The following is a 56,769-nucleotide window of genomic DNA, read 5'->3' as shown; positions in this document are numbered from 1 at the left end:
CGCCGCCGTTGATGCGGGCGATGACGTCGAAGCGGCCGTCAATGTCGAGCAGCACGAAGGGGGACTTCACCAGCTGCTGGTGCAGCTTGTTGGGGAAGTAGTCCTCAAGGGTGCGACCGTTGATGGTCCACTTGCCGGAGCCGGGGACCAGGCGAACGCGGGCGACGGCCTCCTTGCGGCGGCCCAGGCCCGCGCCGGGCGCGGTGATGGACTGACCGGCGCCGGCGGGAGCCGACTCGGTCTCGGACGTGTAGGAGCTGGGGACGACTTCCTCGTCCAGCTCAGCGGAAACGATGGTCTCAGCCACGGTTCTCCTCAGGGTCAAAGGCGTTCAGCGACCGGAGGTCACTGAGCCACCTGGGTCAGTTCGTAGGGAACCGGCGACTGGCCGGCGTGGGGGTGCTCCGGGCCAGCGTAAACGTGCAGCTTCTTGAACTGCGCGCGGCCGAGGGAGTTGTGGGGAAGCATGCCCTTAACGGCCTTCTCGACGGCGCGCTCAGGCGTCGCAGCGAGGAGGTCACGGTAAGCGGTCGCGGTCAGGCCGCCGGGACGACCGGAGTGACGGTAGGCCATCTTCTGGTCGAGCTTCTTGCCGGTCAGAGCGACCTTGTCCGCGTTGATGATGATGACGTTGTCGCCCATGTCCATGTGAGGGGCGAACGTCGGCTTGTGCTTCCCACGGAGGAGGGCAGCGGTCTGGGCTGCCAGGCGACCGAGGACGACGTCGGTGGCGTCAATGACGTACCACTTCTTGTCCGCGTCCCCAGGCTTGGGTGAATAGGTGCGCACGGGCGTAACCTTCAATTCTTGTTGGTCATGGGACGCCGCGCCGGTTTTTCCGGGGGCATCCGCGATGAAACGGTTCGCGCGAGGCGTCGGCGAGCGCTCCTAGCGAGTGGGAGACACTAGGTACTCTGCTGACGCACAGCACTAGCCATATTATCGGTGCGCAGCCCGGCGGTCAAAGCGCGACGAATACTGTGTCACATTCCTCAGCCGTTGCCACCGCAGCACGTATCGCGCCTGGCCCGGGCCTGCTGCGCCCTCACACCCCACTGGGACGGGTCGGGATAGTCGACGCCTTCGAGGGTGAGTCCGTGGGCGGGGGCGATCGGGGCGGCGTCAGCGCGCGAGCGGGCGCTCAGTATTTGTGCCGGGTAGTCCGTATCGCGCGCCCCTGAACCGACCAGGAGCAGCGCCCCGACCAGGGAGCGGACCATCGAATGACAGAAGGCGTCCGCCTCGACGGAGAAGATGAGAGTCCCTTCGCTGTCGCGCTCGGCGCGCAGGGTGCGCAGCGTCCGAATGGTCGTGGCCCCCTCGCGCGGGCGACAGAACCCGAGGAAGTCGTGTTCCCCGAGCAGGGCGGCCCCGGCCTCGTTCATGGCCGCCTCATCGAGCGGGTCCTCCACCCACAGGCGGTCCCATCTGCCCAGCGGCTCGGGGCGATCCGACACCCGGTAGGCGTAGGAGCGGCCGAGGGCGGAAAAGCGCGCGTCAAAGCTGGGGTCAACGACGGCGGCCTCGTAAATGCGCACATCGCAGGTCCCGCGCGCGGCGGGCAGATCGCGTCCACGCGCGCGCTCACCGTAGCGCCCCGAGAGGATCTTGTTCAGCCTGCGCACAATCGACGAGGCCGTGGCCACCTGGGAGGACTCCCCTCCCCTGGGCGTCAGGCGCACCCAGGCCTCGTCGCTCAGGTCGACATGGCACACCTGGTGACGCGCATGCACCCCTGCGTCGGTGCGGCCCGCGACGGTCGTCGTCATTTCCTCGCGCGAGGCCATGGCGAGCGCCGCTTCGATCTCGCCCTGGACGGTGCGCAGGCCGGGCTGGGCGGCCCAGCCTCGAAAATCGGTGCCGTCGTAGCCCAGGTCGAGGCGTAGGCGGCGCGTGCTCACAGCTCCCACGCCCGCACGCCGCCGATAATCCCCGCGTCGTTCGGAACGACGATCACGTCGTCGCCCATGAGACGCAGGTTCGAGGCCGTGATGCGCTTCGAGTTACCGCCCCCCAGGTAGAGGCGGTCCCACATGTACATCGGGCGCAGGCCGTCGACCACTCGGCGAATGCGGCGCGACCAATGCACGTCACCGAGGCGCAGACGCTCATGCTCGCCGATGTAGTCGTCGTAGGTGAGGCCCCAGCGAACCGGCCCCTGCGACACCTCGACGTGGGGTGCCAGCTGACCACCATCGAAGACGGCGTTGCCCAGGCCAGTCCCCAAGGTAATGATCATTTCGAGGCCGCGGCCGGTGATCGCACCCGCGCCCGCAACCTCCGCATCGTTCAGGACCTTCGTGGGCAGGCCGAGAGCCTGCTCAATCGCGTGCCCCATATCGAAGTGGTCCCAGCGCTCCACCAGCTCCGGCAGCACGCGCGAACGCGGCCCGTCGCGGGTGATGTAGTGGGGCGTGGCGATGACGACACCGTGCCGAATCATGCCCGGCATACCCATCGTCACGCGCGTCGCCGCGGGAAGCTCACGGGCCAGACCGACAACGGTCTCCACGAGGAGCTCCGGTGGCAGCGGATACGGCGTAGGCACCCGGCGAGGCGGGGCCATCATCGTCCCACGCTCATCAACGACGGATCCCTTGATGCCACCGCCGCCGCAGTCAATCGCCAACGTCATCTCACGAGTCATGACATCAGGCTACCGGATACGGCAAGGGCCGGACACCCCGGAGGGTGTCCGGCCCAATGCTCGAGCGGGTCAGTGACGCTGCGTCACTTCTCCTCGGCAGCCTGCTCGGCGGCGTCTTCAGCCTTGCCGGCCTCCTCGGCGATTTCCTCGGCCTCGTTGGCCTTGGCGAGATCGCCTTCCTCGCGAGCCTCTTCGGCACGCTCGGCAGCAGCCTCAGCGGCTTCCTCGGCCTCGGCGGCAACGGCCTTGGCCTCGGCGGCCTTCTCAGCCGTCTTCTCGGCAGCCTTCACGACGGCCTTCTTCTCGACCTTCTCCATGACGAGCTCAATGCGCATCAGGGGAGCGTTGTCGCCCTTGCGGTTGCCGACGCGGATGAGGCGGGTGTAGCCGCCAGCGCGCTCGGAATCCATCGCGGGAACGAGCTCCTCGAAGAGGATCGCGACGATGCCCTTGTTGGGGATCTTCTTCAGGACCGTGCGGCGGGCGTGCTGGTCGCCACGCTTGGCCTTGGTGATCAGCTTCTCGACGTAGGGGCGCAGGGCCTTAGCCTTCGCCTCCGTGGTCGTGAGGCCGCGGTGTTCGATGAGCTGAGCTGCCAGGTTCGACAGGATCAGCTTCTGGTGTGCCGGGCTACCGCCCAGACGAGCACCCTTCTTGGGGGTGGGCATTTGTTTCTCCTACGGATTCAATGCGTCCATCGGACGCACGGGGTCAGATGGACTGGTCGTCCGAAAAGATCGCGGCGGACTCCGAGTCGCCGAAGCTCGGCATGACCGAGTCCTTCAGCGTCATACCAAGAGCCGCCAGGGACTCCTTGATCTCTTCGATCGACTTGGTGCCGAAGTTGCGGATGTCGAGCAGATCGGCCTCCGAGTGAGCAACCAGCTCGCCAACGGTCAGAATGCCGCGGCGACGCAGCGCGTTGTAGGAACGCGACTGCAGGTTCAGGTTCTCGATCGGGAGCGCCAGATCGGCTGCGAGGGTGGCGTCGGTGGTGGACGGACCCACCTCGATGCCTTCCGCTTCCTCGTTCAGTTCACGCATGAGGCCGAACAGCTCCACCAGCGTCTTGCCGGCCGAGGCCAGGGCATCGCGCGGGGTGATCGCCGGCTTGGTCTCCACGTCGATGACGAGGCGATCAAAGTCGGTGCGCTGCTCAACACGCGTCGCCTCGACCTTGTAGGTCACCTTGACGACGGGCGAGTAGATCGAATCAATCGGAATGCGAGAGATCTCGGCCTGCGGATCCTTGTTCTGAGCAGCCGACACGTAGCCGCGGCCACGCTCGACGGTCAGCTCGATCTCCAGCTTGCCCTTCTCGTTGAGGGTGGCAAGGTGCAGATCGGGGTTGTGGATCTCCACGCCGGCGGGAGGCGTAATGTCTCCGGCGACAACCTCGCCGGGGCCAGCCTTCCGCAGGTACATGACGACAGGCTCGTCGTTCTCGCTGGACAGGACGATCTGCTTGATGTTCAGGATGATCTCAGCGACATCTTCCTTCACACCTTCGATCGTGCGGAACTCGTGGGGGACGCCATCGATGCGGATGGACGTCACCGCTGCACCCGGGATCGAGGACAGGAGGGTACGACGCAGGGAGTTACCCAGCGTGTAGCCGAACCCGGGCTCGAGGGGCTCCAGGGTGAAACGGGAGCGCAGGTCGCTGACCTTTTCTTCGGTCAGGATGGGTCGCTCTGCAATGAGCACGTCTATTCCTTTCTGGCCGGTGCCCGCTATATGACACCGGATATGGGAACCTGCTGAAGCAGGCTAAGGGAGTAAGAACCCGAAGGTTCAGACGTGGGGAGGGCAGGGCCCTCCCGTCCACAAGTCAGCCGCGGCGGCGCTTCGGCGGGCGGGTGCCGTTGAAGGCCTGAGGCGTGACGTCCTGGATCGAACCGATCTCGAGGCCGGCGGCCTGGAGGGAACGGATCGCGGTCTCGCGGCCGGAGCCGGGACCCTTCACGAAAACGTCAACCTTCTTCATGCCGTGCTCCTGGGCGCGACGAGCCGCAGCCTCGGCCGCGAGCTGCGCGGCGAAGGGGGTGGACTTACGCGAACCCTTGAAGCCAACCTGGCCGGAGGACGCCCAGGCGACAACCGCGCCCGTGGGGTCCGTGAGGGAAACGATGGTGTTGTTGAACGTCGACTTGATGTAGGCGTGGCCGTTGGTAACGTTCTTCGAAATCTTGCGACGCGGCTTACGGGCACCGCCCGAGCGCGAGGTCTTTGCTGCTGCCATTTCTGGTTCAGTTCCTTCTTGTCGCGGAAAGCTACCCCGAGGGGATGAGCTTCCCTAGGCCTTACTTGGCCTTCTTCTTGCCTGCAACGGTGCGCTTGGGGCCCTTGCGGGTACGCGCGTTGGTCTTGGTGCGCTGACCGTGGACCGGCAGGCCACGACGGTGGCGAAGGCCCTGGTACGATCCGATTTCGATCTTGCGACGAATGTCGGCCTGAACCTCACGGCGGAGGTCACCCTCAACCTTGAAGTTTGCCTCAATGTAGTCACGAAGCTTGACGAGATCCTCTTCCGTCGCGTCCTTCACGCGGACGTCCGGGCTGACGCCGGTGGCGGCGAGGGTCTCTGCCGCGCGGGTGCGGCCGACTCCGTAGATGTATGTGAGCGCGATCTCGAGCCGCTTCTCGCGGGGGAGGTCGACGCCGGCAATACGTGCCATGGTGATGTTGCTCCAGTTGTTCATCGGAGGTCGTCATCGCTCAGTCCGGGCGAGCAGCCCGGCCTCGGCCTCCGAACCGAGGGTCACCCACGTGGGGGTGCTTAGAGTGATGCTGTGGGGCTTGTTGCCCCGCGGGTCGCAGCGGGACTCAGCCCTGGCGCTGCTTGTGCCTGGGGTTGTCGCAGATGACCATGACGTTACCGTGGCGACGAATCACCTTGCACTTGTCACAGATCTTCTTGACACTCGGCTTGACCTTCATGGTTGTTACCTCCACTGCCCGTCGGGCAGTTTGTGTCGGGTCACTTGTAGCGGTAGACGATACGGCCTCGGGAGAGGTCGTAGGGGCTCAGCTCGACGACAACTCGGTCCTCGGGCAGGATGCGGATGTAGTGCTGACGCATCTTTCCCGCAATGTGGCCGAGAACCACGTGGCCATTCTTCAGTTCCACGCGGAACATCGCGTTAGGCAGGGCCTCAACGACCGTGCCTTCCATCTCAATGACGCCGTCTTTCTTCGCCATATCCTCCGTTTATCCTCTACATGTCTCGGATAGGTTGCGGCGGATGCCGCCAGGCATAGTGCACCGACGGATGTCGGATGCAGATACGCCCAAGGAACTACTCTACGGCATTGATGCCCATCGGCGGTAGTCAGGGTCCCTGTCGGTTCGCTCACGTTTAATGCGTCACATTTTGCGAAGACGCCTCCGGACCTTACCGAATAATGTCGCACGTAATTCCCCACGGTCACTTTTCGACTACGCCTCAAAACGTTGCAATTCCAACGCCGCGAATTCAAGATTCGAAAGAGTCGCGGGGGAATTACGTGCGAAATTGGAAGGAGGCCCAGCGATTGAGGGGCACGAGGGCTGGAGCTGAGATGGGCTTGGCCCGACGCGCCGAGCGACGCTCACGGCGCGGACGGCGAGCGGGCGGGCCCGACGGCGCTCGGAACACCGGCAGCAACGCCGACAGACACACCAGGCACGAAGAGCCGGTGCATATCAGCGCCGCCCCAGCACGCAGCATCCGGGAAAGCGAGCAACCCGGTGCAAAACCAGCCACAGCCTCGTCGATAGAAGACTCGGGCCCGGCACCTTCGTGAGGTACCGGGCCCGAAACCAGTCGTCATATCAGTCGAGTGACACCGGAGTGACACCGTAGGGCGCAAGGCCTGCCACTCCCCCATCGCGTGCCGTCAGGACGGAAACACCGTCCTCAGTGATCGCGATCGAGTGCTCCCAGTGGGCAGCGTCGCGGCCATCGACAGTGCGCACGGTCCACTCGTCATCATCCGTGCTGGACGCAATGTCACCTCGGGTGAGCATCGGCTCGACGGCCAGGACCATACCTGGCTTCAGCCGCGCCTGGATGCCGCGCACGTTGTAGTTCAGGACATCCGGAGGCATATGCATCTTGGTTCCGATGCCGTGACCCACAAACTCCTCGATGATGCCGGCTTCCCAGCCATTGATGAGGGCATTCTCCGCAACGACATCCTCAACCGCGTGACCAACCGCGCTGATGCGCTTCCCGTTGGCCAGTCCTGCGAGGGCTGCCCATAGCGACTCGCGCGTCACAGCGTCCAGCTGACGGCGCTCACGCAGCAGATCCTCGTCCACTCCGGCGATGGCACCGCTCGCACGCTCACCCGCCGCGAAGTCCGCGTCGGACACGAACGTATCGCTGACAATCACGCTGAAGGCCGCGTCTCCATGCCACTGGCGCCCGCCTCGTTCGATGTACGCACCACAGTCAAAGGACACGAGGTCGCCCGGGACCAGCTCGTAGTCATCGGGGATTCCGTGGACAATCACATCGTTGACCGAAATGCACACGGTGGCCGGGTAGCCGTAGTAGCCCTTGAAGTTCGAGGTTGCTCCCCCGTCGGCAATCGCCTGGGCGCTCACCTCGTCCAACTCGCGCGTCGTGATACCGGGACGAATGGCGCCGCGCAGGGCCTCGTGGATCGACGCGACGACCAGACCGGCCTCGCGCATCCATCGAAGCTCCTGCGCGGACTTCAGTTCAATGCGTGGCATTGCTCAGTTCTTCGCCACAGAGTCGAGGATCGCGAAGATGCGAGCCGTGACCTCGTCGATCGTGCCGCTACCATCGACAACCTCAAGGAGGTCCTGGTCGACGTAGTAGGTGGCAACGGGTTCCGTCTGCTGGTGGTAGACCTCCAGGCGGTGACGCATGACGGGCTCGGTATCGTCCGTGCGATGCTGCTCCTGGGCGCGCTTGAGCATGCGCTCCACGACCTCGTCCTCATCAACCTGAATCTCGAGAACGACGTCGATGGACTTACCCAGGTCGAGGAGCATGTCGCGCAGCACGTGCGCCTGCTCCACCGAACGCGGGTAGCCGTCGAGCAGGAAACCGTCAGCAGCGTCCGGGGCGGCCAGGCGCGCCTTCACCATGGCGTTCGTGACCGAATCCGGCACGAACTCGCCGCGGTCCATGTAGGCCTGCGCCTGCTTGCCGATCTCCGTGCCCTCCGCCATGTTCGCGCGGAAGATGTCACCCGTCGAAATAGCCGGGATACCGAGACGCTCAGCGATGCGCGAGGCCTGGGTGCCCTTGCCAGCTCCGGGAGGGCCGAGGAGGATGACGACTGTCATTTCAGGAATCCTTCGTAGTGATGCTGCTGCAGCTGCGTGTTGATTTCCTTCACCGTCTGCAGACCGACGCCGATGATGATGAGCAGCGTGGTGCCACCGAAGGGCATCTGCGAGCTCGACAGCTTCAGCGGAATGATCGCGAGAGACGGCAGGAGGGCAATGATCACCAGGTACAGGGCACCCGCCGACGTGATTCGGTTGATCACGTAACGCAGGTACTCAGCCGTGGGGCGACCCGCACGGTAACCGGGGATGAAGCCTCCGTACTTCTTCATGTTGTCGGCAACCTCGTCCGGGTTGAACGTAATGGCCGTGTAGAAGAAGGTGAAGAACAGGGTCATCAGGGCGTAGATCGTCAGGTAGAACGAGCTGCCCTGCGTGAAGTGCGCAGAGATCCACTGAACCCACGCGTCGTCGGGCTTGCCGAACTGCGCCGCCATCGGAGGCAGGGCAAGAATCGACGATGCGAAGATGACGGGGATAACACCCGACATGTTGATCTTCAGCGGGATGTAGGTGGTCGTACCGCCATACTGGCGGCGCCCAATCATGCGCTTGGCGTACTGCACGGGGATTCGGCGCTGAGCCTGCTCGACGTAGACGACCGCGATCGCGACGAGGAGCAGAAGGGCGACGATAGCCGCAACAGAGCCCCACTTGCCGGCCTGGCCAATCGACAGGAGCTGCTCGGGCAGACGAGCGGCAATCGAGGTGAAGATCAGCAGGGACATACCGTTGCCGATGCCGCGCTCCGTGATGAGTTCGCCCAGCCACATGATGACGCCCGTACCGGCCATCATGACGATGATCATCATGATGAACGTGAGTACCGAACGGTCCTTAATGATGTCCTGGTTGCAGGACTGGAACAGCTGGCCGCTGCGCGCCAGAGAAATCGTCGTCGTCGCCTGCAGAATGCCCAGGAAGATAGTCAGATAACGCGTGTACTGCGTCAGCTTCGCCTGGCCGGTCTGTCCCTCCTTGTGGAGGTCATCGAATCGAGGAATCACGACCCGCAGCAGCTGGATGATGATCGACGCGGTGATGTAGGGCATGATGCCCAGCGCGAAGATCGACAGCTGCAGGAGCGCTCCACCCGAGAACAGGTTGACGAGGTCGAGCAGCGACGCCTGCGACTCCTGCGCCATGCAGGCCTGAACGGCCTTCGAGTCCACGCCGGGCGTCGGAATGAACGAGCCCAGCCGGAACGCGGCCATGATGAACAGGGTAAAGAGCAGCTTCCGACGCAAGTCGGGGGTACGGAACGCCTGGGCGAATGCACCGAGCAAGGCTTCCTCCTACGAATGATGGGCAAGCGGGGCAAAAGCCCCTAGACTGATCCAGCTTACCCGACACGGGTAGCGGTTGGCGATATCCAATCATTAAAAAAGCGCATTGCCGCGTATTTAACGAGACGCGGAGCGCTGGCGCCCCATGCGGCGGGGCAAGCCGTTTTCGCGGGTAAAAAACCATTTGACAGCTCCTCATCCGCGATGATGACAGACACGTAACGGGGGTGGTCCCTCGCGGGACCACCCCCGTTCACCGTCAGCGAGCCGAGATGGACCCGCCAGCAGCCGTGATCTTTGCCTCGGCGGAGGACGACCAGGAGTCGACCTCAACCTCGAGCTTCACGTTCAGTTCGCCACTGCCGAGCACCTTGACGGGCGCGGAGTCGCGAACGGCGTGCTTAGCGATGAGATCCTCGACCGTGACCTTGCCGCCCTCGGGGAAGAGCTCCCCGAGCTTGCCAACGTTCACGACCTGGTACTCAACGCGGAAGGGGTTCTTGAAGCCGCGAAGCTTCGGCAGACGCATGTGGATCGGCATCTGGCCACCCTCGAAGCCGGCAGCAACCTGGTAACGGGCCTTGGTGCCCTTGGTGCCACGGCCAGCGGTCTTACCCTTCGAACCCTCACCGCGACCCACGCGGGTCTTCGCGGTCTTGGCTCCGGGGGCAGGACGCAGGTGATGCAGCTTAACGATCTGCGTCTTGTTCGTGGAGTCCGCCATTGTCAGTCGACCTCCTCAGCGGTCACCAGGTGACGCACGGTGCGAACGGCGCCGAGAACGGCATCCGTCTGCTCACGCACGACACTCTGGCCGATCTTGCGCAGCCCGAGGGTGCGCAGCGTGTCCTTCATGTTCTGCTTCGCGTGAGCAGAGGACTTGACCTGGGTGATCTTGATGTTCTTCGCCATCACTTAGCCTCCCCTGCAGCGGCCTTGTCGGCCTCGGCGGCCTCGGCAGCCGCGCGCTTCTCGGCCTCGCCCTCTGCGCGAGCGCGCAGCATGGACGCGGGAGCAACGCGCTCGAGGGGCAGGCCGCGACGAGCGGCGACAGCCTCGGGCTGCTCGAGCTGCTTGAGTGCGTCAACCGTCGCGTGGACGATGTTGATCGCGTTGGACGAGCCCAGCGACTTGGTGAGCACGTCGTGGACGCCTGCGGCCTCCAGGACGGCGCGCACCGGGCCACCGGCGATAACGCCGGTACCGGGGGCGGCCGGACGAAGCAGGACGATACCAGCGGTATCGCGGCCCTGCACCACGTGCGTGATCGTGCGGCGGATCATCGGGACGCGGAAGAAGTTCTTCTTCGCCTCCTCGACGCCCTTGGAAATGGCCTGGGGAACTTCCTTGGCCTTTCCGTAGCCGACGCCCACCGTGCCTTCGCCGTCACCCACGACAACCAGGGCGGTGAAGGAGAAACGACGTCCACCCTTCACGACCTTGGAGACGCGGTTGATCGTCACGACGCGCTCGATGTACTCGTTCTTGTTCTCGTTGTTCCGGCGGTTATCGCGATCGTTGCCGCGGCCGGAGCGGCGCTCACGGCGATCGTTGTTCTCGCCCGCGCCCGAACCGTTCCTGTCTCGCTGCTGTGCAGCCATCAGATGATCTCTCTTTCTTTCGGCTCGTTCACAGCTCGAGTCCGCCCTCACGGGCGGCCTCGGCAACGGCCGCAACGCGACCTGCGTACTTGTTACCACCACGGTCGAAGACGACAGCGGAGATACCGGCAGCCTTCGCACGCTCGGCGATCAGTGCGCCGACCTTGCGAGCCTTGTCAGTCTTCGTGCCCTCGGAACCGGCGAGCTCGGTCTCGATGTCGGAGGCCGACACCAGGGTGTGGCCGACCGTATCGTCGATGACCTGAGCCACCATGTGGCGGTTCGAACGGGTGACGACCAGACGGGGACGCTCGGGCGTGCCGTTGATCTTCTTGCGGAGGCGGAGGTGACGGCGCTTGCGAGCGACGAACTTGCCCTTGCCCTTGATCGAGTAAGCCATCACTTACCAGCCTTTCCGACCTTGCGACGGATGGTCTCGCCCACGTAGTGGATGCCCTTGCCCTTGTAGGGCTCCGGCTTCTTCAGCTTGCGGATGCGAGCAGCGGTCTCACCGACGAGCTGCTTGTCGATTCCGGACACCGTGAACAGCGTCTGGGACTTCGGAGCGATCGTGAACTCGATGCCCTCGGGCGGGGTGACGGTGATCGTGTGGGAGAAGCCCAGGGAGAACTCAAGGTCCTTGCCCTTGGCGACCACGCGGTAACCGGTGCCCGTGATTTCGAGATCCTTCTTGTAGCCCTCGGTCACGCCGATGATCATGTTGGCGATCAGGGTGCGGGACAGTCCGTGGAGCGAACGCGAGGTGCGCTCGTCGTTCGGACGCTCGACGACTACCTGGCCATCCTCAATCTTCGCGGTGATCGGCTCGGCAACAACGTGGGAGAGGGTGCCCTTGGGGCCCTTCACGGTCACGTTCTGGCCGTCGATCGCAACGTCGACGCCGGCGGGGATAGCGATGGGGTTCTTACCAATTCGCGACATTGTTCAGCCTCCTCATCACCAGATGTAGGCGAGGACTTCCCCACCCACACCCTTCTCGGCTGCCTGACGGTCGGTGAGCAGGCCGGAGGACGTGGACAGGATCGCCACGCCGAGGCCGCCGCGGACCTTGGGCAGGTTGGTGGACTTGGCGTACACGCGCAGACCGGGCTTGGACACGCGCTTGAGCCCCTGGATGGCGGCTTCGCGGTGCGAGCCGTACTTCAGGTTGATCGTCAGGGTCTTGCCCACGCGGGCATCCTCGACGGAGGTCGAGGCAATGTAGCCTTCCTCGACCAGGATGTTCGCAATCGCGTTCTTGAGCTTCGAGTACGGCATGGAGACCGCATCGTGGTGCGCACGATTCGCGTTGCGCAGACGCGTCAGCATATCTGCAATCGGGTCTGTCATTGTCATGGGGGTTTATTCCCCTTCCTCGTCGCGGTTTCTCCGGTTACCCGGGACCTGCGACGTTCGTTTTACCAGCTGCTCTTGGTGACACCGGGGAGCTCGCCACGGTGGGCAAGCTCGCGCAGGCACACGCGGCACAGTCCGAACTTGCGGTACACCGAGTGCGGACGACCGCAACGGTTGCACCGGGTGTAGGCACGCACGCCGAACTTCGGCTTGCGGGCAGCCTTGACCTTCAGGGATGTCTTGGCCATGGGTCAGTCCTCCTTGAACGGGAAGCCGAGGTGACGGAGAAGGGCGCGACCCTCTTCGTCGGTGGTGGCCGAGGTGACAACCGTGATGTCCATGCCGCGCACTCGGTCGATCGAGTCCTGGTCGATCTCGTGGAACATCGACTGTTCCGTGAGACCGAAGGTGTAGTTACCGTGACCGTCGAACTGCTTGGAGGACAGTCCACGGAAGTCACGGATACGGGGAAGCGCCGTCGAGAGGAGGCGGTCCAGGAACTCCCACATGCGGTCGCCGCGAAGCGTCACGTGCGCACCGATCGCCTGGCCCTCACGCAGCTTGAACTGCGCGATGGACTTCTTGGCGCGGGTGGTCACGGGCTTCTGGCCGGTGATCGCGGTGAGGTCGCGGATAGCGCCCTCAAGTGCCTTCGAGTCGCGAGCGGCCTCGCCGACACCCATGTTGACGACAATCTTCGTCAGTCCGCCGACCTGCATGACGTTCTCGTGCTTGAACTCAGCACGGAGCGCCTCGCGGATCTCGGAGACGTACTTTTCCTTCAGACGCGGGGCCATGCTCAGATCTCCTTGCCCTGCTCAATGCCGCGCTGCGCGCCGCCGCGAGTCACGCGGACTCGGACGGTGCGGGTGCGGCCGCCGCGCTCGACGGTGTCCTCGCGGAAACCGACGCGAACGCGCTTCTTGGTCTCGGGGTCGACCAGAGCGACCTTCGACAGGGCGATGGGGGCTTCGATGGTCTCGATGCCGCCGGCGCTGCCCTGCTGGCCCTGGCGCACGTGGCGCGTCTTCAGGTTGATGCCCTCGACGAGGACCTTGCCCTCGGCCGGGAACACCTGGATGACGCGGCCCTGCTTGCCCTTGTCGCCGGGCTTGAGGGGCTCGAGGCCCTCTTCAGCGCGACGGGCGTTGCGCTTGGCCAGCGCCTTCTCGTCGGACGTGCGTCCGCGAACGACCTCCACGAGGTCATTCTTACGAATCTTGGCTGCCATGGATCAGATCACCTCCGGAGCGAGGGAGACGATACGCATGAACTTCTTGTCGCGCAGCTCGCGGCCCACGGGGCCGAAGATACGCGTGCCACGCGGCTCGCCATTGTTGTTGATGATGACGGCCGCATTCTCGTCGAAACGAATGTAGGAACCGTCGGGGCGGCGGGTTTCCTTACGCGTGCGAACGATCACTGCCTTGACGACTTCGCCCTTCTTGACGTTGCCGCCGGGGATGGCGTCCTTCACGGTAGCGACAATGGTGTCGCCGATACCCGCGTAGCGCCGACCCGAGCCACCGAGAACACGGATGGTCAGGATCTCCTTGGCCCCTGTGTTATCGGCGACCTTCAGTCGCGACTCCTGCTGGATCATTTTCTATTGACTCCTGTCGTCGTGCCGGTTCTCTCCCGGATTGTACCGGTCGAGCCTTGCCGAACGGATTTCGGTCTGTGAGCGAAGGTCACTTCGCCTTTTCGAGGATCTCCACAACGCGCCAGCGCTTGGTGGCCGACAGCGGGCGGGTCTCCATGATGAGGACGAGATCGCCGACACCGCACTCGTTGTGCTCGTCGTGAACCTTGACCTTCTTGTTCTTGCGCATGACCTTGCCGTAGAGGGCGTGCTTGACGCGGTCCTCGATCTGGACGACAACGGTCTTGTCCATCTTGTCGCTGACGACGTAGCCGCGACGGACCTTACGCTCGTTACGAGCGGTGGTTTCTGCCATCAGGCTCACTCCTCAGTGCTCGGGGCGGTGCGGTAGCCAAGCTCCCGCTCACGCGCGATGGTGTAGATCCGGGCAATGTCGCGACGCACGGTCTTCATACGACCGTGATCCTCGAGGTTGCCAACGGCCTGCGCGAAACGCAGGTTGAACAGCTCGGCCTTAGCCTTCTCCAGCTCCTTGGACAGCTGGGAGTTGTCCATGGCGTCGAGCTGCTCGGTGGTCAGACCCTTATCTGCCATCAGATGTCACCACCCTCTCGGACCACGAAGCGGGTCTTGATAGGAAGCTTGTGCTGGGCACGGCTGAGGGCCTCGCGAGCGAGCTCCTCGGGGACGCCTGCCAGCTCGAACATGACGCGTCCGGGCTTGACGGGGGCAACCCACCACTCCGGAGCACCCTTACCGGAACCCATTCGGGTTTCGGCGGGCTTCTTCGTCAGCGGACGGTCCGGGAAGATGTTGATCCAGACCTTACCGCCACGCTTGATGTGACGGGTCACGGCAATACGAGCCGCCTCAATCTGACGGTTGGTGATGTAGGCGGGCTCGAGAGCCTGGATGCCGTAATCGCCGAACGCCAGTTCGGTGCCACCGGAGGCGAAGCCAGTGCGGTGAGGACGGTGCTGCTTGCGGTACTTAGTCCGACGGGGAATGAGCATGGGGCTCAGGCCTCCGATCCGGTCGTGGGCGCAGCGGCCTCGGAGGCGGAAGCCTCACGGGGTGCCTGCTGCGCAGCGGTCTCCTGGTTGGGGCGTCCACCGCGGCGGGGGCCACGGCGGCCATCGCGACGTCCGCCACGCTGGGCCTGCTCGGCCTGCTGGCGAGCGAACTCGCGCTCGGTGATGTCGCCCTTGTAGATCCACACCTTGACGCCGATGCGACCGAAGGTCGTACGGGCCTCGTGGAATCCGTAGTCGATGTTCGCGCGGAGGGTGTGCAGCGGCACGCGGCCCTCACGGTAGAACTCGGAGCGGGACATTTCGGCGCCACCCAGACGGCCGGACACCTGGACACGAATGCCCTTGGCGCCAGCGCGCTGCGCGGACTGGATGCCCTTACGCATCGCACGACGGAAGGACACGCGGGCAGCAAGCTGCTCGGCGATGCCCTGCGCAACGAGCTGCGCTTCGAGATCGGGGTTCTTCACCTCGAGGATGTTCAGCTGAACCTGCTTGCCCGTCAGCTTCTCGAGCTGCACGCGCAGGCGATCGGCCTCGGCGCCGCGGCGGCCGATGACGATGCCGGGGCGAGCGGTGTGCAGGTCGACGCGAACGCGGTCACGCGTACGCTCAATGTCGACCTCGGCGATACCAGCGCGCTCGAGGTTGTCGGTCAGGAACTTGCGGATCGCGACGTCTTCCGCCACGTAATCCGCGTAGCGCTGTCCCTTGGTGGTGGAGTCGGAGAACCAGCGAGACCGGTGGTCAGTGGTGATTCCCAGACGGAACCCGCGGGGGTTGACCTTCTGACCCATATCAGCGGTCTCCCTTCTTCTTGTCTTCCTTGGTCCCCACCACGATGGTGATGTGGGAGGTGCGCTTCAGGATACGACCGGCGCGCCCCTGTGCACGGGGACGAATACGCTTCATGGTCGGACCCTCGTCCACGTATGCCTCCAGGACGAGCAGGTCGGCCTCGTTGAAGGTCTCTCCGGCGTTCTCAGCCTTGACCTTCGAGTTGGCGACGGCGCTCAGGAGCACCTTGCGGACATCGGTGGCGACGGCCTGCGGGGCGAACCGCAGAATGTCGGCGGCCTCCAGAACACGCTTGCCGCGAACTTCGTTCACAACACGGCGGGACTTCTGGGGCGTGACGCGGATGAATCGCGCCTGCGCCTTGGCTTCCATGTATCTGCCTCTTCTTCCGTGGGGCCGGCTCAGCGCCGACGTCCCTTACGATCGTCCTTGTCGTGGCTGCGGAAAGTACGCGTGGGAGCGAACTCGCCGAGCTTGTGGCCCACCATCGACTCGGTGACGAAAACGGGCACATGCTTACGGCCGTCGTGGACGGCGATGGTCAGGCCCAGGAAATCCGGGGTGATGACCGAGCGACGCGACCAGGTCTTGATGACGTTCTTCGAGCCGGATTCGTTCGCGGCGTCGACCTTCTTGAGCAGGTGGTCGTCGACGAACGGGCCCTTCTTCAAACTACGCGGCATTTCAATCGACTCCTACTCAGCGGTTCTTGCCGGTCTTGCGACGGCGGACGATCAGACGATCGGACGCCTTCTTCGGACGACGCGTACGGCCCTCGGGCTTGCCCCAAGGCGACACGGGGTGACGACCACCGGACGTGCGGCCTTCACCACCGCCGTGCGGGTGATCAACCGGGTTCATAACGACACCACGGACGTGCGGGCGCTTGCCCTTCCAACGCATACGGCCGGCCTTGCCCCAGTTGATGTTCGACTGCTCGGCGTTGCCGACCTCGCCGATGGTGGCGCGGCAGGTGGCCTCCACGTTGCGGATTTCGCCGGACGGCATACGCAGCTGGGCGAAGCGGCCTTCCTTAGCGACGAGCTGCACGGAGGTGCCAGCGGAACGAGCGATCTTAGCGCCGCCACCCGGGTAGAGCTCAACGGCGTGCACAACGGTACCCAGGGGGATGTTGCGCAGCTGCAACGAGTTGCCGGGCTTGATGTCGGCACCAACGCCAGCCTCGATCTGATCGCCCTGCTTCAGGCCGGTCGGAGCGAGGATGTAGCGCTTCTCGCCATCCGCGTAGTGCAGGAGAGCGATGCGAGCGGTGCGGTTGGGGTCGTACTCGATGTGAGCGACCGTTGCCGGGACGCCGTCCTTGTCGTGACGACGGAAGTCGATCACGCGGTACTGGCGCTTGTGGCCGCCGCCGCGGTGGCGGGAGGTCACGCGACCGTTGTTGTTACGGCCACCGGTCTTGTGCAGCGGGCGCAGCAGCGACTTCTCGGGGGTGTCGCGGGTGATCTCGACGAAGTCAGAGACGGACGAGAAGCGACGGCCCGGAGTCGTGGGCTTGTACTTGCGAATTCCCATTGTTCAAATGTCCCTTCGGTCCTCAGGCCTGATCGCCGAAGATGTCGATGGTGCCCTCACGCACGGTGACGATGGCACGCTTGACGTCCTTGCGCTTACCGATCCCGTTACGGGTGCGGTAGGTCTTGCCCTTGCGGTTCTGGGTCGCGATGGAACCGATCTTGACGCCGAAGATACGCTCGAGGGCAATCTTGATCTCGGTCTTGTTCGCGCGGGGGTCAACCTCGAAGGTGTACTTGCCCAGGTCCATGAGGGCGAGCGACTTCTCGGTGGTGACCGGCTTCAGGATGATGTCGCGGGGGTTCTTACCCGCTTCAATCGTGCTCACTTGGTCTCCTCCTTGGTACCGAGGAAGGACTCAAGGGCGGCCTGCGTGAAGACGATGTCATCGGCGTCCAGGACGTCGTACGTGTTCAGCTGGTCGGCCCACAGAACGTGAACCTCGGGAACGTTGCGCAGGGACAGCGCGGTCAGTTCGTTGCCACGCTCGAGGACGACGAGAGCCTGACGGTCCTCGACGATCGCGCGCAGAGCGGCGAGAGCAGCCTTGGTCGAGGGCTTGTCGCCTTCGAACAGGGCGGTGACAACGTGGATGCGGTCGGCGCGCGCACGATCGGACAGAGCGGAACGCAGAGCGCCCTGCTTCATCTTCTTGGGGGTGCGCTGGTCGTAGTCACGCGGCTGGGGGCCGTGGACGATGCCGCCACCGGTGAAGTGAGGCGCACGGATGGAGCCCTGACGGGCGTTACCGGTGCCCTTCTGGCGGAACGGCTTCTTGCCGCCACCAGCGACCTCACCGCGGGTCTTCGTCGCGTGCGTGCCCTGGCGGGCGGCCGCAAGCTGAGCGACGACAACCTGGTGCATCAGCGGAATGTTGGTGGGGACGTCAAAGATGGACCCGGGGAGAACGACGGAACCCGCCTTCTTGCCCTTGAGGTCGATGACGTCAACGTTACGATCGTCAGCCATGATCACGCACCCTTCACGGAGGAGCGAACCAGGACAACGCCGTTCTTCGGGCCGGGGATGGCACCGCTGATGAGCAGCAGGCCCTTCTCGGTGTCGACGGCCTGGATCGTCAGGTTCTCAACAGTACGACGGTTGCCACCCATGCGGCCGGCCATACGCAGGCCCTTGAAGATGCGACCGGGCGTCGCGCAGGCGCCGATCGAACCGGGCTTGCGGTGGTTGCGGTGCGCACCGTGGGAGGCGGAAACACCAGCGAAGCCGTGACGCTTCATGACGCCAGCGAAGCCCTTGCCCTTGGTGGTGCCGGAGACATCGACAGCCTCGCCAGCCTCGAAGGTGGCGGCGTCGAGCTCCTGGCCGAGCTCGTAAGAATCGTGCTCGGAGGTGCGGACCTCGACGAGGTGACGGCGCGGAGCAACTCCGGCCTTCTCGAAGTGGCCCTGCAGGGGCTTGGTGACCTTACGGGAGTCAATCTCACCGAAGCCAAGCTGGATAGCGGAGTAGCCGTCGACCTCTTCGGTACGAACCTGGGTGACGACGTTGGTGCCGACCTGCACGACAGTCAGGGGCACGAGGTGGCCGTCGGCATCCCAAACCTGGGTCATGCCGATCTTGCGGCCGAGCAGCGCCTTGACGGGCGCGGCAGCGTGCTGCTTCTTCTTAGTCATTGCAGATGTCCTCAGAGCTTGATCTCGATGTTGACGTCCGCAGGCAGGTCGAGGCGCATAAGCGAGTCGACGGCCTTGGGGGTCGGGTCGATGATGTCGATGAGCCGCTTGTGCGTGCGCATTTCAAAGTGCTCGCGGCTGTCCTTGTACTTGTGGGGCGACCGAATGACGACGAAAACGTTCTTTTCGGTCGGCAGCGGCACCGGGCCCACGACCGTGGCGCCAGCACGCTGTACGGTGTCCACGATCTTGCGCGCGGAGCTGTCGATGACCTCGTGGTCATACGACTTGAGCCGGATGCGGATCTTCTGTCCCGCCATGCCGTCTTACCTCTTCTCGTACAGATTCGCCGCCGGTCCCCGCACTCGGGCGTGTCGCAGCCGTTGTGCGCGCGATTGCTCGCGCTGGACCGACGTCTTGTCCAAAGATCTTGGGCATATTGCCCGATCCATACGTGATGGCACGCATGGACCACCCCAGAGACGCTGGGGCATCCGTGCCATTCTGTCAGAGTTCCACCCGCGAGTACAAACCCGGAGGGGGATTCTCGCATGTGAAACCACCGACAGAGTGGCAGCGACAATGGTCTGAGCTGCGTGAAACAGTCCGGACCGTCACCAAGAAACTACCGTACCCCGCACTCGGGCGTGTCGCAACCGGGGATCGGTCACATTCTCGTCAACGAGGCCTGGGCTCCTCGGGGGAAACGTCTCCCAGGCAGGCACCCACCACTACCCCACCATCTTCCACCCCACCTTCCCCACCGACGCGACACCCGGCTGAAGACAGCTAAGGGCCCCGCCTCTGAAAAGAGGCGGGGCCCTCAATGCCGCTGGATCAGCAGCGAATCAAATCTGAGAAAGTCTCAGAGGTCGATTCACTTGATGATCTTGGTGACACGACCGGAACCAACGGTGCGGCCACCCTCACGGATGGCGAAGCCGAGGCCGGGCTCCATAGCGATGGGCTGGATCAGCTCAACGGAGATCTCGGTGGTGTCGCCAGGCATGACCATGTCGGTGCCCTCGGGGAGGGTGATGACGCCGGTCACGTCCGTGGTACGGAAGTAGAACTGCGGACGGTAGTTCGAGAAGAACGGGTTGTGACGGCCGCCCTCTTCCTTCTTGAGGATGTAGACCTGGCCCTCGAACTCGGTGTGAGGCGTGATGGAGCCGGGAACGGCCACAACCTGGCCACGCTCGACCTCGTCGCGCTTGGTGCCACGCAGCAGCAGACCACAGTTCTCGCCAGCCCAGGCCTCGTCCATCGACTTGTGGAACATCTCGATGCCGGTCACCGTGGTCTTCTGGGGCTCACGGATACCGAGGATCTCGACCTCGGAGTTGATGGGCAGCTTGCCACGCTCAACACGACCGGTGACGACCGTGCCACGACCGGTGATCGTGAAGACGTCCTCGATCGGCATGAGGAAGGGCTTGTCCATGTCGCGCTCGGGGGTGGGGATGTAGGAATCCACAGCCTCCATGAGCTCCTCGACCTTGGCAACCCACTCCGGGTCGCCCTCGAGGGCCTTCAGAGCGGAAACCTGGATGATCGGAGCGTCGCGATCGAAGTCCTGGGACTCGAGCAGGTCGCGGCACTCTTCCTCAACCAGCTCCAGCATCTCCTCGTCGTCGACCATGTCGGCCTTGTTGAGGGCGATGAGGATGGTGGGGACGCCGACCTGACGGGCGAGCAGAACGTGCTCGCGGGTCTGGGCCATGGGGCCGTCGGTGGCGGCGACCACGAGGATCGCGCCGTCCATCTGGGCCGCGCCGGTGATCATGTTCTTGACGTAGTCGGCGTGGCCGGGGGCGTCAACGTGCGCGTAGTGACGCGCCTCGGTCTGGTACTCGACGTGGGAGACGTTGATCGTGATACCACGATCGCGCTCCTCGGGAGCGTTGTCGACCTGATCGAAGGGGGTGAACTCGTTCAGATCGGGGTACTTATCGTGCAGCACCTTGGTGATAGCTGCCGTCAGCGTCGTCTTGCCGTGGTCAACGTGACCAATCGTGCCGATGTTGACGTGCGGCTTGGTGCGCTCAAACTTGGCCTTCGCCACTTGTGTCCTCCTGGACTCGGGTAGATATTCTCAGCCTACGGCTAGGTGCCACTTTAACACCCCTGGGGCTTGAGACCTACTGGGTTTACTTGTGTGTGAGGCGGCTCGCAGGGCAGACGACCTGCCCCGCGAGCCCCCGGTGGGACTCAGTTGCCCCGAGACTTGCCGACGATCTCGTCCGCGACGGCGCGCGGAACCTCGGCGTAGCTGTCGAACTCCATGGAGTAGACAGCGCGGCCCTGCGTCTTGGAGCGCAGGTCGCCAACGTATCCGAACATCTCGGACAGCGGCACCTGAGCCTTGACGACGCGCACGCCGTGCTGCTCGTCCATCGACGAGATCTGACCACGACGAGAGTTGAGGTCGCCGATGACATCGCCCATGTACTCCTCGGGAGTACGAACCTCAACGGCCATGATCGGCTCGAGGAGGACGGGGTTAGCCTTCTTGGCGGCTTCCTTCAGCGCCATCGAGCCAGCAACCTTGAACGCCATTTCGGAGGAGTCAACCTCGTGGTAGGCGCCATCGAGCAGCGTGGCCTTAATGTCAACCATCGGGTAGCCAGCGAGAACGCCGGACTGCATGGCGTCCTTGATGCCCGCATCGACCGACGGAATGTACTCGCGAGGAACGCGGCCACCGGTGACCTTGTCCTCGAACATGTACTCTTCCTCGGAGTCGGCCGGGAGGGGCTCCAGGGCGATGATGACACGCGCGAACTGACCGGAACCACCGGTCTGCTTCTTGTGCGTGTATTCGTACTTTTCGACCGTCTTGCGGATGGTCTCACGGTAGGCAACCATCGGGTTACCCACGTTGGCCTCGACCTTGAACTCGCGACGCATACGGTCGACGATGATGTCGAGGTGGAGCTCACCCATACCACCGATGATGGTCTGGCCGGTCTCGGCGTCGAGCTCGACGGTGAACGTCGGGTCCTCTTCCGCCAGCTTCTGGATGGCGACGCCCATCTTCTCCTGGTCGGCCTTCGACTTGGGCTCGACGGCGACCTGGATAACGGGGGCGGGGAACGTCATCGACTCGAGGACGATCGGCTTGTCGATCGCGGACAGGGTGTCGCCGGTCGTGGTGTCCTTGAGGCCGATCACCGCGTAGATGTGGCCAGCGTGCGCCACGTCGACGGGGTTCTCCTTGTTCGAGTGCATCTGGAAGATCTTGCCGATGCGCTCCTTCTTGCCCTTGGTCGAGTTGAGGACCTGGGAGCCGGACTCGACCTTACCGGAGTACACGCGGATGAAGGTGAGCTTGCCGTAGAAGGGGTGAGCGGCGATCTTGAACGCCAGAGCCGAGAAGGGTTCCTTCTCGTCGGGGTGACGGACCTCGGTCTCTTCCTCGGTCTCAGAGCCGGGGAGGAAGCCGCGAACGTCGCCGATGTCGAGCGGGGAGGGCAGGAAGTCCACGACGGCGTCGAGGACGGGCTGCACGCCCATGTTGCGCAGAGCGGTACCGCAGTACACGGGGAACGCGCGCGAGGAGATGGTCAGGAGGCGGATGCCTTCCTTGATCTGCTCGATCGTCAGCTCGCCGTTCTCCAGGTAAGCCTCGGTCAGCTCGTCGGAGCCCTCGGCGGCGGCCTCAACGAGCGCCTCGCGGTACTCTTCAGCCTTTTCCTGGTACTCGGCGGGGATCGGGCCGCGCTCGACGATGGAGCCGAGCGTGTCGTTGCCCTTGTCGTCCTTGGCCGGGTAGGTCAGGGCCTCCATGGTCAGCAGGTCGATGTTGCCGACGAAGTCATTCTCGGCGCCCATCGGGAGCTGCATGACAATCGGGGTCGCGTGCAGGCGGTCGCGAATGGTACCAACCGAGAAGTAGAAGTCGGCGCCCATCTTGTCCATCTTGTTGATGAAGCAGATACGCGGGACGTCGTACTTGTCAGCCTGACGCCACACGGTCTCGGACTGGGGCTCAACGCCCTCCTTGCCGTCGAACACGGCGACGGCGCCGTCGAGGACGCGCAGCGAGCGCTCAACCTCAACGGTGAAGTCAACGTGACCGGGGGTGTCAATGATGTTGATCTGGTTACCGTTCCAGAAAGAGGTAACGGCGGCGGACGTAATCGTGATGCCGCGTTCCTTTTCCTGTTCCATCCAGTCGGTCGTCGAGGCGCCATCGTGCGTCTCGCCGATCTTGTAGTTGATGCCCGTGTAGAACAGGATGCGCTCCGTCACGGTCGTCTTGCCGGCATCGATGTGAGCCATGATGCCAATGTTGCGGACCTTGTTGAGATCCGTCAGCACCTCTAGTGCCACGAGTGTGGTTCCTTCGTTCGAAGTAATGGGTGTTCTTGCTGCGTGAGACGAGGCCTGGTTGCCCAGGCCTCGTCTTTAAATCACCAGCGGTAGTGCGCGAAGGCGCGGTTGGACTCAGCCATCTTGTGCATGTCCTCACGGCGCTTCACAGCGGCACCGAGGCCGTTGGAGGCGTCGAGGATCTCGTTGGCGAGACGCTCGGTCATGGTCTTCTCGCGACGCTGACGCGAGAAGTCGACCAGCCAGCGCAGGGCCAGCGTCGTGGCGCGCGCGGGGCGAACCTCGACGGGGACCTGGTAGGTCGCACCGCCGACGCGGCGGGAGCGGACCTCGAGGGCCGGACGGATGTTCTCGAGGGCGCGCTTGAGCACGGAGACGGGCTCCTGCTCGGTGCGCTCGCGAACGGTTTCAAGTGCGCCGTAGACGATGCGCTCGGCGACGGTCTTCTTGCCGTCGAGGAGAACGCGGTTGACCAGCTGGGTCACGACCTTGGAGCCGTAAACCGGGTCATCGACGAGGGGGCGACGGGGAGCGGGGCCCTTACGAGGCATTACTTCTTCTCCTTCTTCGCGCCGTAACGGGAACGAGCCTGCTGACGGCCGCGGACACCCTGGGTGTCGAGCGAGCCGCGGACGATGCGGTAACGCACACCGGGCAGGTCCTTCACACGACCACCGCGCACGAGCACGATCGAGTGCTCCTGCAGGTTGTGGCCCTCACCGGGAATGTACGCGGTGACTTCGATGCCGGACGAAAGGCGCACACGAGCGACCTTTCGCAGAGCCGAGTTCGGCTTCTTCGGCGTGGTGGTGTACACACGGGTGCACACGCCGCGACGCTGGGGGGAGCCCTTCAGCGCGGGGGTCTTCACCTTCGCGCGCTTCGAGACACGTCCCTTGCGGACGAGCTGCTGAATGGTAGGCACTGGGTCTCCAGTTTCTTTCCGTCGGCGGCCTCCCCTCACGTCGAGGGGCGGCCCTGATTGTCAGTCTTCCGCGACTGCGTCACCCCCGCGTGGGCACACGTGTCCGCTGGGGGCCGGCGCGCCATGATAACCACGAGGGTCAGAGAATGACGCCCGGAGCTCCGACGGACGGAGCCCGCTCCCGGTTTCCCGGGCACAGAGGTCCCACAGAGGCGGGAACCACCCTCAAGGATAGTGGGAAACGTCGCCATTCGTCAAAGGGGCTGACGTGTGGTTCCCCCCTCATCGACGAGGCCGGGGCCCGGAAGCGCTCGCGCCGTTCAGTACCGGGGTGGTTCGTCCCCCTCCTGCGGCGACACGTCGTCCCGTCTGAGTGACTCTCGCAGCGCTCGTCAAGACTCACGTCATCCCATGTGCTGTGCGACGCGGAGGGGCCCGCAGGCGCTTACCTGCGGGCCCCTCCGCCACGGATGAACGAAGCTTGTTGTCACCCGAGGGTTATGATCCGTCCGATCGATCCCAAAGTGGTCACTCGTCCGCCTTCTCAGCCCCTGCCTCGTCAATCGAAGCGTTGGGTTCGACGGTGATCACGGCCTGCGCCTTGCGGGTGCGGTAGCGGCGGATCGCCACCACCTCAAGGACCAGCAGCGACAGGATGAGGATTCCTGCCACCACCCAGGTGATGTACTCCCAGGTGTTGCGAGTGACCTCGGGCTGACCATTCTCGTACATCCACGAGTTGGCGACCGTGTAGAGGATGTCGTGCGAGGCAGTGCGCAGCGCGGTCACACCCGCCGCATCCTGCACGTTAACCGTCGCGATCGGCATGTCGAGCGTCGCGAGCATCATGTCGCCGCCGTTACGGGTAATCTGGTCGGCGTTCTGGTAGCCGTAGCCGGCGAAGTAGTCGGTCAGGACCATGCCGCGGAAGCCCCACTCGTCACGCAGGACATTCTTCAGCAGCGCCGAGTTCGCACCCGCGTACTCAGGGCCGATGTAGTTGAAAGCACTCATGATCGCGTGCGCGCCACCATCCTTGACGCCGATCTCGAAGGGACGCAGGTACACCTCACGCATCGCCTGCTCATTCGTCCAGGTCGCCAGCATGTGCGTGCGGTTGGTTTCCTGATCGTTGAGGGCAAAGTGCTTGAGGAAGGCGTACACGCCCTTGGCCTGAGCACCCTTGATCTCCTCGGCGACCTGCGAGCCAGCCAAAACCGGATCCTCCGAGAAGTACTCGAAGTTACGACCCGCGTAGGCGTAACGGTGCGTGTTCGTCGCCGGCGCATACCAGCCCGAGACCTGCATGTCGTGTGCCATCGTGCCGATCGCATCGCCGAAGGAGTGCGCGAGCTCCTTGTTGAAGGTGGCCGCCACGGAGACCGCGGAAGGCAGACCGATCGAACCGACGCCCGTGAAGTTGTTGTTCAGCGAGGCGGGGCCGTCCACATCGGACACGCGCAGCTTGCCGATCGACGAGATCGCCGGGGAGCCGTAGCCACCCTTGGAGATGAGCGTGTTCATCTCCTTGATGGACAGCTGGTCGAGGAGCTGATCCCACTTCGGGTCGTTGTAATCGAGGCCCGCGAGATCACCCAGGACGAGGCCGTTCTTCGCACCCGTCGTCGGCATCGTCGCGCTACTGTCGGCGTCAGCTGCCGCCGCATCGTAGTTCGAGTTCGCGAGGAACTTCGCCTTATCGGCCTCGCTCATCTCGAAGTTCGTGGGGGCGGCAGTGGCCGCCGCGAGGTTGGCGAAGTGGCCCGCACGGGACAGGTAGGTGACATCACCCTTCGCATCGTCGAACTGGTTGGTGGCCACAACCTTGTCACCATCGTGCGTGTTATCAGCGGTGTTGAAGGTCTGCGTGGCACCCACCGTGTACGTCTTCTCATCGATGACGTCATGCGAGTTCGAGCGAGCGGAAATCTTGTAGTCGCCGGCCTCGAGCACGTACGCCTTCGCGTTCGTCGCGTCGTAGGACGCGAGATCGTCTCGGTTCCAGGAAACCGTCAGCGTCTGGGACTCGCCAGGCTCCAGCAGCTTCGTCTTGTCGAACGACAGCAGGTTCGCAGAAGCCTTCTCGATGCCACCATCCGTGTAGGGCGGGTTGTCGTAGATCTGCACGACATCCTTGCCTGCGACCTGGCCTGTGTTCGTCACGGTCACGTCCGCGGACATGGCACCCGTGGCCTCATCGACTGAGATACCGCCCATCGACTGGGAGAACGTCGTGTAGGACAGGCCGTAGCCGAAGGGGTAGACGACCTCGTTGCCGTAGTCGATGACGCCCTCAGCGGCGGCCGTCTCGTACCAGCGGTAGCCGACGTAGATCGAGTCGTTGTAGTTGACGAAGGACGGCTGCGTCTGAGTGCCCTTATTGAAGGGATCATCCTGCGCAAACTCCGTCATATTCGTGTACTGGAAGTCGCCAAAGTTGTTCGCCGCGGGACCAGCCTTAATGTCACGCGCGAAGGTGTCGGGGGTCTTCGCCGAGGGGTTCACCTCGCCGTCCAGGATGCGGCCCAGCGCATTGAAACCCACCTGGCCGCCGGGAATCGCCCACACGATCGCATCGATCTCCGGGTCATCCTGGAGGTCACCCAGCTGGAAGGCGTTCGCAGCGTTGATAACAACAACCGTCTTCGTCGACGTCTTCTTCGCCAGCTCGATCATGTCCTTCTCAGGACGCGTCAGCTCGAGGTAGCCCTGACCGTCCTCGAAGTCCGTGTACTCATCGGAGTTGTTCGTGTAGCTGAAGTACGGGTTGTCAGCCATCTCCTTATTGACATCGCGCGGCAGGTCGAATCCCTCGCCGCCGGAGCGAGCGATCGTCACGACCGCCGTATCGCCGAAGGCAGCCGCGTTGGAGAGCAGGTCGTCGGAGTACTTGTCCTGTGTCGGCTCGGGCAGCGACCAGTCAGCCTTGAACATGCCGACCTCCGGGCGCTCAGCGCGGTAGGAGGTGTACAGGTTCGTCAGCTCATCGTTCGTGCTGAAGCCAGCATTGTGGAGGCCATCCAGGAGGGAGGTCGTCGGATTATCCTTCGACAGCGAGCCGGAGCCTGTGCCGCCGTAGATCGGGTTCGTCGCCCCCCAGCCCCACACGTTGATCGCGGAGCCCTTGGCGAGAGGCAGGGCACCACCCTGATTCTTCAGGAGGACCATGCCCTCGTCCGAAATGTCGTTGCCCAGCACTTCGACCTGTGCCTTCGACGCGTCCGTCAGCGCACCAGTGCCAGCCGCAAGGTCGAGCACCGTCTTGAAGCCGCCGTACATCATCGACACGACAGCGACGACAACCGCAACGAACGCTGCGATCCACGCGGTCGAGCGCGTGAGCTTACGGGCAGGCTTGCCCATCTTGAAAACAGCGAGGGAGACGATGATGGCGAGCGCCAGCGCCACGCCGATGACGATCAAGGGGACCTTGATCGACTCAACCATCTTCCACACATCAGACCAGTTGATGGAATGCATTGTTGATGTCCTCTTTCAGTTCCGAAACCCTGCATCCCAGAGCCAGACCAGCTCCCCTACCTTCCCTGTGTATGTCTCCATCGACGCAGGTCGCCGCAGACCAGAGGGCAGTTGGGAACCGCCACCACCTATTCAACCGCACGGTCGCCCCTGCGTCGTGGGGCCTCGTCCGTTCTGTCGGATTCGCCGCACAATCTGTCAGGGTGAGAGAGCTGGAACCCCGCTGGCTTCGCTGCCTACATGGAAAGTCTCTCTCCCCGAAAGCCTCGCTCCCGCACCGAGGTCGGGACCCGCGGACCTTAATGCCGGGGCGCCACGGCGGTATCAGCCCCGTCACCGACGACGGCAACCACGGGGGATGCGCGAGGGCCCGGCCCCCTCGCGGGGACCGGGCCCTGTACCGTTATCGACCGGATCTTCGATCAGTGTGCGCGGCGCCTCGCTGCTACGAGGCCGACGCCGGCGACGCCTAGCAGGCCGACGAGCGCGATGGCAACTCCGGTGTTTGCGCCAGTGCTGGCAAGCTTGTTGCCTTCAGTGCTCTTGCCGCCAGTGGGCTGCGGCTGCTCAGGAGTCGGCTGGGACTGCTCGACAGTGGGCTGCGGCTGCTCAGGAGTCGGCTGGGACTGCTCAGGAGTCGGCTGGGACTGCTCGGGAGTCGGAAGCTCGGGGAAATCGCACGTCGAAGACGCCGAGGTATCGGACTCGGCAATGGCTGCGCCACTCGTCGTCGTCCCCGAGATCTTCACGAGCGGAGTAACCTCAGCGCTGCCGGTGATAAGGAACGAGAACTTCACCGACCCGTTGGGGGGAAGCTCCAGATCATTGAAGGTAAGCACCTTGCCCGCGACCGCCGGCTCGGGGGCGCCGCTGGCCGACTGGGGAACGTAGGTGGCATCGTCCGACAGTGTCGCAATGACCGTCTGAACCGACTTGGCATCACGGTTCGGGTTCGTGATCGTCACGCCGATGGTGCGCGTTGCGGTGGAGTCGGCGCCCGGCTGGGCGACGGCGCATGTCGCGGAGGACAGCGCGACCTGGCCCTTCGGCGAGAAGGAGGTGATGAGAGAGTAGTCGGCCGTCATATTCGGCTCGAGCGTACGAGTCCAGCTCACAGCCATGCCGTTATCTCGGTTGGAATCTGCGTACGCGAGCATGTTGGGCAGCGGCGCACGATCCTTGAGCTTATCCCAGACCTCGTAAAAGCCACCGTAGTAGTAGTTCGAACCGGCGGTCGTCGGGACGAACTGCTCGACTCGGCCACGATCCGAATGCCCACCGGTTTCCGGATCCTTCGCTCGGCAGATGACCGTCCCCGTGTTCGCGTCGTACTCGCCGAAGCCGTAATCGTCGTCCTGGAGGTAGCAATCCGCCGCGTGATAGAGGGTAAAGTCCTGAGCGGCATCCGAAATGTTCTTCACCGACGAGGTCGTCGCGTAGAAGTCATTGCCCGTGGAGTAGGTGTCCGTCTGCGTAATCTCGAATCCACCGCCGCGAACGACAGTCGTGAGGACCCACGGATCGGCTTGAGTGCCTGTTCCTGACTTGGATTGCGAGACCGGCGTCCAGGCGATCGCACTCATAGACCGTGCCTGACGCGAATTCAGCTCCCCCGGACCGAAGAGCTCAGATCCTACAGCGAGGAACGTTCCACAGTCGGCTGGATCCGTAGTGGAGTTACCGTTGTAGAACTCGTTGTATCTATCGCCCTTGTAGTTGATCGAGCAGTTGAGCGTGTCGGAGATGGCAATCCGAACGAGCGGTCCGTCCGTATCCTCAATCGTGGGACCAGCCGCAAGGGCCGCCAACGGGTTGAGAACGAGGGTCGCGGAGCCGAGCGCAGCAATGACCAGTTTCTTGGACAGGCGCATGAGAGGACATCCTTAAGCGTTGATGGATAGTGTGCGGCCAATCTAGCATCCGCGCGCCAGCTTTCCAAATGGTTGAACTTGTCATGTTCGACCGTCGCCGCTGGTGCTTGATCTGCGCCGCCGTGAGGCATCCCCGACGCACTCAGGGCAAGCGAGCAGACACGATAAGAGGCCCCGGCCTCGTCGCGTTTTCACGGACGAGGCCGGGGCCCCAAGCGGTCACAAACCGGATTACTCGCGGAAGTTCATGCCAAAGTCGATGGCGCCCAGCGCGTCGAGGAAGTCCTCGGACACGGAGCCGTCACCGAAGTCGGCCTCGGAGTAGTTCGAGTTCGCCATGGCCTCAGCCGTCGGCTCAACGATGACGTCGTTGTAGCGCGACAGGCCGGTGCCAGCCGGGATGAGCTTACCGAGGATGACGTTCTCCTTGAGGCCCACCAGGGAGTCCGACTTGCCGTTCATGGCGGCCTCGGTCAGGACCTTGGTGGTCTCCTGGAAGGACGCGGCCGACAGCCACGAATCCGTGGCCAGCGACGCCTTCGTGATACCCATCAGCATCTGGCGGCCGGAGGCGGGCTGGCCGCCCTCGGCTGCGACGCGACGGTTCTGCGTCAGGTACGCCATGCGGTCGACGAGCTCGCCGGGCATGAACGTCGTGTCGCCGGGCTCCAGGATGGTGACGCGGCGCAGCATCTGACGGACGATGACCTCGATGTGCTTGGCGTGGATGCCCACACCCTGGTCGCGGTACACCTTCTGAACCTCGTCCACGAGCATCTTCTGAGCCACGTTGCGGCCCATGATGCGCAGGATTTCCTTGGGATCCAGCTGGCCCTCGGTCAGCGGGGTGCCGGCCTCGATGTGCTGGCCCTCGGACACGAGGAGCTTCTGGCGACGCGAGACCTCGATGACCAGGTCTTCCTTGCCGTCGTCACGGGTGATGACGACCTTACGCGCGCTCGGGTCTTCGTCGTCGATGTGGACGCGGCCGGCGGCCTCGTTCATCTTCGCCTCGACCTTCGGGCTACGGGCCTCGAAGAGTTCCTGAACACGGGGCAGACCCTGCGTAATATCCGCAGCGGAGGCGGCGCCACCGGTGTGGAACGTACGCATCGTCAGCTGCGTGCCGGGCTCGCCAATCGACTGGGCGGCGATAATGCCGACGGCCTCGCCGATGTCGACCTGCTTGCCGGTGGCCAGCGAACGGCCGTAGCAGGCCGCACAGGTGCCGACCTGCGACTCACAGGTGAGGACGGAACGGCAGACGATCTGCTCGACGCCGGCGGCAACCAGCTCGGCGAGCTGGTCATCACCCAGGTCGGTGCCCGCGGGCATGACGACCTCTCCGGCCTCGTTCACCGCGTCGCGGGCGAGGTTACGGGCGTAGGCGGTCGTCTCGATGGTCTCGGACGCCTCCCACTCACCGAACTCGTTCTTGTGAGCGATGTCGATCTTCAGGCCGGCGCGGGTGCCACAGTCGGCCTCGCGGACGATGACGTCCTGCGAGACGTCGACCAGACGACGGGTCAGGTAGCCCGACTCGGCGGTACGCAGAGCCGTATCGACCAGGCCCTTACGGGCGCCGTGCGTGGCGATGAAGTACTCGAGAACGGTCAGGCCCTCGCGGTAGTTCGCCTTAATGGGCTGCTCGATCAGCTTCTGCTTCGGGTCGGACACGAGGCCACGCATACCGGCGATCTGCTGAACCTGCGACCAGTTACCACGGGCGCCCGAGTTCACCATGCGGTACACGGTGTTACGCTCGGTGAAGTTCGCGCGCATGTCCTCCGCGACCTCTTCGGTGCACTGCAGCCACAGCTTGACGAGCTCCTCGTAGCGGGTTTCCTCGAGGATGATACCGGTCTCGAACTGCTCGACGATCTCGGCGGCCTTGGCCTCGTAGCGGGCCAGGATCTCGCGCTTGCGCGGCGAGGCCTGAATGTCGGAGAACGCGATCGTGATACCCGACCAGGTCGACCAGTGGAAGCCTGCCGACTTCAGCGCGTCGAGGCAGTCCGCCACGAGCACGTTCGGGTAACGCTGGGTCAGCGTGTTCACGATGTTGCCGAGCTGCTTCTTGCCGACGACCTCGTTGACGAACGGGTAGTCGGTGGGCAGCTGCTCGTTGAAGATCGCGCGGCCGAGGCTGGTCTCGAGGATCAGCTCGTCGCCACTCTCCCAACCCTCGGGGGCTTCCCAGCCCTCGGGCGGCACGGTGCCGTCGGCAAAGCGGATGCGCGCGGTCGCGTTCAGGTCCAGGTTGCCGGCGTCGAACGCCATCTGGGCCTCCGCCTGGCTGGAGAAGTACGGAATCACAGGGTTTCCGTCTTCGTCCTTCTCGACCGGGACCGACGGGTCGGGGTTCGAGGTCAGGTGGAACAGACCGATGATCATGTCCTGCGACGGCATGGCCACGGGGCGGCCGTCGGAGGGCTTGAGGATGTTGTTCGTCGACAGCATGAGGATGCGGGCCTCGGCCTGCGCCTCAGCGCCCAGCGGCAGGTGGACAGCCATCTGGTCGCCGTCGAAGTCGGCGTTGAACGCGCCACAGGCCAGGGGGTGCAGCTGGATAGCCTTACCCTCAATCAGCTGGGGCTCGAACGCCTGAATACCGAGGCGGTGCAGCGTAGGTGCACGGTTGAGCAGCACGGGGTGCTCGCGGATGACGTCGTCGAGGACGTCCCACACCTCGGGGCGCTGACGCTCCACCTTGCGCTTGGCGGCCTTGACGTTCTGCGCGTAGTTCTTCTCAACCAGGCGCTTCATGACGAAGGGCTTGAACAGCTCCAGGGCCATCTGCTTGGGCAGACCACACTGGTGCAGCTGCAGCTGCGGGCCGACGACGATAACGGAACGACCCGAGTAGTCGACGCGCTTACCGAGCAGGTTCTGACGGAAACGACCCTGCTTACCCTTGAGCATGTCCGAGATCGACTTCAGCGGACGGTTGCCCGGGCCCGCAACGGGGCGGCCGCGGCGGCCGTTGTCGAAGAGGGCGTCAACGGACTCCTGAAGCATGCGCTTCTCGTTGTTGACGATGATCTCGGGGGCACCCAGCTCGAGCAGACGCTTGAGTCGGGTGTTGCGGTTGATGACGCGACGGTACAGGTCGTTGAGGTCGGAGGTCGCGAAGCGGCCACCGTCCAGCTGAACCATGGGGCGCAGGTCCGGCGGGATCACGGGGATCTTGGTGAGGACCATCGAGGCCGGCGAGTTGCCGGTCGCGACGAAGGCGTTGATAACCTTCAGGCGCTTGATGGCGCGGGCCTTACGCGGGCCGGAGTCGGAGGCGATGGTCTGACGCAGCGCAGCGACCTCGGCCTCCAGGTCGAAGGTCTCCAGGCGCTTCTGGATGGCGGCTGCGCCCATGTCACCCTTGAAGTAGGTGCCGTAGCGGGCCACCATCGCGCGGTAGAGGCGCTCGTCACCCTCAAGGTCGCCGACCTTGAGGTCCTTGAAGCGCTCCCACACGGCCTCGAGGCCTTCGATGTCGCCGTCGAAGCGGCGGCGAATCTTGGCCATCTCACGCTCGCCCTGCTTGCGAGCGCGCTCGCGCTCGGCCTGCGAGGCGCCGTCCTTTTCGAGGGCGGCGATGTCGGACTCGAGCTGCTCCGCGAAGTCGTTGATCGTTGCGTCGCGGTTGTTCTCCATCTGCTTCTTCTGCACTTCGAGTTCGGCGCGCAGTTCAGCCAGATCCTCGTGGCGACCCTTTTCGTCGACCTCGGTGATCATGTAGGCAGCGAAGTAGATGACCTTCTCGAGGTCCTTGGGCGCGAGGTTGAGCACGTAGCCCAGGCGCGAGGGAACACCCTTGAAGTACCAGATGTGCGTGACGGGGGCGGCGAGGTCGATGTGACCCATGCGCTCACGGCGGACGCGGGAGCGAGTGACCTCGACTCCACACTTCTCGCAGATAATGCCCTTGTAGCGCACGCGCTTGTACTTGCCACACGCGCACTCCCAGTCGCGCGTGGGGCCGAAGATCTGCTCACCGAACAGGCCGTCGCGCTCGGGCTTGAGCGTACGGTAGTTGATGGTCTCCGGCTTCTTGACCTCACCGTGGCTCCAGACGGCGATGTCGTCGCCGGTGGCCAGGGTGATCTTCAGGCTGTCGAACGTTTTGGCGTCCAGCAAAGTTATCTCTCCCTATCAGATCGCATCGATGGTCGCCGCAGCGTTCGGACGAGCATCAAGAGTGATGCCCAGGTCCTCACGCGCATTGAAGTCTTCGTCCTGCTCACGCAGGTCAATGACGTTGCCGGCCGCGTCGAGAGCTTCGACGTTCAGGCACAGCGAGCGCATTTCCTGGATGAGGACTCGGAAGGACTCGGGGATGCCGGGCTCGGGGATGTCCTCGCCCTTGACGATGGCCTCGTACACCTTGACGCGGCCGGTGGTGTCGTCGGACTTGATGGTCAGCAGCTCCTGGAGGGCGTAGGCGGCGCCGTAGGCTTCCAGGGCCCACACCTCCATCTCGCCGAAGCGCTGGCCGCCGAACTGGGCCTTACCGCCCAGCGGCTGCTGCGTGATCATCGAGTACGGGCCCGTGGAGCGGGCGTGGATCTTGTCGTCGACCAGGTGGTGGAGCTTGAGCATGTAGGTGTAGCCCACCGAGATCGGGTACGGGAACGGCTCGCCGGAGCGACCGTCGAAGAGGCGCGCCTTGCCCTCGTAGTTGGTGAGGACGTCGCCGTCGCGGTTCGGGTTCACGTTGCGCAGCAGGCCCGCGAGCTCGTCGGCCTCGAGGCCGTCGAACACGGGGGTGGCGACGTGGGTGCCGGGCTCGGTCTTGATGCCGTCGGCGGGCAGGTGCGCTGCCCACTCTTCGCCGGCCTCGACAGCGGCCGAGGCATCCCAGCCCTGGTGGGCGAGCCACCCGAGGTGGTACTCGAGCACCTGGCCGACGTTCATTCGGCCGGGGACGCCCAGCGGGTTGAGGATGATGTCGACGGGCGTGCCGTCGGCGAGGAAGGGCATGTCCTCGACCGGGAGGATCTTGGACACGACGCCCTTGTTGCCGTGGCGGCCGGCCATCTTGTCGCCGATCGTGATCTTGCGTCGCTGGGCGACGTAGACGCGCACGGTCTGGCGCACGCCGGGGTTGAGATCGTCTTCGTCGTCGTTGAATTCGCGGACGCCGATGACGATGCCCTCTTCGCCGTGGGGGACGCGCAGGGAGGTGTCGCGCACCTCGCGGGCCTTCTCGCCGAAGATGGCGCGCAGCAGGCGCTCTTCAGAGGTCAGCTCGGTCTCGCCCTTCGGGGTGACCTTACCGACGAGGATGTCGCCGGCGGTGACCTCGGCGCCGATGCGGATGATGCCGCGCTCGTCCAGGTCTGCGAGGGATTCCTCGGAGACGTTGGGGATATCGCGGGTGATTTCTTCCTCACCGAGCTTGGTCTCGCGGGCGTCGACCTCGTATTCCTCGATGTGGATCGAGGTGAGGATGTCCTCTTCCACGACGCGACGGCTCAGGATGATGGCGTCCTCGTAGTTGAGGCCTTCCCACGACATGTAGGCGACGAGCAGGTTCTTACCGAGCGCGACCTCACCGTTGGAGGTGGCGGGGCCGTCGGCCAGGACGTCGCCGACCTCGACACGGTCGCCCTCGTCCACGATAACGCGCTGGTTGGTGCAGTTACCGGGGTTGGAGCGCTCGAACTTCTCGAGGCGGTAGGAGTCGCGGCCACCCTCGTCCGTGGAGACGACGATCAGGTCCGCGGAGACCTCGGAGACGACGCCGGAGTGGGCGGCGAGGATCATTTCGCCGGAGTCGTGCGCAGCGCGCATCTCCATGCCGGTGCCGACCAGCGGGGCTTCCGTGGTGAGCAGCGGCACAGCCTGACGCTGCATGTTCGCGCCCATGAGGGCTCGGTTCGCGTCGTCGTGCTCCAGGAAGGGAATGAACGCCGCGGCGACGGACACCATCTGACGTGCGGACACGTCCATGTAGTCGACGCGATCGCGGGCGATCAGGGTCGGGTCTTCGCCGGCGACACGGCACAGGACGTCGTGCTCGGCGAAGGAACCGTCGGCCTCGAGGGGCGACGAGGCCTGGGCGATGAAGTGCCCCTTCTCGTCGTCCGCGGTGAGGTAGCGGATTTCGTCGGTGACCTTGCCGTCCGTGACGACGCGGTAGGGCGTCTCAATGAAACCGAAGGGGTTGATGCGCGCGAAGGTCGCGAGCGAGCCGATAAGGCCGATGTTCGGGCCTTCAGGGGACTCGATCGGGCACATGCGGCCGTAGTGCGAGGGGTGGACGTCTCGCACTTCCATGCCCGCGCGGTCACGCGACAGACCGCCGGGGCCCAGGGCCGACAGACGGCGCTTGTGGGTCAGGCCGGCCAGCGGGTTGTTCTGGTCCATGAACTGCGAGAGCTGGGAAGTTCCGAAGAACTCCTTGATCGCGGCCACGACGGGGCGGATGTTGATCAGCGTCTGGGGCGTGATCGAGTCCGTCTCCTGGGTGGTCATGCGCTCGCGCACGGTGCGCTCCATGCGGGCGAGGCCCGTGCGGACCTGGCCCTGGATGAGCTCGCCGACGGCGCGGATACGACGGTTGGCGAAGTTGTCGATGTCGTCAACCTCAACGCGAACCTCGACGGGCTCGCCATTGCGGGTGCCCGCGAAGGTCTTGTCGCCCTGGTGCAGGGCGAGGAGGTACTTGACGGTCGCGACGATGTCCTCGAGGGACAGGGTCGAGGCCTTGGGGTCGGCTTCGATGGCCAGCTTCTTGTTGATCTTGTAGCGGCCGACCTTGGCCAGGTCGTAGCGACGAGAGTCAAAGTAGAAGTTGTTGAGCAGCGTCTGGGCGGCGTCGACGTTCGCGGGCTCGCCGGGGCGCAGCTTGCGGTAGATGTCGAGCAGGGCCTCTTCCTGCGTGGCGACCGTGTCCTTCTCGAGGGTCTCGAGGAGGACCGGGTAGTCGGCGAAGGTGTCGCGAATCTCGGATTCGGTCATGCCGACGGCCTTGAGGAAGTGGGTCACCGACTGCTTACGCTTGCGGTCGATGCGCACGCCGACGGTGTCACGCTTGTCGATCTCGAACTCGAGCCATGCGCCGCGCGAGGGGATGATCTTCGCGCCAAAGGTCTCCTTGTCCGACGAGCGATCCGAGAGCTTCTCGAAGTACACGCCGGGGGAACGCACGAGCTGGGAGACGACGACACGCTCGGTGCCGTTGATGATGAAGGTACCGCGGGGGGTCATGAGCGGGAAGTCGCCCATGAACACGGTCTGGGACTTGATTTCGCCGGTCTCGTAGTTCATGAACTCGGCGGTCACGTACATGGGTGCGGAGTACGTGTAGTCCTTCGCCTTGGCTTCCTCCATGGAGTACTTGGGGGATTCGAGGCGGTGGTCGTGGAACGACAGGCTCATGGTGCCTGCAACGTCCTCAATGGGGGAAATCTCGTGGAAGATTTCTTCGAGGCCGGAGACGTCGGGGACGTCGTTACGGCCGGACGCCTGAGCGGCTTCGACGCGGGCCTTCCACGCGTCGTTACCCAGCAGCCAGTCGAAGCTTTCGACCTGCAGGCCCAGCAGATTGGGGGCCTGGAGGGGTTCACGAAGCTTGGCGAATGAGATGCGGTGCTTGGGCTGTTTGGCGGTGCTGTTGGCAGCCAAAGGGGATCCTTCCCTGCATGAACGGTGCGCACGCTGCCTTATCACCCATTATCTGACGCGTCCTGGTCCGTCAAGCGCCTGTTACGACGGCTGGATACGGGTCACCTCGGGCATGATAAGGCGCAAATACTCAGGCTACCGTGAGTCGCATCGCGAGTCAAGGCAGGATGTGATATGTGCAGGGTTTCACGGGAACGAGGCCGGGGCCAGCTGGTTCGTCGGGCGCGATACTGGCGGAACCCTGGTATGGGTGGTGGTGCCGATACGAGTTGGTTCTGTCGAGCCATACAGGAATTCATACCCATGACTCATGAGTCATCGCCATGTGAATATGCACCACAACGTTGCGCCCTCGCCCCTCAGATCCCGAGTGCGGGCACATCCGGATAGGTAACGCACATTGGGATAGGTAACGCACATCCGGATAGGTAACGCACATCCGGATAGCTTATTAACCTATCCGGATGCTCATAACCTATCCGGGAAGGAACAACCTATCCGCATCGACGCCACGCCTCACCCGATCTCGAGCATTGCTGGAACCTCACGGCACCGCCGCAGCCCATCTGGGTGATGACACCGTATCGAGTGCTCTTACGCCGCAGTAAGCCGTAGTAATACGAGCCCGGAAACCCCGAAACCCAGACACTGCAAAAGTCCAGCAGATGACGTTGCTCAACCCCATTGAGGATGCGTCAGTCGTACAGGCATGTGGAAAGGAACATTGTGAGGCTCCACAGTGACAGGCTATGACATCGTGACCGATTCGCACGCCCGAGCGAGATGGACGCAGATGTATACGCAACGGGGCACTATTGAGGTATGAGCATCGACGACGAATCTCACCGCGAACCAAGCCCGCCCACCCCCTCACGGGTTGGCGGTGACCCAGCGACACCTCGTGCCTTGTCGATTGACGAGGAGTGGGCAGTGATCATGGCTCTCGAGGAGGAACGGGGCCGCACACACGCAGCTGAGCCAACACCCGTCGCATCACCAGCACCTACACACGAGGATCTGAGCTACCTCGAACCGATCGTTTACCCGGGCGCGAACAACCCGGTGAATCCATGGCGCACCCATCGCGCCATAGCCATACCGGAGGACAACGGGTGGCGTTGGAGGTGGTGGCGCTTGTGGGCGCTGCCGAGTCTGGCGTTTCTTACGGTCGCTACTGTCGCCGTTGTACGGCTCTATGGACAGGCAGTCGACCATGGTGCCCCCAAGTCTCTGATCATGCCATTCCTGTTTCTGGGGACTCTGTGGTGGAATTGCTTGATCCATACCCTCTACGTCGTGTGCGTCAGACGCATGAATCCATCCGTCGGCTTTCATATTGGTGCAGCGATCGCAGCTTTTGTGACGTCCTCGATAGCGGCGTTCGTCTGCGTGTGGGTGTTCGTGACAGCCGTGAATGTCGGCGCACTGCCAGGTTCGTAACGTCAGACACACTCACCGACGGACTAACGCCCCCTTCGTCGCGCACAGGGCGACCATGGGCCCTATGCAACGTGGTGCAGAAATCGTCCGACACGGTTGCCTGATGAGGTGACGAGGTGGTGGTGCCCCAAGTCGGGCTTGAACCGACGACCCACGGATTATGAGTCCGCTGCTCTGACCGACTGAGCTATTGGGGCGTTGCCATCCTATCGGAGGAACGCGGGCCTCTTCCACCGACACTTCGCCTTGATCCGTCGATCACGCCGAAGCGACATAGGACCTTGGTCATGCCTATTGTTATTTGAGCAGTTCACAGCCAAAGACATGAAGGAGATGGCATGAACGTCGCGGAACAGATCGTGGCTCAGCTCGTTGACGCTGGAGTCCACCGTATCTACGGCATTGTCGGTGACTCGCTTAACCCCATCGTTGACGCCGTGCGCAAGACCGGCGGCTCGAAGAAGGGTGGCATCGACTGGATCCACGTGCGCCACGAGGAGGCGGCGGCGTTCGCTGCATCGGCCGAAGCTCAGCTCACCGGCAAGCTTGCCGTGTGCGCGGGTTCATGCGGCCCGGGCAACCTGCACCTCATCAACGGCCTGTACGACGCGAACCGCACGGGAGCACCCGTCCTGGCCATTGCCTCGCACATCCCGAGCGTGCAGATCGGCACGATGTACTTCCAGGAGACCCACCCGGACCGCATTTTCGAGGAGTGCTCGGTCTACAACGAACTCATTTCCTCCGCGGCACAGTCGCCGCGCACGGTGAACTCGGCGATCCGCCACGCTGTCGGCCTGGGCGGCGTCTCGGTCATCACCCTGCCCGGCGACGTCTCGGACCTCAAGGCCGTCGAGCACATTCCCACCTACGCGCCTGCGCGCCCCGCGACGCTGGCTCCCAACGCCGCCGACGTTGAAGAGGCCGCAGCCCTCCTCAACAAGGCTGACAAGGTCGCGATCTTCGCCGGCGCGGGCGTCGAGGGCGCCCATGACGAGGTCATCGCCCTGGCGGACGCGCTCAAGGCTCCGATCGGCCACTCGCTGCGCGGCAAGCACTTCATCCAGTACGACAACCCCTTCGACGTGGGCATGACGGGCCTGCTGGGCTACGGCGCAGCCGCCGAGGGCATGAACGACGCCGACGTGCTGATCCTGCTGGGCACCGACTTCCCCTACGACCAGTTCCTGCCTGACACCCCGACCATTCAGGTGGATACGCACGCGGAGAAGCTGGGCCGCCGCACGGACGTCGGCCTCGCTATCCACGCGCAGGTCAAGCCCTTCATCGAGGCACTCCTCCCCCACCTGCGTGAGAACCGTTCCGACTCATTCTTGAAGTCCAAGATCAAGAAGCATTCGGAGATCATGCACGCTCCCGTGGGCGCCTACACGCGCAACGTGGAGAAGATGCGTCCGATCCACCCCGAGTACGCCGCACACCTCCTCAACGAGACGGCCGCGAAGGACGCGATTTTCACTGCAGACACGGGCATGTGCAACGTGTGGACCGCCCGCTACATCGATCCGCTCGGCACGCGTCGCCTCATCGGTTCGCTGCTGCACGGGTCGATGGCGAACGCCCTGCCGATGGCACTGGGCGCTCAGGTCGCCTACCCGGATCGCCAGGTCGTGTCCGTGTCGGGCGACGGCGGCATCTCGATGCTGCTGGGCGAGCTCATCACCGCGAAGATGTACGACCTGCCGGTCAAGGTGGTCGTCTTTAACAATTCGACGCTGGGCATGGTGAAGCTGGAGATGCTGGTCAACGGCCTTCCCGATTTCCAGACGGATGTCCCGGATACGAATTACGCGGAGATCGCCCGTGCAATTGGCTTCCACGCCGAGCGCGTCGAGGACGCATCTCGCCTGGAGGACGCGTACCGCGAGGCGTTCGCCGCGCCCGGCCCCGCCCTCATTGAAGTCATCACGGATCCGAACGCACTCTCTCTCCCGCCGGCCATCACCGGCGGCCAGGTCGTCGGTTTCGCGACCGCGATGAGCAAGATCGTTCTCAACCGCGGCATCGCCGAGGCTTTCTCGATGGCCACCTCCAACATGCGCAACATCCCGCGCCTGTAGGTCATTCACATCTCCGGGAACGAGGCCGGGGCTGGGTCAACGCACGACCTGGCCCCGGCCTCGTTCTGTCGTAATCCGACCCCAGAATTAATAAACATTCCTTTTTCCAAAAGAATGGCTTTTACCCTCTCAAATCGAGCTTGACAAGCGGGCAACTTGTAGCCCACTGCGCTAAAACATGATTTGACAGCTAATTATGCGCGCATTTTCCCTCTAATCTACGAGGCATTCTATCGTTCACGCCACACAGGAGGAACCGCAATGCACGCGCTCGCAGCAATGGCTAGCGCAGCCGGTGCCGTCGACCTCGACACTTTTCCCGCTTGGCTGAGGATCACCCACTTCATCAACTTCATCATGATGGGCTTCCTCATCCGCTCCGGCTGGGAGGTCCTCGCATCGCACCCGCGTCTGTACTGGAACAATCACTGCACGCCCGGATCAGAGTGGCTCAAGTTCACGAAGGACAAGGTGTCGACCGTTCCCGGCGAGTTCACGGCACGCGACGACCAGCGCAACCTCCACCCGCTGATCTCCCTGCCCGGACGCGGACAGATCGGCCTGGGCCGCGCGTGGCACGCACTCGTCACGGCCATCTGGCTCATCAACGGCTTCGTGTACGTCGCCCTCCTCTTCGGGACAGGCCAGTGGCGACGCATCGTCCCCACCTCGTGGTCCATCTTCCCCGAGGCCTGGGAGAGCGCCAAGATCTACATGGGCCTGCAGATCCCCTCCATCGAGCACTTCCAGCCCTATGACGCGCTCCAAAAGCTCATGTACTTCACGGTCGTTTTCATCGTCGCGCCCCTCATGATCGCGACCGGCCCCATCATGTCCCCCACGTTCGCGGGACGCTTCCCGAAGTACGTCAAGCTTTTCCGCAACCGCCAGACGGCCCGCTCCATCCACTTCCTGGGCATGGCCTTCTACTGCTTCTTCGTGGTCATGCACGTCGCTCTCGTGTTCATCGTCCACCCGAAGTACAACATCGCGCACATGATGCTCGGCGAAAACTACGACGACATCTCGGCGGCGCGCTTCGCTCAGGCTGTCACCATGCTGATCATCGGCATCGTTGTCGCCATCGCCCTGTGGATCGGCGCCTCCTACTGGTCCCTGTCGAACCTGCGCCGCACCCAGCGCTGGATCTGGGGTGCCACGCAGCCCATCCGCGCCCTCACGATCGACCGCCTGAAGTCGCGTCAGGTCGCGAAGAAGACCTTCACCGAGGACGACATTTCCCCGTTCCACTGGGTCAACACGCGCCCGCCGACAAAGGAGCAGTCCGAGGAATACATCGCCCTGCGCGAGGACGACTTCAAGAACTTCCGCCTCGAGATCGGAGGCCTGGTCGAAGAGGAGAAGTCTTTCTCCATCGATGAGCTGAAGGCCCTGGGTAAGGTCACGAACATTACGATGCACACCTGCATGCAGGGGTGGACCGGCATCGCGAAGTGGGAGGGTATCCGCCTCAAGGACCTCCTCGAGCAGGTGACGCCCACGGAGGGCGCGCACTACCTGATGGCCACTTCCTTCGGACACGTCGGACACACCTACGATGGGCGCCCGACCGAGCCCTACTACGAGTGCATCGACCCGTCGATGATCGACGACGACGAGTGCATCCTCGCCTGGGGCATGAACGACGAGCCCCTGCCCGAGGTTTACGGCGGCCCCCTGCGTCTGCGCGCCGATTCCCAGCACGGCTACAAGATGGTCAAGTGGGTGCGCCGCCTGGAGTGGATCCACGACTACCACGACGTGGGCGACGGCCAGGGTGGCTCGCGAGAGGATTCGGGTCTGCAGCACTACGACGCTCGCGCCTGATTCCACGCCTTCGAGCGTTGCCGCGCCTCTCTCCTCGTCCCCACGCATGCGCGTGCGGGTTCGCGGAGGGAGGCGCGGTCTTTGTCTGCTGTCTCTGCGCTCGGGCGCGCGCAGGGAGACACGGTCTATGCGTACCTGCAGGCGATCGCCATGGCCTCGGGCACGTAGGAGCGCCCGAAGACCGCGCAGTGGATCATGATGATGTGCATCTGGTGCAGGGCGATGCGCTCGCGCCAGCCGTCCTCCAGGGGTGAAGCCTCGTCGTAGGCGGCGAGGATCCGCTCGTAGTGCGGGCATCCGAAAACCGCGAGCGCAGCGAGGTCCTCCTCGGCGTGACCGCCCTGCGCGGCGGGGTCGATGAGGACGGCACCGCCCGGGGTCCACATGACGTTGCCGCTCCACAGGTCGCCGTGGGTGCGGGCGGCGCCGACGTTGTTCTGGCGCTTTTTCGCATCGTCGACGAGGCTCGGCTGGTCGTGGTCGAGTGCGCCCGATTCGAGGCGCTCGCAGAGCTTGTCGATGAGCGCGCGTTCGGCGGGCGTGAAGGTGCGGTCGTCGGCGTAGGGGGCGATGCGCTCGCGCGCGTAGAAGGCACCCCAGGATTCTTCCGACGACGAGGCCGGGGCCGGACTCGGGCGGTCGGGTAGCGACAGGTGGGCCTCCCCCATCCAGCCATACCCCTCGAAGCCGGGCGGCGGCGCACCCAGGTGGCTGGCTCCGGCGGCGTGCGTCTGGGCGAGGGCGCGGCCGAATTCCTCTGCCGCCCGAGGGGTTGGCGAGACGGAGACCAAGCGGGGCTCCTCAAGCCACGTCGCGCCGTGATCGAGGACGGGCACGACGGCGGCCCCGGGGCCCGAGGCCTCGGCGAGCCACGCGAGCCCCGCAACCTCGTAGGCGATCCGCCCGCGGCGGCTATCCGCTTTCCTGATGGTGTCCATCGTGTGTGGCCTCCTGTCTGCGAGGAAGCTCCAGCGCTCCCCAATTTTCCTCATAAGCAGGCGACGGCTTGACGAAATCCGAGGAAGATCCAAAGAAGAACACTTCACAACTATCTTAAACGTAAAGAATGCAAACAACTAAGACGATTAGCTCATCTCTAATCTAATCGCCAAAACGACCCACACCAGAGCTAAAAGAAACGGAAGCCGAAGAGTCCACCCCCATCTCCAGCATCGGTAAGTTCCGGATCGATGACGTAATTCATCCGATCGAAACCCTCAGCCTCAGCCGCCGCGAGGCGATCAGAGTTAAGTGTCACTATGTATTGGAAGCCATGTGTATCCGCCAACCGTGCGCCAATGTTGAGACAGGAAGCTATTTGCCGATCATCCATAGAATCAAACAACTGACTATCATGCACAAGAATCCTCGGAGCCCGGTGAAGGCGAATCGCTGAGACTAAGCACACAAGGTCCAGGAGGAAGGTCTTGACCCCCTGAATTCCAGCCGAGGCGTCACCATCGATCCTTGGCTCTACTTTAAGTACCCCTCTAGAAGTCGCCTCTATGAGTAGGGAAACACGACGATCACTATAGATCTCTTCACCCAACTGCTGAAATAGCGCAATGGACGACTCAAGAGAATCCTCTCGCTCAGCAATTTCAGCGCGTAGACTGTACTCTACTTCGGATTTCATTGCACGCAGACGTATCCCCGAATCGCTAACTGACTGCACGAGCTCAAGACGCTTTTCCAAATCTGCGACGCGAGCATCCAGGTCAGCAAGCTCCTTTTGCATGCTTCGAAACGTATCTAACGCCATAGATTCCTTGAGTACAGCCATGACGCTTGCTCGATCTTGATCCAATGATTGACGTTTTAAGCTAATCTCTTCAAGACGCTGACTCACTGCAGCAAATTCATTCTCGAGATACATCCGCCTATTACGCACGACGGACGCATGAAAGTCAGCAACCTCAACAAAGCGTCGAAGTGCAGCACCGGGAATGATAATGCCAATCTCTGCATACATCGTTTCCAATTGCCGAGATAGTTCCGCTCCTACAATCGCAGGCCGCTCTTCAGACATGGCAGCTTCGAGATCGGACCTTCGCTTCTCTAACGAAAGGCCCTCATCGTTCAGCTCCCTAATAGCACGACTCAGCTCGTCCGCTCTCACTTGATGGACAGCATACTGTTCATCGACTCTAAATCCCTTAAGACTATACTCCACACGGTCTCGTGTCTTACGCGCCTGAGCCAAGCGAGCACGCAGTTCCGACTCGCTGGCTGTAGTAGACCCAAATACACCATCCGAGATAGCCTTGCGAAGAGCCTTTTGATTCTTTTCCAAAGCAATAATTTCGGCCGCCTTCACTAGGATCTCAGGAGAGAAACCAAGAAGAAAGCCGATTCGCATACCCGACTCCCAATTGCCCTCATTGCGATAGGTTTTTAGCGGATCTTCGAAATAATCACGAGCAAGTTGTCCAAATATTTGAGATACTGTCGGTTTTCTGACTACATCAGAAACACCTAACAAATCCGACAGATCACGCTTCCAGTCTTCAACGCTGATTTGCACAGCATCAATATAAACCTTCGTTTTCGGAGAAACAGGTCTTTCCACTCGATTTATAACACCCGCCCCACAAATGTCAATCTCCGCGCAGAACGAATGAGCAGACAACGCATCCGACTTCAGAATACCAGCTAGCGATCCACCGAGAATATAGCGAAGTATCCTTACGAAACTACTCTTGCCGGCTCCATTCCTACTATCACCGGAAGTAGATTCAACAGTCTTGTCAGCGAGCAGGATATTCATCCCTGGATGAAATTGAAGTGTCTTGAAGCGAAAGTCTGACGAGCCTAATTTATGCAGAAACACAATACCTCACTAACCGTCCATTTTCATCCCATGCAACTACATTAATCGCAAATAACATGGTTATCGCCAGGGCAAACCAGTCGAAACTGATCCCAAAGTTCACGCGATCTTCCTTCAAGGATTCCAAAAATCGTTCCCATAATCCAGTGATGGTCGCAGGCGACTCCAATAGCGAGAGGATTCGTGCACCTATTGTGAGCAACGCGCGCTCAGGCTCAATCCCCTTAGTTGGCAACAACATAAGCTACTTCGCTTCCATCATAAGTGTCTGGCGGTTCCTCAAAGATATCGCACGAGTCAAAGAAATATGCCGTAACCGCATAGACGGCATTCGCCCTCTTCGTAGATAGATCAAAATCTTGGCCACCAAGCGCTCCATAAACTCGTCGAACTATCTCGCGGACATCCGTTGTAGTTCTCCTCGCTTCCTGATAAATGGCACGAAAACGTTGCGCTTTCTCATCGCGCATAGTCGGATCGGACTGTTGAGAAAACCAACGATCGATGCGCACTGATAGAAGCCTCCCCACATTAAATTCCGCTCTCGTAGTCTCCGGAAGTTTATTGAAGTTCATTTTTGTGGACGGGACCGGACGAATAGGCGCATTATTGTCAGGAAACGAGCCGTCCACTTGTTCTAGCGATTGAATCAAGTCCACCAGATCAGCAAGTTCTACATGCCCCACGTGAGGCACCCCAGGGATAACTTCATCCAGCTGTTCAAGGGTTAGCTTCGCAGCAACTTTCTGCCACAGGTCATCGGTCTTCCACAAGTCAATTGTGATCGGACGCGCCGTGTGAGGACCGTGTTGTTTCCGCAACGCTTGGAGACTTTTCATCGGTGCGGGACCAACGGACGCATTGGTAACAAACCGCCAATTCGTGAAGTCATCCCAACATTCAAGCGCGCGCGCGAAGTCAGATTCGAGTTTCTGTTTTGTTTTTTGATCAATTCCAGTTGTAGCCCTCTGCCCATAGCATGCATAGAAAATTGCGCCACTATCAGCGAGACCATCACAACCACCATCACCATAAGAACCCATCGGCGACGGATTTACGAAGTCACTATGAAAACGAGATAAGAGCTCTGTAACATATATCTCAAACGCTTCGCCAGAAGCTTGACATCGTTGGTCATGTTTTGCCTTGTACCAGCTCTTCCAGGCTGAGTCAATCATCGACACACCTTCTTCCTGCGCCCGCCTCAATCAGTTGGCCAACGAGGTTCCTACGCGTCGAAGCACGTAGCTTACCCGTCGAGTCTAACAGCCCGACCCGTGCAAATCAGTGACAATCACAGCTTGTTTCACAGCTGGAAAATGTGCCCATCGTAGAAATATACAAGGATATACAGCCATATAGACCTGCTAGATTCACGGTGGAACCACTCCCTGCAACCACTAGCCCGATGCACTGAGACATATATCCGTCCGGAGCGCAAACCCGTTCATTGCAGCGGCGGGTGAGCAAAACATGTGATCCCTCACCACCATTCCGCCCGATCGGGGTGATGCTAACTATCCAATGTGTCTTGTTCCGATACTGGAGGGAAGCGTAGAGAGTTGTCGGGCATCGAGACAAAGTATCATATTGATCTGCTTACCAGGCGTTGCCGATACGGACGGATACAGAGAGCCCTGAGGGCCAGGCTGCGGTGCCCGTGGTCGGCGGCGGGGCCTGGCCGGGCTTCGCGGCGACGCGCCGAGCGAAGCTCGCGGCGCAGACGGCTCGCGGGCGGGCCGCCGCCCACCGGCACACACAGCGGCCCGGCAGGCGCCCCGAACACCAGCGGCACCAATCAACACAACAACAGGCACCGCACGAACGCGCCCAGGCATACAAAAAACCGACATCCGCGATCGGATGTCGGCCTGTGGTGGAGCTAGGGGGATTCGAACCCCCGACCTTCTCATTGCGAACGAGACGCGCTACCAACTGCGCCATAGCCCCAAGGACTCACACAGCTTAGCACCATGCCCATCAGCCTTGCAAGCCGACCACCGCCGCGTGCGGCATGACACGGAGCGGGAACGGAAGATGGCGACGTGCGCGTGTACTCCTGCCGTTCCCAAAGCCCACACATGCGACCGCGCCGCGAGCCCGAAGGCCCGCGGCGCGGCATCACAACGATTCGGCTATTACTGGGCGCGGCGCGCGTCCAGGACGGCATCCAGGTCGAGGGCGACGGCCTGGTCTGCGACGACCTCGGCGGTGGAGCGGGCCCCCACCTGGGCGGTCTGGGCGATCGGGCGAGCCGGAACAGCCGCGCCGATGCGCGGGATGCCGCGCAGGTCGGTGTCGGCGTGAACGATGCGGCCGCGAACACGCTCGCGCGACGCGTAGGTCGGGGCAGGAACGGGGACGACGGTCCAGGCGCGTGCGGGAGTGTCAGCGACCTCGACGATCTCGGGGACGTCGACGTTGAAGACGAGGGAGGGAACGGATCCGGTCTGAGGCGCGACATCTGAAGCCGCAGTGTCCTCCGCGGCTTCCTCGGATGAAGAAGAGGCGCGCTCGGCGGAGGCGGGGGCGGGGGCCGCAGCGGTGGGTCGACCGGCACCACGAACGTCGCCGCGAAGCTTGGTGAGTAGTTCGAGCTCGCGCTCGGATGCCTGCTGGGAGCGGACGGCGGCAACACGAGAGGCGCCGAGCGAGGCCACGAGCGCGGCGGCCGGGATGGCGATCCACGCCCACGCGATGGAGGTCGCTGCGATCACGATGCCGAGGGCGACGGTCGCGAGGGCGCAGATGCCGGTGATGACCATGCGGCGGCGCGCGGCAGCATTTTCGGCGGCGATGCGTGCGGCGCGGCGGGCGCGCAGCTTAGCGATGTCGCGGACCGCCTTGTTGTTGCGTCGGTCGATGACGGGGCGGCTACGTCCCGTGGTGCCCTGGTGCATGCTGCCTCCGCTCGTGAGTGCGCGCCCGGCCAGGATGGTTCCGCTGGCGTGGTCGCACGTCTCTAATTCTGTCTCATTCGTGTGGATGATGCGCAGTTTCGGCGAAAAACGGTCGATTTCGCGAGACTGGACGATAGCTGTTCGGCGCGCGACGAGTGACGGTACGGTCGCAAAAAGCGCGACGAATACCGCGACGATGACGAGTCCACCGATCTCCACCCTCTCAACGTACGGGCGTTTGACGCGTCGCGCTTTGTGTGTTGGGCGCGTGTCGGGCTCTCAAACCTTTCGGTAAAAAGAGAAGTATCCTCAGGTGTCACACTTGTAACACCAGCATCATTCACACCAAGCAGGACAACACGGGAACACGCTCACAACCAGCGCATCAGCCCACGAGCAGGCGAGCTCGTCAGTCGATCGCGCTGCGCCCCCACCGCCGCTGCACGAGCCCTCCCTCGGGCAGGGACTCGGTGTCAATAAAGAACGCGATATGGTCGGCCCACTGGCCACCGATGTGCATAAACCGGGGTCGTAGCCCCTCCTCCACGAGGCCGAGGCCTCGGCACACCCCCAGGGACCGCTCATTCTCGGGGCGCACACAGACTTCGACGCGATGCAGACCGAGCTCCCCGACGACGAGGTCCAGGACGAGGGCAGCGACGAGGGAACCCAGGCCTCGGCCCGCCCACTCCGAGACGATCCAGTAGCCGAGCATGCCCGAGGACATCGCACCCCAATGGACGTTCGAGATCGAGAATTGACCCACGTAACGCCCGTCGATCTGCACGCCGAAAATCAGCGCATTGCCGAGGCGCTGATCGCGGTCGGCGCGATGCACGTACTGTGAGAACGTCGGGATGTGCTCGAGGGTATCCGGCGGCAGGGTCGCCTCCCACGGCCGCAACCAGTGCCCATCGGTGCGGCGCACGGTATCGAGGGCGCGGTGCTCTTCGCCGCGCACGGGACGCACGACGAGTTCGCGCGGCCGAGGATTCGACTCGGGCCCAGAGCGCAGGAAGCCGCGGCCGACCGGGTCGGGAACGCGCAGCGTGAGCATCTCAATGTCGCGCCCCCACACGCACGTGCGGCGGCGGAAAAAACACCTCATTCGAGGACCAGGCACTGGAGGCTATCCCCCGCGCGCACCGTCGTCACGTCCTCGGGCACGACCGCGAGAGCGTTCGAGTCCGCGAGCGCGGACAGCAGCAACGAGGCCGGGGTGCCCATGACAGCGGCGTTGTAGCCGGAGCGGGGCGAGCCGGTGAGGCGCACGCGCACGAACTCGCGGCGGCCGCGCGGGGAGTACCAGGATCGGTCGATGGCGGCGCGCACGACGGGGCGGTTCACAGCACTCCATCCCTGCATGTGGCGCAGGGCGGGGCGGACGAAGACCTCGAAGCAGACCTGGGCGGAGACCGGGTCGCCGGGCAGGCAGACGATGGGAGTGCCGGGCTGGCCGTCCTCGGCGCCGACGGTACCCACACCCATGATGTGGCCGGGCCAGGCGGCGACGTTGTCGAAGCGGACCGTACCGAGCGCCCCGAGGACCTCGCGCACGGTGTCGCCGCTGCCGTAGGAGATGCCGCCGGTCGTCAGGATCAGGTCCGCGCGCACCAGCTGATCCTCGATGGTCTCGCGCAGGCGGGCACGCTCGTCCGGGACGGCGGCGACACGGAAAGTCTGAGCTCCAGCATCCGCGACGGCGGTCGACAGCGCGTGGCCGTTCGCGTCGAAGACGGTGCCGGGACGGGCCTCGCCGCCGGGCTCGACGATCTCGTCGCCGATCGAGATGATGACGACGCGCGGGCGCGGGTGGACCAGGACGCGGTCGCGGCCCACGCCTGCGAGGAGCGCCATCTGGCGGGCGCCGATACGCGTGCCGGCGCGCAGCACCGTCTCACCCTGGGCGACGTCCTCCGCACGGCGGCGAATGTTCTCACCGCTGGCGGGGGCGGTGCGCAGGGCGACCTGAGCGATGCCGTGGTCCGTGAATTCGAGGGAGACCACGGCCTCGGCGCCCGTGGGCATGGGCGCGCCGGACGCGATGCGGATTGCCGTGCCGGGGACCAGGGCGGCCGGGTCGACCGCGCCGGCACGGATCTCCTCGGTGACGGGAAGCGTCACCGGCATCTCCAGGGTTGCTCCCTCGCAGTCGCGAACGCGAACCGCGTATCCGTCGCACGCCGACAGGTCGGCGACCGGGAGATTGAAGGGAGCCTGCACGTCCTCTGCGAGCACGCAGCTGACCGCGTCAGCGAGCTGAACGTCGAGCGGAGGCAGCGCGTGGGCAACGGCCATGCAGTCCTGGTAGAAGTCGGCAACGCTTCGCATAGTTGTTAGTCCTCGAGCTTGGAGCGCAGGAACTCCTTGAGTTCCGCTCCAAGCGCCGGGTCCTCAAGGGCGAGCGTGACGTTAGCTTCGAGGTAGCCGAGTTTGTCCCCGGTGTCGAAGCGTCGCTCGTCGATGACTACACCGTACAACCCTCCACCCTCTTCTTCGGGGAGGTCGATCATGCGCGCGTACCCATCTGTGAGCTGATACTCACCGCCGGCGCCTGGTTCGATGTTCTCGAGGGCCGTGAACACGGCCGGGTCGAGCAGGTAGCGGCCAACGACCGCGTACTCGGACTTGACCTCCTCGAGCGGGGGCTTTTCGGTGACGTCGGTGATGCGCATGAGCTGGCCCTCTTCGAGGTCAACACCCTCGGGGATCGGCAGGACCTCGACGGCGGTCGACGCGTAGGCGGTGGCCTGCTCGGGCGTGACCTTCAGCAGGGCGACGACGGTGCCGCCCAGGGCTCCTCGCACCTGGATCATCTTGCGCAGCAGCTGCGAGCCGGGTTCCATGAGGTCGTCGGGCAGCAGCACAGCGCAGGGGGCGTCGCCCACGTGCGACTTGGCCTGAAGGATCGCGTGGCCGAGGCCGAGGGGGTGTCCCTGGCGCACGGAATGGACACGCGCGTACTTCTTGTACTCGTTGACGTATTCGAGGGCCTTCTCCTTGCCGGCCTTCTCCAGGTCGGCCTCGAGGCCGGGTTCGGCGTCGAAGTAGTCTTCGATTGACTGCTTGCCGGCGCGGGTCACGAACAGGATGTCTTCGATGCCGGCATCCGTGGCCTCGCGAACGATGTACTCGATCGAGGGGCGGTCGACGACGGGGAGCATTTCCTTGGGGACGGACTTCGTGATGGGCAGGAAGCGGGTTCCGCGACCGGCCGAGGGGACGACGGCGTGCACTACTGGCTGGTTTTTATCTGACATACTTCACAGCGTAGCGAAGAAACGGGACGAAAGGGAGACGATGGCCACAAAAACAACTCTCCGCGCGGAGGTACGTAGCCGCCGCCGCGCTCGACGCGCCCAGGCCCCTATGTTCGAATCCCTCACAGGTTCCGCCGCCAGAACTGCGCCCACCCCATCCAAGTCCCCGCTCTCCCCGGAGCCCGTCCCCTCCCCCATTCCCGTGCGCAACCGTACCGAAGCGGAAGGAATCGCTCGCCAGGTTCGCGCCCTGGCCTCGTCAATCGGAGGAGTCGCCCTGCCCGCGCTCTTCGTCCCCACCCCCCTCGAGCCCGACTTGTCCCTGACGCTCGGGGCCTTCGATCGCGCGCTCCTGCCCATCCTCATCGACGAGGCCGGCGCCCCCTACCGCTCCCCTCGCTGGGGCCTGTGGGAGGCGGGGCACGCGTTGGTGACGCCGTCGCGGCCTCCCGCCCAGCCGTGCGGTGGGGCAATGGGGGCGGAGTCGCTCACAGAGGCGGATCTGATCGTCATTCCGGCGTTAGCTGCATCCTCGGACGGAGCGCGCCTCGGGCAGGGCGGGGGCTGGTACGACCGAGCCCTCTTACACCGCTCACCCGGTGTCGCGGTCGTTTCGGTGGTTTTCGACGACGAGGTGCTGGAATCCGGAGTAATTCCCACGGAGGCGCACGACGTGCCCATCGATGCGATCATCACGCCGACACGCACGATCGCAGCAAACGCCCGATAGGCGTTTTTCCAGTGTTTTTCCTGTTAACAGCAACGCCAACGGCCGTTTGTCACATACCTCTCACACCGGACTTTTCGGCCTAAATCCACACCTCGCTGACCGAATTGCAAAAAGTGCGACGAACATTACTCCCTAATCACTGTTCGTAAGACGAAAGTCCCCACTAGTGTTTTCCACGGTAAACGTGCGCCAAACACGCGCACGCCCCGGCGGCAACAGACCGCCACGCCGAGATGCATCGGCGATTCAGACTTGTCGGCCCAGCCGACCCCTTTCACTACAGGAGAACCCATGCTCAAGGGATTCAAGGACTTCATCTCGCGCGGCAACGTCGTCGAGCTCGCCGTCGGTGTCATCATCGGTGCCGCCTTCAAGAACATCGTCGACGCCCTGGTCGACGGCATCATCAACCCGCTGATCGCGGCCGTCATCGGCAAGCCCGATTTCTCGGATGCCTTCATCCTGACCCTGAACGGTACCGACGTGAAGTTCGGCCTGCTGATCACCGCCGTCATCAACTTCATCGTCATGGCCTTCGCGATCTACTTCTGCATCGTTGTGCCCATGAACGCCCTCAACGCTCGCCGCAAGAAGGCTGAGGACGAGGCTCCCGAGGCCGAGGTCTCCGACGAGGTCAAGCTCCTCACGGAGATCCGCGACGCGCTCGCCCAGGGCACGCCGCGCCACTGAGCATCTAATCCCTCTTCCTGAGGGACGGCGGGGCCGATGCGCATCGGCCCCGCCTTTTTGTATCCCCGCGACACTGCGCAACGGCGCGCCCCTGATTTCGCATGCAATTCGTCTACCCGAACTTTCAGCCACCCCGACAAACGTTGAAATTGCAACGCCTATATTTCAAAGCATGAAAAGTTGACAGGGAAATTGCATGCGACATTACCGGGAAATCACGCATCGGATCGACGCCAAGTGCGGCTCGCGGCACGGACCCTACGCCCGCGCTTGGGAGTGGGGCGGCACGTTCTCAAGCAACCGCGCGTCGTTGGCCCCGTCCCCACGGTCGGGGGCATCAGCCATGGAACCGGGGCGCGTGTCCTCGGGGCGCACGCGATCCTCCCAGGAGGGCGGCAGGCCTTCAGCGATAAGGTGGCGATCCACGTCGGACACGTAGCGGGCGACGCGCCGACGTTTACGCGGCGTCGCCTCACTCATCGGAGGATTCCTCAGCCGCCACGTCCTCGGAGGCCGAGGCCTCACCGGTCTCCTGCGCGGCCGCGGGCTTCGTGCGGCGCACGACGTTGCCGAGGACCGCGTCGGACTGGAAGCCACGGCGCGTGATGCCCAGGGCCTCGCGCAGCTCTTCGGCGGTCTCCAGGTCGGTGCGCTCCACCCCGTCGGATCGTACCCAGGCGGCCATCTCGTCGAGCTGATCGTCGGAGTAGGCGGCCAGCGGGAGGCCCTTGGCGATCGCGGGGCGAGGCCCGCGGTTCTCCTCGGAGGCGCGCTCCTTGCGCTTGATGGCCAGCAGCATGCCGGTGGTGTCCTCGTCGGCCTTCTTGCGGCGCTTGGATTCCTCGTCGAGGCCGTCGTCCAGCATCGGCATGCGCGGGGCCGCGGGCTCCTCGGCACCGCCCTCCGATTCCTCCGATTCCTCCGAACCCGACGTGGGCTCAGCACCCGACGTCGGCTCAGCCGACGACGCTTCTTCCACGCGTTCGTCCGCGGCCTCGTCATCCTCGACGCGCTCCGGGACGGCGACGACGGGCTCATCCTGGGTGGCGTGCAGCTTCTCGAGGGCGTCGAGGACGCTATCCACGATCGCGGAGGCTTCCTTCTCGGGGTCGATGAACAGCGCCATCGACAGGGCGGTGTAGACGGCCCAGCCCTGGGCTTCGAGCCAACGGGGACGGGCGCGGTCGCGCACGCGCTGGCTGGGCTCGGCCAGGTATTCCTCGTCGTCGGTGAGGACGGCGAGCAGCAGGCGTCCCGGGGAGTCCGGGTGCCCGATGGCCAGGGGGATGCACATGCCGCCGGGGATACCGACGTTGGCGACGACTTCGAGGCCACGCGAGTACAGGTGCTCGGCGAGGTCGACGAGCAGACGGTCCGGCTCGCCAGCCAGGACCGGCCACGCGTCCATGCCTTCTCCGGCGTGCCCCTCCGCGATTTCGATGAGGTCCACGAGCATCCGCGCGCCCGCGTGTCCCAGGCGATCACGGTCGATCTCCTCGCTGTGAAGCGAGCAGACGAGGGTGAGGTCGCCGCGCACGGCGCGCAGAATCTCGGCCAGGGTGTCTGCGCCGCTCTCGGTGGACAGGACACCGAAATCGTGGATGACGCGCCCGTGCGGCGTCTTCGCGAAGCCCACGGACACGATGAGCGATTCGCGGGTGAGACCCACGGCCTGCGAGGGGCCGACGACGACGAAGGGTTCGGGCGTCGCCGGGTCAAAGAACGAGGCCAGGCCGGGTTCCTCGGCGCGCACCGTCTCCAGGGCGTCGCGAATGCGCCCGGCGTGGCGGTCGGATAGGGCGACGACGGCGAGGGAGCGTTCGGGCGATTCCACCGCGTGTTCGATGACGGCATCGACGACGGCACGCACCTCGGCGGCTGTCGATTCGATGGCGTGCGCGCCGGGGGCGGGCATGCCCGTCGCCTCAACCCAGCGGGCGCTCACGGGTGCATTCGAGGCCGTCCACGGCACGGGAATGCCGGCGTGCTCATAGCCGTAGCGGGCCAGCAGCAGGGCGACCTGGTCGTTGAGGCGGCGCGGTCCGGGTTCGACGTGCAGGACCGGGAGGACGCCAGCGAGTTCGCGGGTCGCGCCACCCTCCGAGGCCGCTGCCAGATCGTCAATGACGACCAGCTGGTGGCCGCGGGCAATAATCGGCGCAAGCTCGGCCAGGGGCAGTCCGTCCGCACCGTCGAGCACGACGATATCGACGGTGCGTCCCGTGGGAGCCAGGGTGGGCACCATCGAGGGAACCGTCATCAACACGGGTAGCAGGTGTCGCACGAGAGGGTAGGTGACCAGCAGATCCAGGTCGCTGGGCACTTTCCCGTCGGCAAGGAGTTCACGCAGCTCCTCGTACTGGCTCGGACGCGCCGCGAGGGCGTTCGTGCGGATCCTTCGCACGCCCGTGATGGCCTGCGGGATGAGCGAGGCCACCTGCTCTTCGTCCAGTTCACGCCCCTCGCGGGCCAGGTCCTCAAGCGCGCCGGGATCGACGCCGCCGAGCGCGGGCTGTGCGGCGAGCATGGCGCGCAGCAACGAGGCCCACCACGCGAGGTCGAGCTCGGTGTCGATGGCGCTGTCCTCGACGTGCCGGTCGGCGAGGTCCTGGGCCAGCTTGTCGAGGCCTCGGGCGGCGAGGCGCTCACGCATCGCGAGGCGGGCCGGGACCTCGCGCGCCGCCGAGGTGTCGCCCGCCCACCGCTCGATGAGGGTCGTGAGGCGTTGCAGGTGGGTGCCCACCAGGTCGGGTTCTTCGGCGACGAACACGGGGGCGATCGCGTCAAGGTCGTCGCGCACAGCATCGGTGAGGGCCGAGATCTCGCCGATCTTCGCGGGAAGGATCGGCCAGGAATCCTCGCCGCACACCGCACACCATGCGTCGCGGCGCTCCTGGACGCGGATGAGAGCGCGGTGCAGGTCGGGCACGTGCACGCCGGGGCGCACGAGGTCCTGGGCCTGCTTGACGAGGCGGTTGCGTTCCGAGCGGCTCATCGAAATGTCGTGGTCTTTGCGCCACTGCTTGGGGGCGGTCGCGATGACCATGTCGGCCGCACTGCGTTCGAACACGCGGGGCTGGAACACATCGAGGACGTCCGCGATGCCGTCGAACATGGCGAGCTGGCGGTCCCACTGAGCCAGGGTGCCGGCGGGCTTGATACCGGCCTCGCCCGCTACTGTGGCGATGTGGACGCGCAGTTCGGGGAGCGTCTTGGCCAGGCGGTCAACGCGCAGCAGCACGTCGGACGCCTGCTCGTCAGAGGTGAGGACCGCGTTACCCCACGCGGAGGATGAGCCCCCCGAGAGGGTGCCTGATGCGAGGGCTTCGCGCAGGAGTGCGCGGGCGCTCTCGCCCTGATCGACGGCAATCTCGTAGAGGGTTTCCTCGGAGAGGCGTACGCGCGTGGTGGGCGCGTTCTCACCGCTCGTCAGGTCGGTGAGGGCGCGCAGCGCATCGGCGGCGCAGACGCCAAAGCGGCCGTAGGGCTCGTGGAGGGCGATCGCGTAGGACGACAGGGCGGCGCGAACCTGACGCAGGCGTGCGCGCATGGCGTCGACGCTCTCCTGGTCGACGACCGGAGCGGTGTCCTCCATGGCGCTCGACACGCGGGCCGCGAGGGTGCGGCGTGCATCCGAGTAGCCGTCGATGTTCGCGACGATGTCGGCCAACCCGAGGTCGGACAGTCGCGTATATGCGGCAATTGAGCGCGAGGGCGAGGTCGACACGTGCAGGACGGAGCGACCGGTTGCCGCGGCGTCGGCGAGGATCGCTGCCACGACCGAGGCGTCGTCACTGTGGGCAGGAATATCAACGAAAACACTGTGCCCCTCGGAGGCTGCCTCGACGGCATCCTGCTGGACGGGGATGAGGTCACCGACGCCTTTTTCTGCCCACGGGTCACGGTCTGCCGGGTTCGGTTCGTGCGCCTGCGCGATCAGGTCGTTGCGAGCGTCCTGGTCTCCTGCGAGC

The 56,769-nt window shown here is 63.8% G+C and carries 57 protein-coding genes and 2 tRNA genes (2 of these 59 running past the window's edge); 5 read left to right on the top strand and 54 right to left on the bottom strand.

Translation table 11 applies throughout. From position 1 onward, the window contains the following. The 42 genes from rpsI to rpoB all read right to left on the bottom strand — a co-directional run. Positions 1 to 307, bottom strand: the 5' portion of a protein-coding gene (gene rpsI, locus QP415_RS01790) for a 30S ribosomal protein S9 (protein ID WP_016460311.1). Its footprint begins 185 nt before the window's first position; only the first 307 of its 492 coding nucleotides appear in the window; its start codon is at positions 305 to 307; its stop codon lies off the left edge, out of view. Positions 308 to 345: 38 nt separating this feature from the next. Further along, the gene (gene rplM, locus QP415_RS01785; RefSeq protein ID WP_016460312.1) at positions 346 to 789 is read right to left on the bottom strand and encodes a 50S ribosomal protein L13; all 444 of its coding nucleotides are present in this window, start codon (positions 787 to 789) and stop codon (positions 346 to 348) included. A 203-nt stretch (positions 790 to 992) separates the two neighbouring features. Then, positions 993 to 1,901, bottom strand: coding sequence for a tRNA pseudouridine synthase A (locus QP415_RS01780; protein ID WP_285098242.1), 909 nt, complete (start codon positions 1,899 to 1,901; stop codon positions 993 to 995). Beyond that, positions 1,898 to 2,647 carry an ROK family protein gene (locus QP415_RS01775; protein WP_016460314.1) on the bottom strand — a complete coding sequence of 250 codons (750 nt, stop codon included), beginning with the start codon at positions 2,645 to 2,647 and terminating at the stop codon, positions 1,898 to 1,900. Before QP415_RS01775 ends, QP415_RS01780 begins: the two co-directional genes overlap by 4 nt. An 83-nt stretch (positions 2,648 to 2,730) precedes the next feature. Beyond that, positions 2,731 to 3,315: a 50S ribosomal protein L17 gene (rplQ, locus tag QP415_RS01770; protein ID WP_285098240.1), complete on the bottom strand. Its 585-nt coding sequence runs from the start codon at positions 3,313 to 3,315 to the stop codon at positions 2,731 to 2,733. A 43-nt stretch (positions 3,316 to 3,358) separates the two neighbouring features. Continuing rightward, positions 3,359 to 4,354 (bottom strand): DNA-directed RNA polymerase subunit alpha, encoded by a 996-nt coding sequence (locus tag QP415_RS01765; protein ID WP_016460316.1) that lies wholly within the window; start codon positions 4,352 to 4,354, stop codon positions 3,359 to 3,361. A gap of 124 nt (positions 4,355 to 4,478) precedes the next feature. Next, entirely contained in the window at positions 4,479 to 4,889 is a 411-nt protein-coding gene (gene rpsK, locus QP415_RS01760; RefSeq protein ID WP_003790556.1) for a 30S ribosomal protein S11, read from the bottom strand. Positions 4,890 to 4,950: 61 nt separating this feature from the next. Next, positions 4,951 to 5,325 (bottom strand): 30S ribosomal protein S13, encoded by a 375-nt coding sequence (gene rpsM, locus QP415_RS01755; protein ID WP_016460317.1) that lies wholly within the window; start codon positions 5,323 to 5,325, stop codon positions 4,951 to 4,953. Between the two features lie 148 nt (positions 5,326 to 5,473). Further along, the gene (rpmJ, locus tag QP415_RS01750; RefSeq protein ID WP_003790577.1) at positions 5,474 to 5,587 is read right to left on the bottom strand and encodes a 50S ribosomal protein L36; all 114 of its coding nucleotides are present in this window, start codon (positions 5,585 to 5,587) and stop codon (positions 5,474 to 5,476) included. A gap of 40 nt (positions 5,588 to 5,627) precedes the next feature. Continuing rightward, complete coding sequence (gene infA / locus QP415_RS01745) at positions 5,628 to 5,849, bottom strand: translation initiation factor IF-1 (protein WP_003790580.1); 222 nt, start codon at positions 5,847 to 5,849, stop codon at positions 5,628 to 5,630. A 612-nt stretch (positions 5,850 to 6,461) separates the two neighbouring features. Beyond that, positions 6,462 to 7,370 (bottom strand): type I methionyl aminopeptidase, encoded by a 909-nt coding sequence (locus QP415_RS01740; protein ID WP_285098235.1) that lies wholly within the window; start codon positions 7,368 to 7,370, stop codon positions 6,462 to 6,464. Positions 7,371 to 7,373: 3 nt separating this feature from the next. After that, positions 7,374 to 7,952: an adenylate kinase gene (locus QP415_RS01735; protein WP_048676548.1), complete on the bottom strand. Its 579-nt coding sequence runs from the start codon at positions 7,950 to 7,952 to the stop codon at positions 7,374 to 7,376. Continuing rightward, positions 7,949 to 9,241: a preprotein translocase subunit SecY gene (gene secY, locus QP415_RS01730; protein ID WP_016460320.1), complete on the bottom strand. Its 1,293-nt coding sequence runs from the start codon at positions 9,239 to 9,241 to the stop codon at positions 7,949 to 7,951. The genes QP415_RS01735 and secY overlap by 4 nt, the downstream gene beginning before the upstream one ends. 259 nt (positions 9,242 to 9,500) lie before the next feature. Continuing rightward, the gene (gene rplO / locus QP415_RS01725; protein WP_016460321.1) at positions 9,501 to 9,965 is read right to left on the bottom strand and encodes a 50S ribosomal protein L15; all 465 of its coding nucleotides are present in this window, start codon (positions 9,963 to 9,965) and stop codon (positions 9,501 to 9,503) included. 2 nt (positions 9,966 to 9,967) lie between these two features. Next, the gene (gene rpmD, locus QP415_RS01720; protein WP_016460322.1) at positions 9,968 to 10,153 is read right to left on the bottom strand and encodes a 50S ribosomal protein L30; all 186 of its coding nucleotides are present in this window, start codon (positions 10,151 to 10,153) and stop codon (positions 9,968 to 9,970) included. Next, positions 10,153 to 10,842 carry a 30S ribosomal protein S5 gene (rpsE, locus tag QP415_RS01715; protein ID WP_009054680.1) on the bottom strand — a complete coding sequence of 230 codons (690 nt, stop codon included), beginning with the start codon at positions 10,840 to 10,842 and terminating at the stop codon, positions 10,153 to 10,155. The genes rpmD and rpsE overlap by 1 nt, the downstream gene beginning before the upstream one ends. 28 nt (positions 10,843 to 10,870) lie before the next feature. Beyond that, complete coding sequence (gene rplR / locus QP415_RS01710; RefSeq protein ID WP_016460323.1) at positions 10,871 to 11,242, bottom strand: 50S ribosomal protein L18; 372 nt, start codon at positions 11,240 to 11,242, stop codon at positions 10,871 to 10,873. After that, a complete protein-coding gene (rplF, locus tag QP415_RS01705) occupies positions 11,242 to 11,784 on the bottom strand; it encodes a 50S ribosomal protein L6 (RefSeq protein WP_016460324.1) in 543 nt (180 codons plus the stop codon). Before rplF ends, rplR begins: the two co-directional genes overlap by 1 nt. A gap of 15 nt (positions 11,785 to 11,799) precedes the next feature. After that, positions 11,800 to 12,198 carry a 30S ribosomal protein S8 gene (gene rpsH, locus QP415_RS01700; protein ID WP_009054660.1) on the bottom strand — a complete coding sequence of 133 codons (399 nt, stop codon included), beginning with the start codon at positions 12,196 to 12,198 and terminating at the stop codon, positions 11,800 to 11,802. 62 nt (positions 12,199 to 12,260) lie between these two features. Then, a complete protein-coding gene (locus tag QP415_RS01695; protein ID WP_003790603.1) occupies positions 12,261 to 12,446 on the bottom strand; it encodes a type Z 30S ribosomal protein S14 in 186 nt (61 codons plus the stop codon). A 3-nt stretch (positions 12,447 to 12,449) separates the two neighbouring features. After that, on the bottom strand, positions 12,450 to 12,995 hold the full coding sequence (gene rplE, locus QP415_RS01690) for a 50S ribosomal protein L5 (RefSeq protein ID WP_009058550.1): 546 nt from the start codon (positions 12,993 to 12,995) through the stop codon (positions 12,450 to 12,452). A gap of 2 nt (positions 12,996 to 12,997) precedes the next feature. After that, positions 12,998 to 13,429 carry a 50S ribosomal protein L24 gene (gene rplX, locus QP415_RS01685; RefSeq protein ID WP_016460325.1) on the bottom strand — a complete coding sequence of 144 codons (432 nt, stop codon included), beginning with the start codon at positions 13,427 to 13,429 and terminating at the stop codon, positions 12,998 to 13,000. A 3-nt stretch (positions 13,430 to 13,432) separates the two neighbouring features. Then, complete coding sequence (gene rplN / locus QP415_RS01680) at positions 13,433 to 13,801, bottom strand: 50S ribosomal protein L14 (RefSeq protein ID WP_003790609.1); 369 nt, start codon at positions 13,799 to 13,801, stop codon at positions 13,433 to 13,435. Between the two features lie 88 nt (positions 13,802 to 13,889). Continuing rightward, positions 13,890 to 14,156: a 30S ribosomal protein S17 gene (gene rpsQ / locus QP415_RS01675; RefSeq protein ID WP_003790611.1), complete on the bottom strand. Its 267-nt coding sequence runs from the start codon at positions 14,154 to 14,156 to the stop codon at positions 13,890 to 13,892. A gap of 5 nt (positions 14,157 to 14,161) precedes the next feature. Further along, on the bottom strand, positions 14,162 to 14,395 hold the full coding sequence (gene rpmC / locus QP415_RS01670) for a 50S ribosomal protein L29 (RefSeq protein ID WP_003790613.1): 234 nt from the start codon (positions 14,393 to 14,395) through the stop codon (positions 14,162 to 14,164). Next, a complete protein-coding gene (gene rplP, locus QP415_RS01665) occupies positions 14,395 to 14,814 on the bottom strand; it encodes a 50S ribosomal protein L16 (protein ID WP_016460326.1) in 420 nt (139 codons plus the stop codon). Before rplP ends, rpmC begins: the two co-directional genes overlap by 1 nt. A gap of 5 nt (positions 14,815 to 14,819) precedes the next feature. Then, complete coding sequence (rpsC, locus tag QP415_RS01660) at positions 14,820 to 15,629, bottom strand: 30S ribosomal protein S3 (RefSeq protein WP_016460327.1); 810 nt, start codon at positions 15,627 to 15,629, stop codon at positions 14,820 to 14,822. Position 15,630: 1 nt separating this feature from the next. Then, on the bottom strand, positions 15,631 to 16,002 hold the full coding sequence (gene rplV / locus QP415_RS01655; RefSeq protein ID WP_003790620.1) for a 50S ribosomal protein L22: 372 nt from the start codon (positions 16,000 to 16,002) through the stop codon (positions 15,631 to 15,633). Positions 16,003 to 16,031: 29 nt separating this feature from the next. Next, on the bottom strand, positions 16,032 to 16,313 hold the full coding sequence (gene rpsS / locus QP415_RS01650) for a 30S ribosomal protein S19 (protein WP_003790621.1): 282 nt from the start codon (positions 16,311 to 16,313) through the stop codon (positions 16,032 to 16,034). 16 nt (positions 16,314 to 16,329) lie between these two features. Beyond that, a complete protein-coding gene (rplB, locus tag QP415_RS01645) occupies positions 16,330 to 17,166 on the bottom strand; it encodes a 50S ribosomal protein L2 (RefSeq protein ID WP_009054709.1) in 837 nt (278 codons plus the stop codon). 22 nt (positions 17,167 to 17,188) lie between these two features. Next, entirely contained in the window at positions 17,189 to 17,494 is a 306-nt protein-coding gene (rplW, locus tag QP415_RS01640; protein WP_003790626.1) for a 50S ribosomal protein L23, read from the bottom strand. Further along, on the bottom strand, positions 17,491 to 18,135 hold the full coding sequence (gene rplD / locus QP415_RS01635) for a 50S ribosomal protein L4 (RefSeq protein WP_009054699.1): 645 nt from the start codon (positions 18,133 to 18,135) through the stop codon (positions 17,491 to 17,493). The genes rplW and rplD overlap by 4 nt, the downstream gene beginning before the upstream one ends. A 2-nt stretch (positions 18,136 to 18,137) precedes the next feature. Then, positions 18,138 to 18,803 (bottom strand): 50S ribosomal protein L3, encoded by a 666-nt coding sequence (gene rplC, locus QP415_RS01630; protein WP_048676545.1) that lies wholly within the window; start codon positions 18,801 to 18,803, stop codon positions 18,138 to 18,140. Between the two features lie 11 nt (positions 18,804 to 18,814). Continuing rightward, positions 18,815 to 19,123 (bottom strand): 30S ribosomal protein S10, encoded by a 309-nt coding sequence (gene rpsJ / locus QP415_RS01625; protein WP_003790631.1) that lies wholly within the window; start codon positions 19,121 to 19,123, stop codon positions 18,815 to 18,817. 557 nt (positions 19,124 to 19,680) lie between these two features. Then, the gene (gene tuf, locus QP415_RS01620) at positions 19,681 to 20,868 is read right to left on the bottom strand and encodes an elongation factor Tu (protein ID WP_048676543.1); all 1,188 of its coding nucleotides are present in this window, start codon (positions 20,866 to 20,868) and stop codon (positions 19,681 to 19,683) included. A gap of 146 nt (positions 20,869 to 21,014) precedes the next feature. Then, positions 21,015 to 23,138: an elongation factor G gene (gene fusA, locus QP415_RS01615; RefSeq protein ID WP_048676540.1), complete on the bottom strand. Its 2,124-nt coding sequence runs from the start codon at positions 23,136 to 23,138 to the stop codon at positions 21,015 to 21,017. An 80-nt stretch (positions 23,139 to 23,218) separates the two neighbouring features. Then, a complete protein-coding gene (rpsG, locus tag QP415_RS01610) occupies positions 23,219 to 23,689 on the bottom strand; it encodes a 30S ribosomal protein S7 (RefSeq protein WP_003790637.1) in 471 nt (156 codons plus the stop codon). Beyond that, entirely contained in the window at positions 23,689 to 24,063 is a 375-nt protein-coding gene (gene rpsL / locus QP415_RS01605) for a 30S ribosomal protein S12 (RefSeq protein WP_003790639.1), read from the bottom strand. The genes rpsG and rpsL overlap by 1 nt, the downstream gene beginning before the upstream one ends. A 528-nt stretch (positions 24,064 to 24,591) precedes the next feature. Further along, positions 24,592 to 27,543, bottom strand: a complete 2,952-nt coding sequence (locus tag QP415_RS01600; protein WP_285098209.1) for a glycoside hydrolase family 3 C-terminal domain-containing protein — start codon at positions 27,541 to 27,543, stop codon at positions 24,592 to 24,594. 422 nt (positions 27,544 to 27,965) lie between these two features. Continuing rightward, positions 27,966 to 29,414, bottom strand: a complete 1,449-nt coding sequence (locus tag QP415_RS01595) for an LPXTG cell wall anchor domain-containing protein (RefSeq protein WP_285098207.1) — start codon at positions 29,412 to 29,414, stop codon at positions 27,966 to 27,968. Positions 29,415 to 29,645: 231 nt separating this feature from the next. Next, positions 29,646 to 33,548, bottom strand: coding sequence for a DNA-directed RNA polymerase subunit beta' (locus QP415_RS01590; RefSeq protein ID WP_016460336.1), 3,903 nt, complete (start codon positions 33,546 to 33,548; stop codon positions 29,646 to 29,648). 15 nt (positions 33,549 to 33,563) lie between these two features. Beyond that, positions 33,564 to 37,040: a DNA-directed RNA polymerase subunit beta gene (gene rpoB / locus QP415_RS01585; protein WP_285098203.1), complete on the bottom strand. Its 3,477-nt coding sequence runs from the start codon at positions 37,038 to 37,040 to the stop codon at positions 33,564 to 33,566. Between the two features lie 822 nt (positions 37,041 to 37,862). On the opposite strand from rpoB, the gene QP415_RS01580 reads away from it, so the two are divergent. Beyond that, positions 37,863 to 38,480, top strand: a complete 618-nt coding sequence (locus QP415_RS01580) for a hypothetical protein (RefSeq protein ID WP_152691188.1) — start codon at positions 37,863 to 37,865, stop codon at positions 38,478 to 38,480. A 120-nt stretch (positions 38,481 to 38,600) separates the two neighbouring features. Here the strand turns inward: QP415_RS01580 and QP415_RS01575 are convergent. Beyond that, a tRNA-Ile gene (locus QP415_RS01575) sits at positions 38,601 to 38,677 on the bottom strand. Between the two features lie 141 nt (positions 38,678 to 38,818). Here QP415_RS01575 and QP415_RS01570 point away from each other — a divergent pair. Together QP415_RS01570 and QP415_RS01565 are read left to right on the top strand one after the other, a co-directional pair. Next, a complete protein-coding gene (locus tag QP415_RS01570) occupies positions 38,819 to 40,561 on the top strand; it encodes a pyruvate dehydrogenase (protein ID WP_016460364.1) in 1,743 nt (580 codons plus the stop codon). A 261-nt stretch (positions 40,562 to 40,822) separates the two neighbouring features. Continuing rightward, on the top strand, positions 40,823 to 42,388 hold the full coding sequence (locus tag QP415_RS01565; protein WP_285098197.1) for a molybdopterin-dependent oxidoreductase: 1,566 nt from the start codon (positions 40,823 to 40,825) through the stop codon (positions 42,386 to 42,388). A 125-nt stretch (positions 42,389 to 42,513) separates the two neighbouring features. Here the strand turns inward: QP415_RS01565 and QP415_RS01560 are convergent, their stop codons facing one another. The 9 genes from QP415_RS01560 to QP415_RS01525 all read right to left on the bottom strand — a co-directional run bounded on the left by QP415_RS01560 (position 42,514) and on the right by QP415_RS01525 (position 51,378). Continuing rightward, a complete protein-coding gene (locus QP415_RS01560; protein ID WP_285098195.1) occupies positions 42,514 to 43,326 on the bottom strand; it encodes a fructosamine kinase family protein in 813 nt (270 codons plus the stop codon). Between the two features lie 191 nt (positions 43,327 to 43,517). After that, positions 43,518 to 45,155 carry an ABC-three component system protein gene (locus tag QP415_RS01555; protein WP_285098193.1) on the bottom strand — a complete coding sequence of 546 codons (1,638 nt, stop codon included), beginning with the start codon at positions 45,153 to 45,155 and terminating at the stop codon, positions 43,518 to 43,520. A 49-nt stretch (positions 45,156 to 45,204) separates the two neighbouring features. Continuing rightward, complete coding sequence (locus QP415_RS13305) at positions 45,205 to 45,459, bottom strand: ABC-three component system middle component 6 (RefSeq protein ID WP_306559427.1); 255 nt, start codon at positions 45,457 to 45,459, stop codon at positions 45,205 to 45,207. Further along, positions 45,443 to 46,396, bottom strand: coding sequence for an ABC-three component system protein (locus QP415_RS01550; RefSeq protein WP_285098192.1), 954 nt, complete (start codon positions 46,394 to 46,396; stop codon positions 45,443 to 45,445). Before QP415_RS01550 ends, QP415_RS13305 begins: the two co-directional genes overlap by 17 nt. Before the next feature lie 696 nt (positions 46,397 to 47,092). Then, positions 47,093 to 47,168 (bottom strand) — tRNA-Ala (locus QP415_RS01545). Between the two features lie 188 nt (positions 47,169 to 47,356). Beyond that, positions 47,357 to 48,337 carry a hypothetical protein gene (locus QP415_RS01540; RefSeq protein WP_285098190.1) on the bottom strand — a complete coding sequence of 327 codons (981 nt, stop codon included), beginning with the start codon at positions 48,335 to 48,337 and terminating at the stop codon, positions 47,357 to 47,359. Between the two features lie 190 nt (positions 48,338 to 48,527). Beyond that, complete coding sequence (locus QP415_RS01535) at positions 48,528 to 49,226, bottom strand: GNAT family N-acetyltransferase (RefSeq protein ID WP_285098188.1); 699 nt, start codon at positions 49,224 to 49,226, stop codon at positions 48,528 to 48,530. Next, positions 49,223 to 50,449: a molybdopterin molybdotransferase MoeA gene (locus QP415_RS01530; RefSeq protein ID WP_285098186.1), complete on the bottom strand. Its 1,227-nt coding sequence runs from the start codon at positions 50,447 to 50,449 to the stop codon at positions 49,223 to 49,225. Before QP415_RS01530 ends, QP415_RS01535 begins: the two co-directional genes overlap by 4 nt. Before the next feature lie 5 nt (positions 50,450 to 50,454). Next, a complete protein-coding gene (locus QP415_RS01525) occupies positions 50,455 to 51,378 on the bottom strand; it encodes a UTP--glucose-1-phosphate uridylyltransferase (protein ID WP_016460371.1) in 924 nt (307 codons plus the stop codon). 109 nt (positions 51,379 to 51,487) lie between these two features. On the opposite strand from QP415_RS01525, the gene QP415_RS01520 reads away from it, so the two are divergent. Both QP415_RS01520 and mscL read left to right on the top strand, forming a co-directional pair. Further along, the gene (locus tag QP415_RS01520; RefSeq protein ID WP_285098183.1) at positions 51,488 to 52,108 is read left to right on the top strand and encodes a 5-formyltetrahydrofolate cyclo-ligase; all 621 of its coding nucleotides are present in this window, start codon (positions 51,488 to 51,490) and stop codon (positions 52,106 to 52,108) included. Positions 52,109 to 52,399: 291 nt separating this feature from the next. Further along, complete coding sequence (mscL, locus tag QP415_RS01515; protein WP_285098181.1) at positions 52,400 to 52,798, top strand: large conductance mechanosensitive channel protein MscL; 399 nt, start codon at positions 52,400 to 52,402, stop codon at positions 52,796 to 52,798. Positions 52,799 to 53,056: 258 nt separating this feature from the next. Here mscL and QP415_RS01510 read toward each other — a convergent pair whose 3' ends face one another. Together QP415_RS01510 and QP415_RS01505 are read right to left on the bottom strand one after the other, a co-directional pair. Next, positions 53,057 to 53,278: a toxin gene (locus tag QP415_RS01510; RefSeq protein WP_285098178.1), complete on the bottom strand. Its 222-nt coding sequence runs from the start codon at positions 53,276 to 53,278 to the stop codon at positions 53,057 to 53,059. Beyond that, a protein-coding gene (locus QP415_RS01505) for a prevent-host-death family protein (RefSeq protein ID WP_285098176.1) crosses the window boundary here: on the bottom strand, positions 53,271 to 56,769 show its 3' portion. It continues 725 nt past the right edge of the window; the window shows 3,499 of its 4,224 coding nt (coding positions 726-4,224); its start codon lies beyond the right edge, outside the window; the stop codon is at positions 53,271 to 53,273. The genes QP415_RS01510 and QP415_RS01505 overlap by 8 nt, the downstream gene beginning before the upstream one ends.

The sequence above is a fragment of the Pauljensenia sp. UMB3104 genome (assembly GCF_030217285.1).
Lineage (GTDB): Bacteria > Actinomycetota > Actinomycetes > Actinomycetales > Actinomycetaceae > Pauljensenia.
Note: the sequence above shows the minus strand (reverse complement) of the source record. Positions and strands in the feature narration are given on the sequence as shown.

Bases quoted from the DNA above. Each gene is read 5' to 3' on its own strand.
- QP415_RS01775 (WP_016460314.1), bottom strand. From the start codon at position 2,647: ATGACTCGTGAGATGACGTTGGCGATTGACTGCGGCGGCGGTGGCATC.
- rplQ (WP_285098240.1), bottom strand. From the start codon at position 3,315: ATGCCCACCCCCAAGAAGGGTGCTCGTCTGGGCGGTAGCCCGGCACAC.
- rpsK (WP_003790556.1), bottom strand. From the start codon at position 4,889: ATGGCAGCAGCAAAGACCTCGCGCTCGGGCGGTGCCCGTAAGCCGCGT.
- rpsM (WP_016460317.1), bottom strand. From the start codon at position 5,325: ATGGCACGTATTGCCGGCGTCGACCTCCCCCGCGAGAAGCGGCTCGAG.
- rpmJ (WP_003790577.1), bottom strand. From the start codon at position 5,587: ATGAAGGTCAAGCCGAGTGTCAAGAAGATCTGTGACAAGTGCAAGGTG.
- infA (WP_003790580.1), bottom strand. From the start codon at position 5,849: ATGGCGAAGAAAGACGGCGTCATTGAGATGGAAGGCACGGTCGTTGAG.
- QP415_RS01740 (WP_285098235.1), bottom strand. From the start codon at position 7,370: ATGCCACGCATTGAACTGAAGTCCGCGCAGGAGCTTCGATGGATGCGC.
- QP415_RS01735 (WP_048676548.1), bottom strand. From the start codon at position 7,952: ATGACAGTCGTCATCCTCCTCGGCCCTCCCGGAGCTGGCAAGGGCACC.
- rplO (WP_016460321.1), bottom strand. From the start codon at position 9,965: ATGGCGGACTCCACGAACAAGACGCAGATCGTTAAGCTGCATCACCTG.
- rpmD (WP_016460322.1), bottom strand. From the start codon at position 10,153: ATGGCGAAGAACATCAAGATCACCCAGGTCAAGTCCTCTGCTCACGCG.
- rpsE (WP_009054680.1), bottom strand. From the start codon at position 10,842: ATGGCTGCACAGCAGCGAGACAGGAACGGTTCGGGCGCGGGCGAGAAC.
- rplR (WP_016460323.1), bottom strand. From the start codon at position 11,242: ATGGCTTACTCGATCAAGGGCAAGGGCAAGTTCGTCGCTCGCAAGCGC.
- rplF (WP_016460324.1), bottom strand. From the start codon at position 11,784: ATGTCGCGAATTGGTAAGAACCCCATCGCTATCCCCGCCGGCGTCGAC.
- rpsH (WP_009054660.1), bottom strand. From the start codon at position 12,198: ATGACAATGACAGACCCGATTGCAGATATGCTGACGCGTCTGCGCAAC.
- QP415_RS01695 (WP_003790603.1), bottom strand. From the start codon at position 12,446: ATGGCCAAGACATCCCTGAAGGTCAAGGCTGCCCGCAAGCCGAAGTTC.
- rplE (WP_009058550.1), bottom strand. From the start codon at position 12,995: ATGGCCCCGCGTCTGAAGGAAAAGTACGTCTCCGAGATCCGCGAGGCG.
- rplX (WP_016460325.1), bottom strand. From the start codon at position 13,429: ATGGCAGCCAAGATTCGTAAGAATGACCTCGTGGAGGTCGTTCGCGGA.
- rplN (WP_003790609.1), bottom strand. From the start codon at position 13,801: ATGATCCAGCAGGAGTCGCGACTGAAGGTCGCCGATAACACAGGGGCC.
- rpsQ (WP_003790611.1), bottom strand. From the start codon at position 14,156: ATGGCAGAAACCACCGCTCGTAACGAGCGTAAGGTCCGTCGCGGCTAC.
- rpmC (WP_003790613.1), bottom strand. From the start codon at position 14,395: ATGGCAGATAAGGGTCTGACCACCGAGCAGCTCGACGCCATGGACAAC.
- rplP (WP_016460326.1), bottom strand. From the start codon at position 14,814: ATGCTCATTCCCCGTCGGACTAAGTACCGCAAGCAGCACCGTCCTCAC.
- rpsC (WP_016460327.1), bottom strand. From the start codon at position 15,629: ATGGGTCAGAAGGTCAACCCCCGCGGGTTCCGTCTGGGAATCACCACT.
- rplV (WP_003790620.1), bottom strand. From the start codon at position 16,002: ATGGAAGCCAAGGCGCAGGCGCGATTCATCCGCGTCACGCCCCAGAAG.
- rpsS (WP_003790621.1), bottom strand. From the start codon at position 16,313: ATGCCGCGTAGTTTGAAGAAGGGCCCGTTCGTCGACGACCACCTGCTC.
- rplB (WP_009054709.1), bottom strand. From the start codon at position 17,166: ATGGGAATTCGCAAGTACAAGCCCACGACTCCGGGCCGTCGCTTCTCG.
- rplD (WP_009054699.1), bottom strand. From the start codon at position 18,135: ATGGCTGACGATCGTAACGTTGACGTCATCGACCTCAAGGGCAAGAAG.
- rplC (WP_048676545.1), bottom strand. From the start codon at position 18,803: ATGACTAAGAAGAAGCAGCACGCTGCCGCGCCCGTCAAGGCGCTGCTC.
- rpsJ (WP_003790631.1), bottom strand. From the start codon at position 19,123: ATGGCGGGACAGAAGATCCGCATCCGGCTCAAGTCGTATGACCACGAG.
- rpsG (WP_003790637.1), bottom strand. From the start codon at position 23,689: ATGCCTCGTAAGGGCCCCGCTCCCCGTCGCCCCCTCGTCGATGACCCG.
- QP415_RS01600 (WP_285098209.1), bottom strand. From the start codon at position 27,543: ATGCATTCCATCAACTGGTCTGATGTGTGGAAGATGGTTGAGTCGATC.
- QP415_RS01595 (WP_285098207.1), bottom strand. From the start codon at position 29,414: ATGCGCCTGTCCAAGAAACTGGTCATTGCTGCGCTCGGCTCCGCGACC.
- QP415_RS01580 (WP_152691188.1), top strand. From the start codon at position 37,863: ATGAGCATCGACGACGAATCTCACCGCGAACCAAGCCCGCCCACCCCC.
- QP415_RS01570 (WP_016460364.1), top strand. From the start codon at position 38,819: ATGAACGTCGCGGAACAGATCGTGGCTCAGCTCGTTGACGCTGGAGTC.
- QP415_RS01565 (WP_285098197.1), top strand. From the start codon at position 40,823: ATGCACGCGCTCGCAGCAATGGCTAGCGCAGCCGGTGCCGTCGACCTC.
- QP415_RS01560 (WP_285098195.1), bottom strand. From the start codon at position 43,326: ATGGACACCATCAGGAAAGCGGATAGCCGCCGCGGGCGGATCGCCTAC.
- QP415_RS01555 (WP_285098193.1), bottom strand. From the start codon at position 45,155: ATGAATATCCTGCTCGCTGACAAGACTGTTGAATCTACTTCCGGTGAT.
- QP415_RS13305 (WP_306559427.1), bottom strand. From the start codon at position 45,459: ATGTTGTTGCCAACTAAGGGGATTGAGCCTGAGCGCGCGTTGCTCACA.
- QP415_RS01550 (WP_285098192.1), bottom strand. From the start codon at position 46,396: ATGATTGACTCAGCCTGGAAGAGCTGGTACAAGGCAAAACATGACCAA.
- QP415_RS01535 (WP_285098188.1), bottom strand. From the start codon at position 49,226: ATGAGGTGTTTTTTCCGCCGCCGCACGTGCGTGTGGGGGCGCGACATT.
- QP415_RS01530 (WP_285098186.1), bottom strand. From the start codon at position 50,449: ATGCGAAGCGTTGCCGACTTCTACCAGGACTGCATGGCCGTTGCCCAC.
- QP415_RS01525 (WP_016460371.1), bottom strand. From the start codon at position 51,378: ATGTCAGATAAAAACCAGCCAGTAGTGCACGCCGTCGTCCCCTCGGCC.
- QP415_RS01520 (WP_285098183.1), top strand. From the start codon at position 51,488: ATGTTCGAATCCCTCACAGGTTCCGCCGCCAGAACTGCGCCCACCCCA.
- mscL (WP_285098181.1), top strand. From the start codon at position 52,400: ATGCTCAAGGGATTCAAGGACTTCATCTCGCGCGGCAACGTCGTCGAG.
- QP415_RS01510 (WP_285098178.1), bottom strand. From the start codon at position 53,278: ATGAGTGAGGCGACGCCGCGTAAACGTCGGCGCGTCGCCCGCTACGTG.